This window comes from Pseudomonas sp. S44, assembly GCF_016624805.1.
GTDB lineage: Bacteria > Pseudomonadota > Gammaproteobacteria > Pseudomonadales > Pseudomonadaceae > Aquipseudomonas > Aquipseudomonas machongensis.
Genome location: NZ_JACVTY010000028.1, coordinates 1 through 55,740, shown reverse-complemented (window position 1 = coordinate 55,740; position 55,740 = coordinate 1). Strand labels below are relative to the sequence as shown.

56 protein-coding genes (1 of these 56 only partly in view) are annotated in these 55,740 nt (G+C 63.1%); 26 read left to right on the top strand and 30 right to left on the bottom strand.

Translation table 11 applies throughout. The features are described 5' to 3' along the window. The 5 genes from IAE40_RS19715 to IAE40_RS19695 form a co-directional block, all read left to right on the top strand. Window positions 1-444 carry the final stretch of a LysR substrate-binding domain-containing protein gene (locus IAE40_RS19715; RefSeq protein WP_054892965.1) on the top strand. It extends 498 nt beyond the left edge of the window, so only the last 444 of its 942 coding nucleotides appear in the window; the start codon falls outside the window, past its left edge; its stop codon occupies window positions 442-444. 172 nt (window positions 445-616) lie between these two features. After that, window positions 617-1,108, top strand: a complete 492-nt coding sequence (gene purE / locus IAE40_RS19710; protein WP_054892964.1) for a 5-(carboxyamino)imidazole ribonucleotide mutase — start codon at window positions 617-619, stop codon at window positions 1,106-1,108. Between the two features lie 10 nt (window positions 1,109-1,118). Next, window positions 1,119-2,201: a 5-(carboxyamino)imidazole ribonucleotide synthase gene (locus IAE40_RS19705; protein WP_065864617.1), complete on the top strand. Its 1,083-nt coding sequence runs from the start codon at window positions 1,119-1,121 to the stop codon at window positions 2,199-2,201. A gap of 96 nt (window positions 2,202-2,297) precedes the next feature. Next, window positions 2,298-2,543 carry a GlsB/YeaQ/YmgE family stress response membrane protein gene (locus IAE40_RS19700; RefSeq protein WP_054892962.1) on the top strand — a complete coding sequence of 82 codons (246 nt, stop codon included), beginning with the start codon at window positions 2,298-2,300 and terminating at the stop codon, window positions 2,541-2,543. A 48-nt stretch (window positions 2,544-2,591) separates the two neighbouring features. Further along, the gene (locus IAE40_RS19695) at window positions 2,592-3,125 is read left to right on the top strand and encodes a DUF3299 domain-containing protein (RefSeq protein WP_200603724.1); all 534 of its coding nucleotides are present in this window, start codon (window positions 2,592-2,594) and stop codon (window positions 3,123-3,125) included. A 186-nt stretch (window positions 3,126-3,311) separates the two neighbouring features. Here the strand turns inward: IAE40_RS19695 and IAE40_RS19690 are convergent, their stop codons facing one another. Both IAE40_RS19690 and IAE40_RS19685 read right to left on the bottom strand, forming a co-directional pair. Next, entirely contained in the window at window positions 3,312-4,208 is an 897-nt protein-coding gene (locus tag IAE40_RS19690; RefSeq protein ID WP_197891699.1) for a D-hexose-6-phosphate mutarotase, read from the bottom strand. A gap of 72 nt (window positions 4,209-4,280) precedes the next feature. Beyond that, window positions 4,281-4,679: an acyl-CoA thioesterase gene (locus IAE40_RS19685; protein WP_003253317.1), complete on the bottom strand. Its 399-nt coding sequence runs from the start codon at window positions 4,677-4,679 to the stop codon at window positions 4,281-4,283. A gap of 356 nt (window positions 4,680-5,035) precedes the next feature. Here IAE40_RS19685 and IAE40_RS19680 point away from each other — a divergent pair, with 356 nt between their 5' ends. From IAE40_RS19680 to IAE40_RS19645, 8 genes are all read left to right on the top strand, one after another. After that, window positions 5,036-6,325 carry an MFS transporter gene (locus IAE40_RS19680; RefSeq protein WP_200603723.1) on the top strand — a complete coding sequence of 430 codons (1,290 nt, stop codon included), beginning with the start codon at window positions 5,036-5,038 and terminating at the stop codon, window positions 6,323-6,325. Window positions 6,326-6,478: 153 nt separating this feature from the next. Beyond that, window positions 6,479-7,459 carry a phosphate ABC transporter substrate-binding protein PstS gene (locus tag IAE40_RS19675; protein ID WP_054892958.1) on the top strand — a complete coding sequence of 327 codons (981 nt, stop codon included), beginning with the start codon at window positions 6,479-6,481 and terminating at the stop codon, window positions 7,457-7,459. 144 nt (window positions 7,460-7,603) lie between these two features. After that, the gene (locus IAE40_RS19670; protein WP_200603722.1) at window positions 7,604-9,892 is read left to right on the top strand and encodes an ABC transporter permease subunit; all 2,289 of its coding nucleotides are present in this window, start codon (window positions 7,604-7,606) and stop codon (window positions 9,890-9,892) included. 17 nt (window positions 9,893-9,909) lie between these two features. Then, complete coding sequence (gene pstA / locus IAE40_RS19665; protein WP_054892956.1) at window positions 9,910-11,580, top strand: phosphate ABC transporter permease PstA; 1,671 nt, start codon at window positions 9,910-9,912, stop codon at window positions 11,578-11,580. 72 nt (window positions 11,581-11,652) lie between these two features. Then, window positions 11,653-12,486, top strand: a complete 834-nt coding sequence (gene pstB / locus IAE40_RS19660; RefSeq protein WP_054892955.1) for a phosphate ABC transporter ATP-binding protein PstB — start codon at window positions 11,653-11,655, stop codon at window positions 12,484-12,486. Between the two features lie 61 nt (window positions 12,487-12,547). After that, entirely contained in the window at window positions 12,548-13,318 is a 771-nt protein-coding gene (phoU, locus tag IAE40_RS19655) for a phosphate signaling complex protein PhoU (protein ID WP_153774182.1), read from the top strand. Between the two features lie 162 nt (window positions 13,319-13,480). Then, window positions 13,481-14,386 carry a response regulator gene (locus IAE40_RS19650; RefSeq protein WP_153774183.1) on the top strand — a complete coding sequence of 302 codons (906 nt, stop codon included), beginning with the start codon at window positions 13,481-13,483 and terminating at the stop codon, window positions 14,384-14,386. A 143-nt stretch (window positions 14,387-14,529) separates the two neighbouring features. Then, a complete protein-coding gene (locus tag IAE40_RS19645) occupies window positions 14,530-15,420 on the top strand; it encodes a M23 family metallopeptidase (protein ID WP_054894889.1) in 891 nt (296 codons plus the stop codon). Window positions 15,421-15,429: 9 nt separating this feature from the next. On the opposite strand, the gene IAE40_RS19640 is transcribed toward IAE40_RS19645, so the two are convergent. The 3 genes from IAE40_RS19640 to phoB all read right to left on the bottom strand — a co-directional run bounded on the left by IAE40_RS19640 (window position 15,430) and on the right by phoB (window position 18,941). Then, window positions 15,430-16,770, bottom strand: a complete 1,341-nt coding sequence (locus IAE40_RS19640; RefSeq protein ID WP_054894888.1) for a hemolysin family protein — start codon at window positions 16,768-16,770, stop codon at window positions 15,430-15,432. Window positions 16,771-16,898: 128 nt separating this feature from the next. Continuing rightward, on the bottom strand, window positions 16,899-18,206 hold the full coding sequence (phoR, locus tag IAE40_RS19635; RefSeq protein WP_197891693.1) for a phosphate regulon sensor histidine kinase PhoR: 1,308 nt from the start codon (window positions 18,204-18,206) through the stop codon (window positions 16,899-16,901). A gap of 45 nt (window positions 18,207-18,251) precedes the next feature. Beyond that, entirely contained in the window at window positions 18,252-18,941 is a 690-nt protein-coding gene (gene phoB, locus IAE40_RS19630; protein ID WP_003253341.1) for a phosphate regulon transcriptional regulator PhoB, read from the bottom strand. A 170-nt stretch (window positions 18,942-19,111) separates the two neighbouring features. Between phoB and IAE40_RS19625 the strand changes: the two genes are divergently transcribed. Next, window positions 19,112-19,483 carry a COG4315 family predicted lipoprotein gene (locus IAE40_RS19625; RefSeq protein WP_063541824.1) on the top strand — a complete coding sequence of 124 codons (372 nt, stop codon included), beginning with the start codon at window positions 19,112-19,114 and terminating at the stop codon, window positions 19,481-19,483. Window positions 19,484-19,587: 104 nt separating this feature from the next. On the opposite strand, the gene ubiA is transcribed toward IAE40_RS19625, so the two are convergent. Continuing rightward, window positions 19,588-20,478 (bottom strand): 4-hydroxybenzoate octaprenyltransferase, encoded by an 891-nt coding sequence (gene ubiA / locus IAE40_RS19620; RefSeq protein ID WP_197891692.1) that lies wholly within the window; start codon window positions 20,476-20,478, stop codon window positions 19,588-19,590. Next, window positions 20,478-21,035, bottom strand: a complete 558-nt coding sequence (locus IAE40_RS19615; protein ID WP_153774185.1) for a chorismate--pyruvate lyase family protein — start codon at window positions 21,033-21,035, stop codon at window positions 20,478-20,480. The genes ubiA and IAE40_RS19615 overlap by 1 nt, the downstream gene beginning before the upstream one ends. Before the next feature lie 202 nt (window positions 21,036-21,237). On the opposite strand from IAE40_RS19615, the gene IAE40_RS19610 reads away from it, so the two are divergent. From IAE40_RS19610 to IAE40_RS19595, 4 genes are all read left to right on the top strand, one after another. Then, a complete protein-coding gene (locus IAE40_RS19610) occupies window positions 21,238-21,405 on the top strand; it encodes a rubredoxin (protein WP_011536423.1) in 168 nt (55 codons plus the stop codon). A gap of 30 nt (window positions 21,406-21,435) precedes the next feature. After that, window positions 21,436-22,584, top strand: a complete 1,149-nt coding sequence (locus IAE40_RS19605) for an NAD(P)/FAD-dependent oxidoreductase (protein WP_200603721.1) — start codon at window positions 21,436-21,438, stop codon at window positions 22,582-22,584. 187 nt (window positions 22,585-22,771) lie between these two features. Continuing rightward, window positions 22,772-23,071, top strand: coding sequence for an HU family DNA-binding protein (locus IAE40_RS19600; RefSeq protein WP_054894882.1), 300 nt, complete (start codon window positions 22,772-22,774; stop codon window positions 23,069-23,071). A 152-nt stretch (window positions 23,072-23,223) separates the two neighbouring features. Further along, window positions 23,224-23,601 carry a hypothetical protein gene (locus IAE40_RS19595; RefSeq protein WP_054894881.1) on the top strand — a complete coding sequence of 126 codons (378 nt, stop codon included), beginning with the start codon at window positions 23,224-23,226 and terminating at the stop codon, window positions 23,599-23,601. A gap of 39 nt (window positions 23,602-23,640) precedes the next feature. Here the strand turns inward: IAE40_RS19595 and IAE40_RS19590 are convergent, their stop codons facing one another. The 6 genes from IAE40_RS19590 to exbB form a co-directional block, all read right to left on the bottom strand. Beyond that, a complete protein-coding gene (locus IAE40_RS19590) occupies window positions 23,641-25,044 on the bottom strand; it encodes an aminoacyl-tRNA deacylase and HDOD domain-containing protein (protein ID WP_153774186.1) in 1,404 nt (467 codons plus the stop codon). Window positions 25,045-25,124: 80 nt separating this feature from the next. Beyond that, a complete protein-coding gene (gene recG, locus IAE40_RS19585) occupies window positions 25,125-27,203 on the bottom strand; it encodes an ATP-dependent DNA helicase RecG (protein ID WP_063541818.1) in 2,079 nt (692 codons plus the stop codon). Window positions 27,204-27,207: 4 nt separating this feature from the next. After that, window positions 27,208-28,134 carry a hydrogen peroxide-inducible genes activator gene (locus IAE40_RS19580; protein ID WP_065864604.1) on the bottom strand — a complete coding sequence of 309 codons (927 nt, stop codon included), beginning with the start codon at window positions 28,132-28,134 and terminating at the stop codon, window positions 27,208-27,210. A 93-nt stretch (window positions 28,135-28,227) separates the two neighbouring features. Next, entirely contained in the window at window positions 28,228-28,962 is a 735-nt protein-coding gene (locus IAE40_RS19575) for an energy transducer TonB (RefSeq protein ID WP_063541816.1), read from the bottom strand. Then, entirely contained in the window at window positions 28,959-29,387 is a 429-nt protein-coding gene (gene exbD, locus IAE40_RS19570; protein ID WP_200603720.1) for a TonB system transport protein ExbD, read from the bottom strand. Before exbD ends, IAE40_RS19575 begins: the two co-directional genes overlap by 4 nt. Window positions 29,388-29,390: 3 nt before the next feature. Then, complete coding sequence (exbB, locus tag IAE40_RS19565) at window positions 29,391-30,353, bottom strand: tonB-system energizer ExbB (protein WP_200603719.1); 963 nt, start codon at window positions 30,351-30,353, stop codon at window positions 29,391-29,393. A gap of 193 nt (window positions 30,354-30,546) precedes the next feature. Between exbB and IAE40_RS19560 the strand changes: the two genes are divergently transcribed. Further along, window positions 30,547-31,398 carry an SDR family oxidoreductase gene (locus IAE40_RS19560; protein ID WP_200603718.1) on the top strand — a complete coding sequence of 284 codons (852 nt, stop codon included), beginning with the start codon at window positions 30,547-30,549 and terminating at the stop codon, window positions 31,396-31,398. Window positions 31,399-31,581: 183 nt separating this feature from the next. Here the strand turns inward: IAE40_RS19560 and IAE40_RS19555 are convergent, their stop codons facing one another. From IAE40_RS19555 to IAE40_RS19535, 5 genes are all read right to left on the bottom strand, one after another. Next, window positions 31,582-32,313, bottom strand: a complete 732-nt coding sequence (locus IAE40_RS19555) for a hypothetical protein (RefSeq protein WP_200603717.1) — start codon at window positions 32,311-32,313, stop codon at window positions 31,582-31,584. A 55-nt stretch (window positions 32,314-32,368) separates the two neighbouring features. Further along, window positions 32,369-32,749: a RidA family protein gene (locus IAE40_RS19550; protein ID WP_029612280.1), complete on the bottom strand. Its 381-nt coding sequence runs from the start codon at window positions 32,747-32,749 to the stop codon at window positions 32,369-32,371. A gap of 23 nt (window positions 32,750-32,772) precedes the next feature. Beyond that, the gene (gene spoT, locus IAE40_RS19545; RefSeq protein ID WP_054894872.1) at window positions 32,773-34,881 is read right to left on the bottom strand and encodes a bifunctional GTP diphosphokinase/guanosine-3',5'-bis pyrophosphate 3'-pyrophosphohydrolase; all 2,109 of its coding nucleotides are present in this window, start codon (window positions 34,879-34,881) and stop codon (window positions 32,773-32,775) included. A 59-nt stretch (window positions 34,882-34,940) separates the two neighbouring features. Beyond that, entirely contained in the window at window positions 34,941-35,204 is a 264-nt protein-coding gene (gene rpoZ / locus IAE40_RS19540) for a DNA-directed RNA polymerase subunit omega (protein WP_003253383.1), read from the bottom strand. 216 nt (window positions 35,205-35,420) lie between these two features. Further along, a complete protein-coding gene (locus IAE40_RS19535) occupies window positions 35,421-36,293 on the bottom strand; it encodes a LysR family transcriptional regulator (protein WP_054894871.1) in 873 nt (290 codons plus the stop codon). Window positions 36,294-36,502: 209 nt separating this feature from the next. On the opposite strand from IAE40_RS19535, the gene IAE40_RS19530 reads away from it, so the two are divergent. The 3 genes from IAE40_RS19530 to IAE40_RS19520 all read left to right on the top strand — a co-directional run bounded on the left by IAE40_RS19530 (window position 36,503) and on the right by IAE40_RS19520 (window position 40,325). Further along, entirely contained in the window at window positions 36,503-37,885 is a 1,383-nt protein-coding gene (locus IAE40_RS19530) for a glutamine synthetase family protein (protein WP_054894870.1), read from the top strand. Between the two features lie 4 nt (window positions 37,886-37,889). Next, window positions 37,890-38,663 carry a gamma-glutamyl-gamma-aminobutyrate hydrolase family protein gene (locus IAE40_RS19525; RefSeq protein ID WP_153774191.1) on the top strand — a complete coding sequence of 258 codons (774 nt, stop codon included), beginning with the start codon at window positions 37,890-37,892 and terminating at the stop codon, window positions 38,661-38,663. A gap of 114 nt (window positions 38,664-38,777) precedes the next feature. Then, window positions 38,778-40,325 (top strand): APC family permease, encoded by a 1,548-nt coding sequence (locus IAE40_RS19520; RefSeq protein ID WP_054894868.1) that lies wholly within the window; start codon window positions 38,778-38,780, stop codon window positions 40,323-40,325. Window positions 40,326-40,404: 79 nt separating this feature from the next. Here the strand turns inward: IAE40_RS19520 and gmk are convergent, their stop codons facing one another. Both gmk and IAE40_RS19510 read right to left on the bottom strand, forming a co-directional pair. Next, a complete protein-coding gene (gmk, locus tag IAE40_RS19515; RefSeq protein WP_063541808.1) occupies window positions 40,405-41,025 on the bottom strand; it encodes a guanylate kinase in 621 nt (206 codons plus the stop codon). 12 nt (window positions 41,026-41,037) lie between these two features. Further along, the gene (locus IAE40_RS19510) at window positions 41,038-41,901 is read right to left on the bottom strand and encodes a YicC/YloC family endoribonuclease (RefSeq protein WP_153774192.1); all 864 of its coding nucleotides are present in this window, start codon (window positions 41,899-41,901) and stop codon (window positions 41,038-41,040) included. A 226-nt stretch (window positions 41,902-42,127) separates the two neighbouring features. Here IAE40_RS19510 and rph point away from each other — a divergent pair, with 226 nt between their 5' ends. Both rph and IAE40_RS19500 read left to right on the top strand, forming a co-directional pair. After that, window positions 42,128-42,850 (top strand): ribonuclease PH, encoded by a 723-nt coding sequence (gene rph / locus IAE40_RS19505; protein ID WP_063541806.1) that lies wholly within the window; start codon window positions 42,128-42,130, stop codon window positions 42,848-42,850. Between the two features lie 26 nt (window positions 42,851-42,876). After that, complete coding sequence (locus IAE40_RS19500) at window positions 42,877-43,245, top strand: DUF4870 domain-containing protein (RefSeq protein ID WP_054894864.1); 369 nt, start codon at window positions 42,877-42,879, stop codon at window positions 43,243-43,245. 8 nt (window positions 43,246-43,253) lie between these two features. Here IAE40_RS19500 and IAE40_RS19495 read toward each other — a convergent pair whose 3' ends face one another. The 10 genes from IAE40_RS19495 to IAE40_RS19450 all read right to left on the bottom strand — a co-directional run bounded on the left by IAE40_RS19495 (window position 43,254) and on the right by IAE40_RS19450 (window position 53,084). Beyond that, complete coding sequence (locus IAE40_RS19495) at window positions 43,254-45,212, bottom strand: DUF7844 domain-containing protein (protein WP_200603716.1); 1,959 nt, start codon at window positions 45,210-45,212, stop codon at window positions 43,254-43,256. Continuing rightward, window positions 45,209-45,529, bottom strand: a complete 321-nt coding sequence (locus IAE40_RS19490; protein ID WP_054894862.1) for a DUF2388 domain-containing protein — start codon at window positions 45,527-45,529, stop codon at window positions 45,209-45,211. Before IAE40_RS19490 ends, IAE40_RS19495 begins: the two co-directional genes overlap by 4 nt. 36 nt (window positions 45,530-45,565) lie before the next feature. Continuing rightward, window positions 45,566-45,859 carry a DUF2388 domain-containing protein gene (locus tag IAE40_RS19485; protein WP_054894861.1) on the bottom strand — a complete coding sequence of 98 codons (294 nt, stop codon included), beginning with the start codon at window positions 45,857-45,859 and terminating at the stop codon, window positions 45,566-45,568. Between the two features lie 86 nt (window positions 45,860-45,945). Beyond that, window positions 45,946-46,263 (bottom strand): DUF2388 domain-containing protein, encoded by a 318-nt coding sequence (locus IAE40_RS19480; RefSeq protein ID WP_063541802.1) that lies wholly within the window; start codon window positions 46,261-46,263, stop codon window positions 45,946-45,948. A 313-nt stretch (window positions 46,264-46,576) separates the two neighbouring features. Then, a complete protein-coding gene (locus IAE40_RS19475) occupies window positions 46,577-46,789 on the bottom strand; it encodes a DUF1127 domain-containing protein (RefSeq protein WP_054894859.1) in 213 nt (70 codons plus the stop codon). 377 nt (window positions 46,790-47,166) lie between these two features. Then, window positions 47,167-48,660 (bottom strand): acetyl-CoA hydrolase/transferase family protein, encoded by a 1,494-nt coding sequence (locus IAE40_RS19470; protein WP_151925827.1) that lies wholly within the window; start codon window positions 48,658-48,660, stop codon window positions 47,167-47,169. 189 nt (window positions 48,661-48,849) lie between these two features. Beyond that, a complete protein-coding gene (locus IAE40_RS19465; protein ID WP_200603715.1) occupies window positions 48,850-50,301 on the bottom strand; it encodes an NAD(P)(+) transhydrogenase (Re/Si-specific) subunit beta in 1,452 nt (483 codons plus the stop codon). 2 nt (window positions 50,302-50,303) lie between these two features. Beyond that, the gene (locus IAE40_RS19460) at window positions 50,304-50,618 is read right to left on the bottom strand and encodes an NAD(P) transhydrogenase subunit alpha (RefSeq protein ID WP_200603714.1); all 315 of its coding nucleotides are present in this window, start codon (window positions 50,616-50,618) and stop codon (window positions 50,304-50,306) included. 11 nt (window positions 50,619-50,629) lie between these two features. Then, the gene (locus IAE40_RS19455; RefSeq protein WP_197891678.1) at window positions 50,630-51,751 is read right to left on the bottom strand and encodes a Re/Si-specific NAD(P)(+) transhydrogenase subunit alpha; all 1,122 of its coding nucleotides are present in this window, start codon (window positions 51,749-51,751) and stop codon (window positions 50,630-50,632) included. Window positions 51,752-52,184: 433 nt separating this feature from the next. Further along, complete coding sequence (locus IAE40_RS19450) at window positions 52,185-53,084, bottom strand: LysR substrate-binding domain-containing protein (RefSeq protein ID WP_125931129.1); 900 nt, start codon at window positions 53,082-53,084, stop codon at window positions 52,185-52,187. Window positions 53,085-53,249: 165 nt separating this feature from the next. On the opposite strand from IAE40_RS19450, the gene IAE40_RS19445 reads away from it, so the two are divergent. Then, on the top strand, window positions 53,250-54,431 hold the full coding sequence (locus tag IAE40_RS19445) for an acyl-CoA dehydrogenase (protein WP_054894853.1): 1,182 nt from the start codon (window positions 53,250-53,252) through the stop codon (window positions 54,429-54,431). A 15-nt stretch (window positions 54,432-54,446) separates the two neighbouring features. Then, entirely contained in the window at window positions 54,447-55,667 is a 1,221-nt protein-coding gene (locus tag IAE40_RS19440) for a CaiB/BaiF CoA transferase family protein (RefSeq protein WP_200603713.1), read from the top strand. The last annotated feature ends 73 nt before the right edge of the window (window positions 55,668-55,740 follow it).

The window sequence follows — 55,740 nt, the reverse complement described above, 5'->3', positions numbered from 1 at the left end:
CACATGGGCACCACCGAAATGCTGCCCGTCTGTGCCGTCGGGGCCGATGGCAAGCCGCTGTTCGACCTGGAAGGCGAGGGCAGCGTGCCGCTCCTGGCCTACAGCGCAGGGGCATTCCTCGGGCGATCCGTCAGCCTGCTGCTGCGCCAGCGCAACCTGCGCTACACCACGGTGTACGAAACGGCGATGGCCGACAGTCTCAAGAGCATGGCGCTCGAAGGCATGGGTATCGCCTGGGTGCCGCGCCTGTCGATGCGCGGCGAGCTGGAGCGTGGCGAACTGGCGATCTGCGGCTCCAGCCAGTGGCACGTGCCGCTGGAGATTCGCCTCTACCGCTGCGCCCTGGTGCGCAAGGCGAACGTGCGCCTGCTGTGGCGCAAGCTCGAAGGTGGAGCGCTGGCGGGTGCAGTTGACTCGAAAGTCAGTCAAAGCCCCGAAAAATAAGGCCGACAGTTGGTCGCCAGGGGTGCCTCGAATGCCTAACGTTACGGTATACTGCGCGGCCCCTCGACTGGATCGATCCGGTCATGATCAGCAAACAAGCCACGCCGGTCGTCCCGCGTGGCTTGTTGTTTTTTGACGGCGCCCAAGGGCGCACAAGCGAAGAGGCTCGACGATGAGTGCACTGGTTGGCGTGATCATGGGCTCCAAGTCCGATTGGTCCACCCTTAGCCACACCGCCGATATGCTGGAAAAACTCGGCATTCCCTACGAGGTGAAGGTGGTGTCCGCCCACCGGACCCCGGACCTGCTGTTCCAGTACGCCGAAGAGGCCGAAGGCCGCGGCATCGAGGTGATCATCGCCGGCGCCGGTGGCGCTGCGCACCTGCCGGGCATGTGCGCCGCCAAGACGCACCTGCCGGTGCTGGGCGTACCTGTGCAGTCCTCGATGCTGTCGGGTGTCGATTCACTGCTGTCGATCGTGCAGATGCCAGCCGGCATCCCGGTTGCCACCCTGGCCATCGGCAAGGCTGGCGCGATCAACGCCGCGCTGCTGTCGGCAAGCATCCTGGGTGCCAAGCACCCGCAGTACCACGCGGCGCTCAAGCAGTTCCGCGCGGAGCAGACCGAAACCGTCCTGGACAACCCGGACCCCCGCCAGGCTTGAGGCTGACGACATGAAGATCGGTGTAATCGGTGGCGGCCAACTGGGTCGCATGCTGGCCTTGGCGGGCACTCCGCTGGGCATGAACTTCGCCTTCCTCGACCCGGCACCGGACGCCTGCGCCGCTCCTCTGGGCGAGCACCTGCGTGCCGACTATGGCGACCAGGACCACCTGCGCCAACTGGCCGACGAAGTCGACCTGGTGACCTTCGAGTTCGAGAGCGTCCCGGCGGAAACCGTGGCCTTCCTGTCGCAGTTCGTGCCGGTCTACCCAAGCGCCGAAGCCCTGCGCATCGCGCGCGATCGCCTGTTCGAGAAGAGCATGTTCCGCGACCTGGGCATTCCGACCCCGGCCTTCGCCGACATCCTTTCGCAGGATGACCTCGACGCGGCAGTGGCCAGCATCGGCCTGCCGGCCGTGCTCAAGACCCGCACCCTGGGTTACGACGGCAAGGGCCAGAAGGTCCTGCGCAAGCCAGAAGACGTGGTCGGCACCTTCGCCGAGCTGGGCAGCGTCCCTTGCCTGCTGGAAGGCTTCGTGCCGTTCACCGGCGAAGTCTCGCTGGTTGCCGTGCGAGCCCGCGATGGCGAGACGCGCTTCTATCCGCTGGTGCACAACACCCATGACAGCGGCATCCTGCGCCTGTCGGTGGCAAGCGATGCGCATCCGCTGCAGGCGCTGGCTGAGGATTACGTCGGCCGTGTGCTGCACAAGCTCGACTATGTTGGCGTAATGGCGTTCGAGTTCTTCGAGGTCGACGGTGGCCTCAAGGCCAACGAGATCGCCCCCCGCGTGCACAACTCCGGGCACTGGACCATCGAAGGCGCCGAGTGCAGCCAGTTCGAGAACCATCTGCGGGCCGTCGCCGGCCTGCCGCTGGGCTCGACGGCCAAGGTCGGCGAGAGCGCCATGCTCAACTTCATCGGCGAAGTGCCTGCGGTCGACAAGGTCGTGGCCATCGACGACTGCCACCTGCATCACTATGGCAAGGCGTTCAAGGTGGGGCGCAAGGTCGGTCACGCCACCCTGCGCTGCAAGGACATGGTCACGCTCAAGGCCAAGATCGCCGAAGTAGAGGCGTTGATCGTCGGCTGATCGAACTTCTGCCTGCTGCAGGCCCTCTGAGATGGCAACACGCCAAAGCGCTGTCTAGGCTTTGGCGTGTTCCATCTTCACTGCAGAGGGATTGCCATGGGCATCATCGGAACCATCTTCATCGGCCTGATCGTCGGCTTGCTGGCGCGTTTCCTGAAACCCGGGGACGACAGCATGGGCTGGATCATGACCATTCTGCTCGGCATCGCCGGCTCCCTGGTGGCCACCTATGGCGGGCAGGCTCTGGGCATCTACCAGGCCGGACAGGCGGCGGGCTTCTTCGGTGCCCTGGTTGGCGCCATTGTGCTGCTGGTGATCTACGGATTCATCAAGAAGCGCTGAACACAGGCTAGAATGCGCGGCAATTCACTTGAGTTGCCGAGCATTGCCATGCGTGCGTTATTCCTTCTTCCCTTGTTGCTGGCCAGTACCCTGGCCCATGCCGAGCTGCCCGAAACCGACTGGCTGGAGTTGATGCCCAAGTCGGACCAGAAGGCTCTCGAACAGATGCCCGAGATCAATCACAACTCCCCCGAAGCCATGGGCACCTTCACCGCCAAGGGCGGCCTGAAGCAAAGCCAGGGCCTGCCGGCGGTGATGTATTCGACCAAGACCGTGGCGGCCATGAACGGCAAGCAGATCCGCCTGGGTGGCTATCCTGTGCCGCTGGAGAGCGATGCCAAGGGCAACAGCACCTTGTTCTTCCTCGTGCCTTATCCTGGGGCCTGCATCCACGTGCCGCCACCTCCGCCGAACCAGTTGGTGCTGGTGCGCTACCCAAAAGGGCTGAAGATCGCCGATATCTACACGCCGCTGTGGGTGACCGGTACGCTGAAGATCGAGAAGGTCAGCAATGACCTGGCCGATGCGGCCTATGCGCTGGACGCGGGGAAGGTGAGGGTGGTCGAGGACGCCGATCTTTGAGCCTGAACAGGTTTTTTTAGGAGCGGCGGTTCGGTGCCCCGACTTGCCCGCGAAAAAGACACCGCGCTGCCTGGCACGGGCTACGCCCGTGTTCGCGGGACAAGTCCGCTCCCACAGGGGATTGGGCTGACCTTTAGATTTTGAGCAAGACAGTTGCTCCTACGGACAGCGCGGTGTCCTGTCGAATCAGAGCGCTTCGCGGCCAATCACCACCCGCAGCACATGGCTGGCTCCAGGCTTGAGTTCCACCACGTCATCCCACACATTCGCCGTCTCCACGCACAGCATCCGCTGCCAGCCGTCGTCGGCCATGTCGGGCAGCTCGCGGGCGCGGTCGGTCCAGGGGTTCCAGATCACTGCACTGCGTGAGCCGGTGGCGTGCAAGGTGATGCGCCGCTTCCATTGCGGGTCGACGATCGCCAGGCGCTCGGGAGCGTTCAGGTAGATGCGGTCGGTCTCGCCGGCAAAGCCCAGCTTGCCTTGCTGGGTGCGCTGCTCCCAGCCCTCCAGAGTCTCGATATAAGGCAGCCCCTCGACGCCTTCCACGTGCACCTGGCGTACATCGCTGACGGCAAAGTAGCTGTGCAGTGCCTGGCTGAGCGTGACGCTGGCATCGCCCAGGTTGCGGCTGCAAAGCGAAACGTGCAGTTGTTCGCCGAGCTCTATCAGCAGGCGCAGCTCGACCTTGTGTGGCCAGTCTGGCAGTTGGCCCTGAGCCTCGGGCAGGTCGAACTCGATACGCAGGTTTTCACCGACTTCCTCGACGCCAAGCAACTGCCAGTCGCGTCCGCGCGCCAGGCCGTGGGCCGGTGCCTCGCTGCCGTGGTACATGGCCTTGACCGAATCGGGATTGCGCTGGAAGTTGCTGAACCATGGCCAGCATACCGGCACACCGGCGCGTACCGACTTGCCCTGGCGGAAGATCGCCTGGTCACTGAGCCACAGCAGGGGTTCGTCACCGATGGGCTGGTAGCTGAGAATCTGTGCGCCCTGCTGGGCGATGAGGAGTTCGGCATGCCGGCTGGTGATGCGCCAGCAGTTGAGTTCGCCGTGTTGCTCGGTGTCGACCTTGAAGGTTGCCATGCGCTCGTCTCGTTGATTGCAGGTGAGGCCGTTGGACCTCGAAGCCTGCAACGAGTTTACCGCGCGCCGGGCTCAGCGACGAGGTACGGAGCGGGTGCGGCCACTGCCGTCGATGGCCACGAAAACGAACACCGCCTCGGTGACTTTGCGCCATTCGCTGGACAGCGGGTCGTCGCTCCAGACCTCGACCATCATCTGGATCGAGCTGCGGCCGATCTCCAGGGTCTGCGTATAGAAGGACAGTTGCGCGCCCACGGCCACCGGCACCAGGAATGCCATGCGATCGATCGCCACGGTGGCCACACGGCCGCCAGCCACGCGGCTGGCCATGGCAGTACCGGCCAGGTCCATCTGGGCGACCAGCCAGCCGCCGAAGATATCGCCGAAGCCATTGGTTTCGCGCGGTAGCGCGGTGATCTGAAGGGCCAGGTCGCCCTGTGGGATAGGATCTTCTTGTTCGAGCTCAATCATGCCGTGGGGCCTCTGACCCGTGACGCTTCGTTGGTTGGCGCGGTGACGGACGCCCTGAAAAACGATTCAGCCAGAAACATACTACGCTGATTTCGCTCCGGTTGGCGGCCAAAGGGAAACTCTGCGAAACCGCCTGCACATAATGACCGGCGTTTTCGCACAACATCCCACATCGTAAACAACCTTTTCCTACGAAGAGCGCAGTATATAGACGGTATCGGCCAGCGACGACCGCACATTGGTGAATATCTGTAGAGTTTTTGTACCTCTATGAGCCATGCGCGGCAATTTGTTATCTTGCCCACTCCCGCGCCACAAGCCGCAGCACAAGCGGCCTGCCTTATAAGAGAACATCCATGACCTCCGTGCCGAGCAGTATCGAGCAGCCCTCGCGGCCGCTGACCCGCAGTGACTACAAGACCCTCTCACTGTCCGCCCTGGGCGGAGCTCTGGAGTTCTACGACTTCATCATCTTCGTGTTCTTCGCCACCGTGGTGGGCAAGCTGTTCTTCCCCGCCGACATGCCCGAATGGCTGCGCCTGATGCAGACCTTCGGCATCTTCGCCGCAGGTTACCTGGCACGCCCACTGGGCGGCATCATCATGGCGCACTTCGGTGACCTGCTCGGGCGCAAGAAGATGTTCACCCTGAGCATCTTCATGATGGCCTTGCCAACTCTGATCATGGGTCTGCTGCCGACTTATGCACAGGTCGGCCTGTGGGCGCCGATCCTGCTGCTGCTGATGCGCGTGGTGCAGGGCGCCGCCATCGGTGGCGAGGTGCCGGGCGCCTGGGTGTTCGTCTCCGAGCACGTACCGGAGCGCAATACCGGCTATGCCTGCGGCACCCTGACTGCTGGCCTGACTGCCGGCATCCTGCTGGGGTCGCTGGTGGCAACCCTGATCAACACCGTCTACAGCCCTGAAGAGGTGGCCGACTACGCCTGGCGGATCCCCTTCCTGCTCGGCGGTGTGTTCGGCCTGTTCGCCGTGTACCTGCGTCGTTGGCTGCACGAGACACCGGTGTTCGCCGAGATGCAGCAGCGCAAGGCGCTGGCCGAAGAGCTGCCGCTGCGTGCGGTACTGCGCGACCACCGTGGCGCGATCATCCTGTCGATGCTGCTGACCTGGTTGCTGTCGGCGGGCATCGTGGTGGTGATCCTGATGACCCCGGCGCTGCTGCAGAGCCTCTATCACGTCAGCCCCACCGATTCGCTCAAGGCCAACAGCCTGGCCATCGTCCTGCTCAGCCTCGGGTGCATCGGCGCCGGCAGCCTGGCCGACCGCTTCGGCGCGGGCCGCGTGTTCGTGATCGGCAGCCTGGCGCTGCTGGCTTCGTCCTGGGCGTTCTACCACAGCCTGCCGACCCGCCCTGACCTGCTGTTCCCGCTGTATGCGCTCACCGGGCTGTTCGTCGGTCTGGTTGGCGCGGTGCCCTATGTGATGGTCAAGGCCTTCCCGGCAGTGGTGCGCTTCAGCGGGTTGTCGTTCTCCTACAACGTTGCCTACGCGATCTTCGGTGGCCTGACGCCGATGGTGGTGACCGCCCTGCTCAAATTCAGCCCCATGGCACCGGCCTACTATGTGGCTGGCCTGTGCGCTGTTGGGCTGCTGGTCGGGATGTATCTGCTGATCAACAAGCGCTGAGTCGGTTTCTTGCGGCACCCGAAAGGCCATCCTCGGCAGCGATGATGGCCTTTCATCCATTTGTCACAATTAGGTCATATCGTGTTCATGCGGCCTGCCGATACTGGGCCCCGTTCCATCCAACACACCCAATATTCCTGCTAGGAGCAAGGCATGAAACTGAAGCGTTTGATGGCGGCCCTGACCTTTGCCGCCGCTGGCGTCGCTGCCGCCAACGCGGTCGCCGCTGTCGACCCTGCTATCCCGACCTACACCAAGACCACTGGCGTATCGGGCAACCTCTCCAGCGTCGGTTCCGACACTCTCGCGAACCTGATGACTCTGTGGGCCGAGGCCTACAAGAAGGAATATCCGAACGTAAACATCCAGATCCAGGCTGCCGGCTCGTCCACCGCGCCACCCGCGCTGACCGAAGGCACCGCCAACCTGGGCCCGATGAGCCGCAAGATGAAGGACGTCGAGCTGCAGGCCTTCGAGCAGAAGTACGGCTACAAGCCGACCGCCATCCCAGTCGCTGTCGACGCCCTGGCCGTGTTCGTGCACAAGGACAACCCGATCAAGGGCCTGACCATGGCTCAGGTCGACGCGATTTTCTCCTCCACCCGCCTGTGCGGTGGCAAGGCCGAGATCAAGACCTGGGGTGACGTCGGTGTGACCGGCGACCTGGCCAACAAGCCAATCCAGCTGTTTGGCCGCAACTCGGTATCGGGCACCTACGGCTACTTCAAGGAAGAAGCCCTGTGCAAAGGCGACTTCAAGCCTAACGTCAACGAACAACCTGGCTCGGCTTCGGTCGTGCAGTCGATCAGCTCCTCGCTGAACGGCATCGGCTACTCGGGTATCGGTTACAAGACCGCCAGCGTCAAGACCGTAGCCCTGGCCAAGAAGGAAGGCGGCGAGTTCATCGAAGATAACGAAGCCAACGCCCTGAACGGTACCTACCCGCTGTCGCGCTTCCTGTACGTGTACGTCAACAAGGCACCGAACAAGCCTCTGGCACCGCTGGAAGCCGAGTTCGTGAAGCTGGTCCTGTCGCAGGCAGGCCAGCAGGTCGTGGTGAAGGATGGCTACATCCCGCTGCCGGCCAAAGTGGTCGAGAAGACCCTGGGTGACCTGGGTCTGTCCCACAAGTAAGGCGTGTTGCCCGGAAGGGGTGGGCCAGTGGGTCGGCCCCTTCCACGACTTTCCCCAGTCCGAAGCCAGGTCTCCTGAGCGGCGGGCTTTTTTGCGTCACTACACTGTCATGTTTCTGTCATACGGGACCGCTAGGGTGTGCGCATGAATGATCTGGCCAATTCCACAATGACCCCAAATTCCCCTCCCGTGCGCATTGATTTCAATACGCCCGAGCTGCAACGCAAGCGCCGCATGCGCGCGTTGAAGGACCGCCTGACCCGCTGGTATGTCCTGGTGGGCGGGCTTGCCGTATTGGCAGCCATTACCTTGATCTTCTTCTATCTGGCCTACGTGGTACTGCCGCTGTTCCAGGGCGCGGAGCTGACCAGCAAGAAGGCCCTTGAGCCGACCTGGTTGCAGCAGGATGCCGGTAAGCCGCTGATGATCGCCCTCGAGGAGCAGAACCTCGTGGGCATGCGTGTTTCCGACAAGGGCCAGGCACTGTTCTTCGATACCAAGACCGGTGCCGAGATCAAGCGCGTCGACCTGCCGCTGCCGGCGGGCACCACGGTCAGTTCGATCGGCACCGACCAGCCGGGCAGTCCGCTGGTGGTGCTGGGGTTGTCTAATGGCCAGGCGCTGGTGTTCCACCACACCTACAAGATCACCTATCCGGACAACAAGAAGACCATCAACGCGGGCATCGACTACCCCTATGGTCAGGATCCTTTCGCCCTCGACGAACAGGGTCGTGCGCTGGAGCACGTGAGCGTCAACCTCAATGGCGACACCCTGCTGCTGGCCGGCTCCACCGGCGCGCAATTGCAGGTGATCGAGCTGTCGCGCACTGAAAACATGATGACCGGTGAGACCACCACCGAACAGAACCGCATCGCGCTGCCGCAGATGACCCAGACGGTGAAGAACATCTTCATCGACCCGCGCCAGCAGTGGTTGTACGTGGTCAACGGTCGCGCCACCGCCGATGTCTTCAGCCTGCGGGACAAGAGCCTCAACGGTCGCTACAAGCTGCTCGAAGATGGCAACGCCGAAATCACCGCCAGTGGCCAGCTGGTCGGTGGTATCTCGCTGATCTTCGGCGACTCCAAGGGTGGCCTGAGCCAATGGTTCATGGCCCGCGACCCGGATGGCGAGTCGCGCTTCAAGCTGATCCGCAGCTTCCAGTTGGGCAAGGCACCGATCGCCCAGATCGATGCCGAGGAGCGTCGCAAGGGCTTCATCGCCCTGGACAACGACGGCATGCTTGGTGTGTTCCACAGCACCGCGCACCGTACCCTGCTGGTCGAGCCGGTCGCCGATGGCGCCGGTGTGCTGGCCCTGTCGCCACGCGCCAACCGCATCATGATCGAAGAAGGCGGCAAGCTGCTGCCACTGAGCCTGCGCAACCCGCACCCTGAAGTGTCCTTCAGTGCGCTGTGGGGCAAGGTCTGGTACGAGAACTACGACGAACCGAAGTACGTCTGGCAGTCGACCGCCTCCAACACCGATTTCGAACCCAAGCTGAGCCTGTCGCCGCTGACCTTCGGTACGCTCAAGGCCGCGTTCTACGCGATGATCCTGGCGGCACCCCTGGCTATTGCCGCGGCCATCTACACCGCCTACTTCATGGCGCCGGGCATGCGTCGCAAGGTCAAGCCGGTGATCGAGCTGATGGAAGCGATGCCGACGGTGATCCTCGGCTTTTTCGCCGGCCTGTTCCTGGCGCCGTATCTTGAGGGCCACCTGCCGGGCGTGTTCAGCCTGTTGCTGATCCTGCCGATTGGCATCCTGGTCGCCGGCTTCTCCTGGAGCCGCCTGCCAGAGTCGATCCGCCAGCGCATTCCGGATGGCTGGGAAGCGGCGATCCTGATCCCGGTGATCCTGGCGATCGGCTGGTTCGCGCTGTCCATGAGCCCGTTCCTGGAGAGCTGGTTCTTCGGCGGCGACATGCGCCTGTGGATCAGCCACGACATGGGCATCACCTATGACCAGCGCAACGCCCTGGTGGTGGGTATCGCCATGGGCTTCGCAGTGATTCCGAACATCTACTCGATCGCCGAAGACGCCGTGTTCAGCGTACCGCGCAGCCTCACGCTGGGCTCGCTGGCGCTGGGCGCGACGCCTTGGCAGACCCTGACCCGCGTGGTCATCCTCACCGCAAGCCCGGGCATCTTCTCGGCGCTGATGATCGGCATGGGCCGGGCGGTGGGCGAGACCATGATCGTGCTCATGGCCACCGGCAACACCCCGGTGATGGAACTGAACCTGTTCGAGGGCATGCGCACCCTGGCCGCCAACGTGGCCGTGGAAATGCCCGAGTCGGAAGTCGGCGGCAGCCACTATCGTGTGCTGTTCCTCGCCGCCCTCGTGCTGCTGATGTTCACCTTCATCATGAACACCTTGGCCGAGCTGATTCGCCAGCGTCTGCGCAAGAAATACTCGTCGCTTTGATAGAAAGGTAGAGATCCGTGAAAAAGGATTCCCTCAAAGGCTGGTTCAAGAGCGGTGCGCCGGGCGTGTGGATCAGCGGTGGCGCGGTCGCCATGGCGGTGATCATGACCGTCGGCCTGCTCGCCGTGATCGCTGTTCGCGGCCTGGGCCACTTCTGGCCGGCCGACTTGGTCCAGGCCACCTACAAGGTGCCCGGCCAGGCCGATCATGTGATCGTCGGCGAAGTGGTGCAGAAGGAAGAAGTCCCGCGCGAGCGCCTCAAGAGCGCTGGCCTGCCGGTACCTGACCAGGGGCCGGAGTTCATGACCCGCGAGCTGGTCAAGGTCGGAAACCGCGACCTCAACGGCAGCGACTTCACCTGGCTGGTCGGCGAATGGCTGGTGGACCAGAGCAAGCCTGCCGACCTGATTGCCCTGGAGCGCCGCGAGTGGGGCAACTTCTATGGTTACCTGGTCAGCGTGAAGGAAGAAGGTCGTGTGGTCGCCGAAGGCCCGAGCGCCTGGAACGAACTGCAGAGCCGCCTCAAGCGCGCCAGCGACCTGAACGACCAACTGGTGTCGCTCGAGAAGAAAGACATCGGCTCCATCAACCACGGCCTCGAACGCCTGCGCCTGCACAGCCGCAAGCTGGAGCTGCAGGGCAAGCTGGATGCGGCCGCCCAGGCCGATATCGAGTCTGAACGCGCAGAGCTGAACAGCCGCTACAAGACCATCGAGGAGCGCCTGACCGGCCTGCACCAGGCCTTCGCCCGCGACAGCCTGGTGGCCCGCGACGCCAACGGCCGCCAGGTGGAGATCAACCTGAGCAAGGTGGTGCATGCCATCCAGCCGAACGGCATGTCGGCGATGACCAAGATGGGCGCCTACTTCAGCAAGGTCTGGGAGTTCCTCAGCGACGACCCGCGTGAAGCCAACACCGAAGGCGGCATCTTCCCGGCCATCTTCGGCACGGTGATGATGACCCTGATCATGGCCGTGATCGTCACCCCCTTTGGCGTGCTGGCGGCGGTCTACCTGCGCGAATACGCCAGGCAAGGCCCGGTTACGCGTCTGATCCGCATCGCGGTGAACAACCTGGCCGGCGTGCCGGCGATCGTCTATGGCGTATTCGGCCTGGGCTTCTTCGTGTACGTGCTGGGTGGCTCGATCGACCGGCTGTTCTTCCCCGAATCGCTACCGGCGCCTACGCTGGGCACGCCAGGCTTGTTGTGGGCCTCGCTGACCCTGGCGCTGCTGGCGGTTCCTGTGGTGATCGTCGCCACTGAAGAAGGCCTGGCGCGGATTCCGCGTACCGTGCGCGAGGGCTCGTTGGCCCTGGGTGCGACCAAGGCCGAGACGCTGTGGAAAATCGTACTGCCGATGGCCAGCCCGGCGATGATGACCGGCATGATTCTCGCCGTGGCGCGCGCCGCAGGCGAGGTGGCGCCGCTGATGCTGGTGGGTGTAGTGAAACTGGCGCCATCGCTGCCGGTGGACGGCAACTACCCTTACCTGCACCTCGACCAGAAGATCATGCACCTGGGCTTCCACATCTACGACGTCGGCTTCCAGAGCCCCAACGTCGAGGCCGCGCGACCGCTGGTCTACGCCACGGCGCTGCTGCTGGTACTGGTGATCGCGACCCTCAACCTCTCGGCGGTGTGGATCCGTAACCACCTGCGCGAGAAGTACAAGGCGCTCGACAGCTGATCCTGATTGCAAGTGAGCCGCCCACGGTATGGGCGGCTCTTTGAAACGAATTGATAGCGTATGGAGTTGACCATGCAGCAAGAATCCCACTCCCACGGCATCGACATGTCGGCCCTGGGCCGCGACAAGCAGAGCCTGCGCCTGGCCGAAGAGACCGTGGCCATCGAAGTCCCGGGCCTGTCGCTGTTCTACGGCGACAAGCAGGCGCTGTTCGATGTACAGATGAACATCCCCAAACAGCGCGTGACCGCCTTCATTGGTCCGTCCGGCTGCGGCAAGTCCACGCTGCTGCGCACCTTCAACCGCATGAACGACCTGGTCGATGGTTGCCGCGTGGAAGGCGCCATCAACCTGTACGGCAACAACATCTACCGCAAGGGCGAAGATGTGGCCGAGTTGCGTCGCCGGGTGGGCATGGTGTTCCAGAAGCCCAACCCGTTCCCCAAGACCATCTACGAGAACGTGGTCTACGGCCTGCGTATCCAGGGTATCAACAAGAAGCGCGTGCTCGACGAAGCGGTCGAGTGGGCGCTCAAGGGCGCGGCGCTGTGGGATGAGGTCAAGGACCGCCTGCACGACTCGGCGCTGGGGCTGTCCGGTGGTCAGCAGCAGCGTCTGGTGATCGCCCGTACCATCGCCGTAGAGCCCGAGGTCCTGCTGCTCGACGAGCCTTGCTCGGCACTGGACCCGATTTCCACGCTGAAGGTCGAAGAGCTGATCTACGAGCTGAAGTCCAAGTACACCATCGTCATCGTGACCCACAACATGCAGCAGGCGGCGCGCGTCTCCGACTACACCGCCTTCATGTACATGGGCAAGCTGATCGAATTCGGTGATACCGACACGCTCTTCACCAATCCGGCGAAGAAGCAGACCGAAGACTACATTACCGGGCGTTACGGCTAGCAGCGTGGCAATTCGGCGCCCCGACAAGCCCGCTCCTACAGGATTCAGGGACTAGAGAACGATGATCAACAAAGAAAGCCTTACCCATCACATCTCCCAGCAGTTCAACGCCGAGCTCGAGGAAGTGCGCAGCCACCTGCTGGCGATGGGGGGCCTGGTCGAGAAGCAGGTCAACGATGCCGTGACTGCGCTGATCGAAGCCGATTCGGGCCTGGCCCAGCAGGTGCGTGAGGTCGATGAACAGATCAACCAGATGGAGCGCAACATCGACGAGGAATGCGTACGCATCCTCGCCCGTCGCCAGCCTGCGGCGTCCGACCTGCGTCTGATCATCAGCATCTCCAAGTCGGTGATCGACCTGGAGCGCATCGGTGACGAGTCGACCAAGATCGCCCGCCGCGCCATTCAGCTGTGCGAGGAAGGCGAGTCGCCCCGTGGCTACGTCGAGGTGCGTCACATCGGCGACCAGGTGCGCAACATGGTCCGCGATGCACTGGACGCCTTCGCCCGTTTCGACGCCGAGCTGGCACTGTCGGTGGCCCAGTACGACAAGACCATCGACCGCGAATACAAGACCGCGCTGCGCGAGCTGGTCACCTACATGATGGAAGACCCCCGATCGATCTCGCGGGTATTGAGCGTCATCTGGGCCCTGCGCTCGCTGGAGCGTATCGGCGACCACGCCCGCAATATCTCGGAGCTGGTGATCTACCTGGTGCGTGGCACCGATGTACGCCACATGGGCCTCAAGCGCATGAAGGCCGAGGTCGAGGGCGACACTTCCGGCTCTGCCGAAAAGGCTAATGTTCCGGGCGAATCGGACGATAAGTAATATTGCTCCCGAGCATCAACGCCCGGCCTCGTCCGGGCGTTTTCGTTTGTGGCAGATACAGCAGGCACCCGCGAACAGTCTTGAAACGTCCCGGCGTGACCAGTGGTTTGGCAAATTGCCATCAGTCGGCGGTATGCTAGTCGGGATTCAAGAGGAGTATCGATGAGTAAAGTCAATGTGCTGGTCGTGGACGATGCGCCGTTCATCCGCGACCTGGTGAGGAAGTGCCTGCGCAATGCCTTCCCGGGCATGGTCATCGAAGACGCGGTCAATGGCCGCAAGGCCATGGCCATGCTGAGCAAGGAACGTTTCGACCTGGTCCTGTGCGACTGGGAGATGCCGGAGATGTCCGGCCTCGAACTGCTGACCTGGTGTCGCCAGCAGGAAGAAATGAAAGCCCTGCAGTTCATCATGGTGACCAGCCGTGGTGACAAGGAAAACGTGATTCAGGCCATTCAGGCTGGCGTCTCCGACTTCGTTGGCAAGCCGTTCACCAACGAACAGTTGCTGACCAAGGTGAAAAAGTCCCTGGCCAAGATCGGCAAGCTCGAGGCCCTGATGGCGGGAGCGCCGGCGCGAGTCAATTCGGCCTTTGCCAACGATTCGCTGAGTGCCCTGACCGGCGGCAAGCCCGAAGCCGTGAAGGTCGCGCCAACGCCTGCGTCGGCTGCCGCTAGCAAACCGCTGATCAGCGCACCGCCACCGCAGAGCGCTGCCGCTGCAGCCCAGTCCGGGAGAGGTCAGGGGCAGCTGCGCCTTTCCAGCGGTACTCAGCCCTGCGTGATCAAGGCCCTCAGCCTCAAGGAAGCGCTGTTGGTGGTGCGCCGCAGTGCTGCTCTGCCGCAGGTGCTCGAAGGTGCGGTGCTCGATCTGGAGCAGGGTGAGAACGCCGAGGTCGCACGGTTGAACGGTTACCTGCATGCCATCGCCGCGCTCGAGCCCAAGCCTGAGAGCGACTGGCTGCAACTGACGTTCAAGTTCGTCGATCAGGATGCACAGAAGCTCGATTACCTGTCGCGATTGATCGCCCGCGGTACTGCGCAGAAGCACTTCACGCCGGGCGGTTGATCCGCTGTTCCACCCTCCGGTAAGAGCGGCACAAGGCCGCTCTTACCGCTTCAGATTCGAAGCGGCCACCCGACCAACTGTCATTCCCCCGGGATAACTCGCTGCTAGGCTCAAGGCATAACAACTGTCAAAAAGCCACCATCATGCGCGCCTGCCTGTTGCTGTCCCTGCTCTTGGCTTCGGCACCGGGCATGGCCATGACCCTCTACAGCACCACCGACACCTTCGGCGTTGCGTCCTATTCCTACCAGCCCAGCCCCGGTGCGCGCGCAATGGCCCTGCGCGAGCCGATGGTCGAGCGTCTCGACGATCAGGTCCGTCTGCAGCCCGAAACCTTTGCCGGGGGCGTGCGTTTCCTGGCGCGCAATGATCTGTTCGCCCCAGTGGAGGTCGAACTGCGTCTGGAAGGCCTGGGCAACGCCCGCGACGGTAACGCGCCGCGTATCGTGCGACGGGTGCTGGCGCCGCGCTCCACACAGGTGCTGAGCGTGTTGCTGGCGCGTTCTGGCGGCCAACTGAAATACCGCGCCAAGCTGCGTCACGCCCTCGGCGACCCCGCGCAGCGCCCGCAAGCCTACCGCTATCCCTTTCCCTGGCGCGGCGGTCCGTTCCGGCTGAGCCAAGGGCCCAACGGCCGCTTCAGCCATTTTGGCGCGAAGGGCCGCTATGCCATGGACATCGCCATGCCAGAGGGCACGCCGATCATTGCCGCTCGGGGCGGCGTGGTGGTCAAGGTGGAAAACCGCCAGAGCGGACGTGGCAACAACCCTTCGGGCAACTTCGTGCGGATCCTGCACGCAGACGGCACCATGGGGGTGTACCTGCACTTGATGCGGGGTTCCGTGGTGGTGAGCGAGGGGCAGCGGGTGGGGCAGGGTGAGATGCTGGGCAAGTCTGGCAACACCGGCAACAGCAGCGGGCCACACCTGCATTTCGTGGTGCAGCGCAACGTGGGGCTGGCGCTGGAGTCGATTCCCTACCGTTTCGACCGTCCGATTGGCGGACTACCGGACTTCACGGCAGGGAATCCATGAACAGCGTCGTCAGTCGAGCTTCAGCACCTTGGCCAGGACAATCTTCGGCCCTTTCATCTTCTTGATGATGATGCGCAGGCCTTCGACTTCCAGCACTTCCTCTTCCTCGGGCACGCGCTTGAGCGACTCGTAGACCAGGCCTGCGAGGGTCTCGGCCTCGATGTGGTCAAGGTCGACGCCCAGCAGGCGTTCGACCTTGAACAGCGGCGTGTCGCCCCGCACCAGCAGCTTGCCCGGCTGATAGGCAAGGATGCCGCGTTCGGCTTTGCGGTGTTCGTCCTGGATATCGCCGACCAGCACTTCCAGCACGTCTTCCATGGTCAGGTAGCCGATCACCTTGCCATCGGCTTCCTCGACCAGCACGAAATGCGCACCGCCCTTGCGGAACTGCTCGAGCAGCTGCGACAGCGGCATGTGTCGCGATACGCGTTCCAACGGCCGCGCCAGGTCTTCCAGGTCGATGCTTTCAGGAAGGTGGTCCAGCTCGGCCAGCTCCAGCAGAAGGTCCTTGATGTGCAGCAGGCCGGTGAACTCTTCGCGCTCGGCGTCATACACCGGGTAACGGCTGAACTTGTGGCGACGGAACATCGCCAGGATGTTCTTCAGCGGCGCCTTGGCATCGAGCACCACCATGTCTTCACGGGAGTTGGCCCAGTCGACCACCTCCAGCTCACCCATTTCCACCGCCGAGGCCAGCACGCGCATGCCCTGGTCGCTTGGGTCCTGGCCGCGGCTGGAGTGCAGGATCAGCTTGAGCTCTTCACGGCTGTAGTGGTGTTCATGGTGCGGCCCGGGCTCGCCCTGGCCGGCGATGCGCAGGATGGTGTTGGCGCTGGCGTTGAGCAGGTAGATCGCCGGGTACATCAGCCAGTAGAACAGGTACAGCGGCACTGCCGTCCACAGCGACAGCAGCTCGGGCTTGCGGATCGCCCAGGATTTGGGTGCCAGTTCGCCGACCACGATGTGCAGGTACGAGATCACGAAGAAGGCGACGAAGAACGACACGGCCTTGATCAGTTCCGGGCTGTCGACGCCCAGATAGGCCAGCAGCGGTTCGAGCAGGTGGGCGAAGGCCGGCTCTCCGACCCAGCCCAGGCCCAGCGAGGCCAGGGTGATGCCCAATTGGCAGGCCGACAGGTAGGCGTCGAGCTGGTTGTGTACCTTGCGCAGGATGCTGCCGCGCCAGCCGTGCAGCTCGGCGATGGATTCGACGCGGGTAGAGCGCAGCTTGACCATGGCGAACTCGGCGGCAACGAAGAAGCCATTGAGAACTACCAGGAACAGGGCAAAGAGAATCATGCCGAAATCGGCGAATAGAGAAGCGAGGCTGATACCAGGGGAAGGGTCCATGATGGAGTTTTTACGGGGTCCGTCTTTGAAAGAGAGAGAAAAAAAGTGCCAGCTCTAGCTGGCACAGGGGATCCAATGTAGCGGCTGAAGCTGCAAAAGCAAAGGGGATGGTTTTTGCTCGCCGATTCTCAGCTGCGATTTACCGCCAATTGTGCCGGCGCAAAATGACAGGTGAACGTGCTGCCATGACCCGGCACGCTACTGATTTCCAGCTTGCCGCGATGGCGCATCAGCACATGCTTGACGATCGCCAGGCCCAGCCCGGTGCCGCCTGTGTTGGAGGCACGGCTGGAGTCGACTCGGTAGAAGCGTTCGGTCAGGCGCGGCAGGTGCTTGGCGTCGATGCCCACCCCGGAGTCCTGCACGCTCAGGTGTGCCCCCTGCTCGTCGGCCCACCAGCGGATGCGAATGGTGCCTTCCTCCTGGGTGTACTTGACCGCATTGAACACCAGGTTGGAGAAGGCGCTGCGCAGTTCCGATTCGCTGCCTTTCAGGCGCAGGCCCGGCGCGGCTTCCAGGGAGATGTTCTGGCGCTTGGGCCCGGACAGCGCCTGGGCGTCACCCTTGATCGACTGCAGCAAAGTATCCACCGCCACCGGCTGATTGTCCGAGGGATAGTCGGTCGCTTCCAACTTGGCCAGTAACAACAGGTCGTTGAGCAGGGTCTGCATGCGCGAGCCTTGCTGGCTCATCTGCTGCAGCGCGCGAGCCCAGCGCGGGTTCACGTCCTCGACGTTATCCAGCAGCGTCTCGAGGTAGCCGGCGATCACCGTCAGCGGCGTGCGCAGTTCGTGGGAGACGTTGGCGACGAAGTCCTTGCGCATCTGTTCGAGCTGGTGGATGCGGGTTACATCGCGCACCAGCATCAGGTGCTCGTTGTTGCCGTAGCGGGTGATGTGCAGTTGCACGCGCAGGCGGTCGTTGATTGGTGAGGGGATTTCCAGCGGTTCGATGTAGTTTTCCGCTTCGAAGTATTCCTTGAAGCGCGGATGACGGACCAGGTTGGTGACCGGTTGCCCGCCATCTTGGGGCGTCTTGAAGCCCAGCAGGGTCTCGGCGGCGCGGTTCCACCACTCCAGGTTGCCATCGCTGTCGAGCATGATCACCGCATCGCGCAGGGCAGCGGTGGACTCTTGGACTCGGTCGATCACCGCTTGCAGGCGCCCGCGGACACGCTGGTCGCGGCGCTGCAGGTGGTAGATGCTGTCGAACACTTCGCCCCACAGCCCGTAGCCGTCCGGCGGCGCCTCGTCGGGCTGGTGGTTGCGCAGCCATTCGTGCAGGCGCAGCAACTGCTTCAGGGTCCAGCCCAGGTAGAGCGCCAGGCCAACCGCCAGGCTCCAGCCGTATTGCCCGCTGATCAGCCCGCCGAGCAGGCAGACGCTGATCAGCAGGAGCAGGTGGCGAATCAGGGTCGCGTGCCAGTTCGGGTTCAATTCACAGTCCTTGTACAGCGGCTTGCAGTGAAGCGTGCGGGCGCGTCAGCTCTTGGTCGAGAAACGGTAGCCGGTGCCGCGGACGGTTTGTACCAGATTTTCGTAGGCTTCACCCAGTGCCTTGCGCAGGCGACGGATGTGCACGTCGACGGTGCGCTCCTCGACATAGACGTTGCCGCCCCAGACCTGGTCGAGCAGCTGGCCACGGGTGTAGGCGCGCTCCTGGTGGGTCATGAAGAACTGCAGCAGGCGGTATTCGGTCGGGCCCATCTCGGCGGGTTTGCCGTCGATGGTAACGCGGTGGCTGATCGGGTCGAGCAGCAGGCCGCCGACTTCGATCGGTGCCTCGCTGTCGCTCGGGCCGGTGCGGCGCAGCACGGCCTTGAGGCGGGCCACCAGCTCGCGGGGCGAGAACGGCTTGGTGATGTAGTCGTCGGCACCGACTTCCAGGCCCTGGATCTTGTTGTCCTCTTCGCCCTTGGCGGTGAGCATGATGATCGGGATGTCCCCGGTCAGCTCGTCGCGCTTGAGACGGCGTGCCAGTTCGATGCCGGAGGTGCCGGGCAGCATCCAGTCCAGCAGGATCAGGTCCGGCTTGCGGTCGACGATGATGGCGTGGGCCTGCTGGGAGTTCTCTGCCTCGAGGCAGTCGTAGCCGGCCATTTCCAATGCAACGGCGATCATCTCGCGAATAGGCGCTTCGTCGTCGACGATCAGAATGTTCCTGCCAACCATGCTCAAAACTCTCCCATCTATGATGTCTTGGCCCGCATTAGATAACGGAATTATTGCAGCTGTGTGACAGGGCGTTGGCCGTTCTGGCGACATTGCATGACTGCGCTAGGCTTCACAGGGCCGCTGCGGCGGTGTTTCTCCTTCTTCCCCCCGACACGATGGTGATTCCAATGACACGACATACGCTGAGCTGGATGGCCCTTTTCGCTGCGCTGGCATTGCCGGGGGTGGCGTCGGCGCACCACGCGATGGAGAAGGACGGCATGTGGGTCGACCATGCCGGCATGACCCTGTACACCTTCGACAAGGATGCCGGAGGCAAGTCGATGTGCAACGGTGATTGCGCAACCAACTGGCCGCCGCTGCTGGTCAAGGCCGAGGATGAAGCGGCCAAGGACAAGTGGACGGTGATCGAGCGCGATGATGGCAAGAAGCAGTGGGCCTATGATGGCAAGCCGCTGTACACCTTCATCAAGGACAAGAAAGCCGGGGACAAGACCGGTGATGGCGTGAAGGACGTCTGGCATATCGCCAAACCCTGACGCGTGTTCGGTCTTTGTGGGAGCGGGCTTGCCCCGCGATTGCGTCAGTGAATTCACCAGTGTGATCGCGCGGCAAGTCGCAGCGGCGAACCGCTGCGCTCCCTTCAGCGCAGCGCGTAGTCCAGCACCACGCCGATGAAGATCAGCAGGCCCGCCCAGTGGTTGTGCAGGAACGCCTTGAAGCAGGCATCGCGATCCAGCGTGCGGGTCGACCAGAACTCCCAGGCGAAGCATGCCAGGGCGCCCAACAGGCCCAGGTGGAACCAGCCACCCAGTTCGAAGTGGTTGCCGGCCAGCAACAGGCAGCCGAGCGACAGCACCTGCAAGGTCAGGATGATCACCCGATCGGCCTCGCCGAAGAGGATCGCCGTGGATTTCACGCCGATCTTCAGGTCGTCGTCGCGATCTACCATCGCATAGTAGGTATCGAAGGCTACCGTCCACAGCAGGTTGGCGATGTACAGCAGCCAGGCCGCCGCTGGCAACTCACCCCCTGCAGCGGTGAAGGCCATTGGGATGCCCCACGAATAAGCGGCGCCCAGCACCACCTGCGGGTAGTAGGTGTAGCGCTTCATGAACGGGTAGCAGAACGCCAGGGCAACGCCGCCAAATGACAGCCACACGGTGCTGGCGTTGGTGCACAGCACCAGCAGGAAACTGATCCCTGTCAGCACCACGAACAGCATCACCGCTTCGCGGGGCTTAATCCGGCCGCTGGCCAGGGGGCGATCGGCGGTGCGCTTGACGTGGCCGTCGACCTTGCGGTCGGCGAAGTCATTGATCGCGCAGCCCGCCGCGCGCATCAGCGCAACTCCGAGGCCGAAGATCAGCACGTTGGCCAGGGTTGGTGCACCCCTGGCGGCGATCCACACGGCCGCGAGCGTAGGCCACAGCAACAGGTAGATGCCGATGGGACGGTCCAGGCGGCTGAGCTGGACGAAGTCCCAGGCTCTGGGGTGCAGGCGGTTGAGCGACTTGAGCAGCTGCAGGTACATCAGGGCGATACCTCCTTGTCCGCCTGCCACATCGCTGGCAGGAATACCTCGGCGACCAGCAGGTCCAGGCCATCGCGTTCGAAGCGCGAACGGCGGCCCCAGAGGTTGGCGCTGGCAACCTCCGTCGGCATCCACGCCTGTGGGTACGTACACACCTCGATGGGGTGGCGAATGAACGCCTGGTCGCAGAACAGCAGTTCGCCGAGCGAGCGGCTGCCCAGGGTCGCCAGATCAAGACCGCCGCGCTCCAAGGCTTCGCGGCTGGCGACGCTGCGGGCGAATACCCAAGGCTGGTCATGGCCGCGCAGATAGACTTCACGCACCCATCCCTGCGCGCCTGGCGCAAGATTCAGGGCGAGGCATTCGTCGTCACGCAGTGGTTGCCAGCCTTCGAACAGCGGCGTCACGCAGAAGTGGTCGTGGGAGAGGCGGGTCAGGCGACGGGTCAGGGAGCCTTCGTCGAACAGCCAGTCGAGGGTGCGCTGGTCGAGGTCGCTCGCCAGCTGTGGATACGCCAGCCACGCGACAGCGGCTGCTTGCGGGGATTCGTACGACACGTCGGTATGCTTGTTACATCCAGAGAGGCGGCGAGCTTAGCATGATTGCCGGGTTTGCTTGCATACTGCCGGCCGGGCCAGTACAAAGCCCGTCATGAATTGCGCGGTGAGTGCTTCGCGGGGGAGCCCGCTCCTATGCAGGGGCGGGTTCAGCCATGAGAGAACCATCAGCGGCAACACAACGCCTGACCGAGGAACCCTGATGAAGAAGTGGCAATGCATTGTCTGTGGCCTGATCTACGACGAGGCCGAGGGCTGGCCGGACGACGGGATCGCTCCAGGCACCCGCTGGGAAGACGTGCCGGAAGATTGGCTGTGTCCCGATTGTGGTGTAGGCAAGAGCGACTTCGAAATGATCGCCATCGGCTGATCGACGACCCCCTGCAAGAGGAAGCACGACATGACGTCCCCTGTGGTGATCATCGGCACTGGCCTTGCGGGCTATAACCTGGCCCGGGAATTTCGCAAGCTCGACGCTGACACGCCGCTGTTGCTGATCACCGCCGACGACGGTCGCTCCTATTCCAAGCCGATGCTCTCCACCGGCTTTGCCAAGCACAAGGACGCCGACGGCCTGTGCATGGCCGAGCCGGGCGCCATGGCCGAGCAGCTCAAGGCCGAGATTCGTACCCATACCCGTATCAGCGGCATCGACCCTGGTCACAAGCGCTTGTGGATCGGCGAGGAGGCGGTGCAATACCGCGACCTGGTGTTGGCCTTGGGTGCGCAGACGGTACAGGTGCCGATTGAGGGCGACGGCACCGAGCTGGTCTTTCCGATCAACGACTTGGAAGACTACGCGCGCTTTCGTGCCGCCGCCGCGGGCAAGCAGCGCGTGTTGCTGCTGGGTGCCGGGCTGATCGGCTGCGAGTTTGCCAACGATCTGACCCTCGGCGGCTACCAGTGCGACGTGGTGGCGCCCTGTGAGCAGGTGATGCCGACCTTGTTGCATCCTGCTGCCGCCAGTGCGGTGCAGGCTGGCCTGGAAGGGCTGGGCGTGCGCTTCCATCTGGGCCCGGTGCTGACCCGCCTGCAACGCACCGGCGGCGGACTCGAGGCTCACTTGTCCGACGGCAGCGTGATTGCCTGTGATCTGGTGGTCTCGGCCATCGGCCTGCGACCGCGTACAGACCTTGCCGCCGCTGCCGGGCTGCAGGTGAACCGGGGGGTGGTGGTGGATCGCCAACTGCGGACCTCCCACGCGAACATCTTCGCCCTGGGCGATTGCGCCGAAGTGGATGGCATCAACCTGCTCTACGTCATGCCGCTGATGGCTTGCGCCCGCGCACTGGCGCAGACGCTCGCCGGCAACCCCACGGGTGTGAACTATGGCCCGATGCCTGTCACGGTAAAGACGCCCGCGTGCCCGCTGGTTGTTTCGCCAGCACCGATGGGCCGAGAGGGAACCTGGCAGGTCGAAGGGCAGGGCAGCGACCTGAAAGTGCTGTGCTACAGCGCCGATGGCCAGTTGCTGGGCTATGCCCTCACGGGGTCGGCGGTGATGGAAAAGCTGGCGCTGAATCGGCAGCTTCCGCCTCTAATGGCCTGAATGCCGTTCGAACTGTCGTATTTGGCCTGTTCTTGGCGCGACAATGGCCGCTCAGACACTGGCGCGGCCACGGTGAGCGTGCCATTCTCACTTCCGTCTGCCGCAGATTAGAGCCTGCGGCGCCTTGGGCGCTGCTTTCGCAGGTAGCACGGCATAACAACAAAAATCCCGTCAAAGAGGCTTCACTATGCGTAAACCAGAACTCGCCGCCGTCATCGCCGAAAAGGCCGATCTGACCAAGGAAAAGGCCAATCAGGTGCTGAACGCGATTCTCGACAGCATCACTGGCGCGCTCGACAAGGATACCGTCACCCTGGTCGGTTTCGGCACCTTCGAGAAGCGTCACCGCGGCGCGCGCACCGGCAAGAACCCACAGACTGGTCAACCGGTGAAGATCAAGGCCAGCAACACTGTTGCCTTCAAACCTGGCAAGAACCTGCGTGACAGCGTCAACGTTCCCGCCAAGCCAGCCAAGAAAGGCAAGTGATCGATTCCTGACACTCGAGTGTCATCCGAACGGGCGCCCCAGGGCGTCCGTTGTGCTTTCTGGCGTGCAGAAACAATGCGGCGAGCTGGCGTAAAAAGTTTAAGAAAGGGATAAACTGCGCGCTTCAGTCATATTTCAATCGAGGCGCGTTGATGAAGTTTCGCTTTCTTCTCTGGGCCATGGGGCTGCTGATGGCCAGGGCCAGCCGTAACAACCCGGCGTTCCAGCAGCAACTGCGCGACAAGGACCTGGTGTTCCAGATGCAGACCTTGGATGGCAAAGTGGCCCGGCATTTCACGGTGAGTGGTGAGCGCATCAGCAGCAAGGGTGGCCTGCACCCTCAACCGGCCTTTGCCATCGCCTTCAAGGATGCCGCGTTCGGCTTTGCCACCTTGCAGGCTGGCAACAAGCAGTTGGCGTTCATGCAGGGGATCCAGGACAAGAACATCCAGATCAAGGGCAACCCGGCATTGGTGATCTGGTTCCAGGGGCTGATGAAATACCTCAAGCCCCGCAAGAAAAAGGCCTGAATCCGCCTGTGTACGAGCGGGCAAACCCGCTCTTGCCAGTCAGTGTGGGGCCTGGAACTGCGAGGCCAGTTCGCGCAGCAGCGCTTCGGCTTCCAGCACCTTGCTCACTACGTCCTCCGCCTTGTCGCGGGTCAGCCCAAGGCGTTCGAGCAGCGCCTCCGGAATCTCTTCCTGCGGTCCTGAGCCAATGCCCCGCGAACGCAGCAGCGACGTGGCCAGGCACACGAGGTTCGGGTAGGCCGAATACTCGCCTTCATAGCTTGGGTCGTGCTGGAAGCGCAGCGCCGCGGACAGCTCGTCCGGCATGTCCCACAGCTTCATCAGCCAGGCGCCGATCTGCTCGCGGCTGATGCCCAGCAGGTGCTGCTCGACATAGCTGTGGTACAGGTGCGGGTTGACCTCAAGATGACGACAGATCAACGAGAAATGCGGCGGGAACACGTGGGCCAGCAGCAGATAGCCGAAGTTGTGCAGCAGCCCCGCCAGGTAGGTTAGACCCGCTTCGGGGCGTTCGGCGCGCGGCATGGCGCGGGTCAGGCCTTCGATCACTGCGGCTGTGTAGATCGACTGCTGCCAGTAAGGCGTGGCCTGCTGCGGATGGTCTTTCGGCAGGCTCAGGGTCTTGCCCAGGGCCAGGCCCAGCGCAAGGTTGATCACCAGGTCGAAGCCCAGCACGCGAACGATGGCATCTTCCACCGAGCGGATCTTGCCGGGTGACGCGTAGTAGGGCGATGCGGCCCAGCTCACCACCTGTGCGGCCAGTGCCGGGTCGGTTTCGACCACGCCGGTGATGTCGTCGACGCTGGCGTTGGGGTCGACGCGCAGCTTGATGATCTTCTGCGCGGTGTCGGCCAGTGGCGGGATCTCGATGGTCTGCTCCAGGCGCTGCTGGATGCGTCGGGCAGTGAAAGCCTGGACCGCGTTGGAGATTTCCTTGGTGTCGTCGTGGGGGCGGTCGAGGTTGCGCTGGATGCTTTCGACTTCAAGGCCAAAGCTGCCGGCGCTGGCCTTGCTCAGCATGCGCTTGAAGTTGTCGCGGGCCACTTCCAATAGCAGCCCAGCCTCACCGGACTGGATCAACAGGCTATCGGCGTTGAGCAGCCGTTCGTCGTACAGGCACGGTGAGCTGGTCAGGGCCGGGATTGCCGGCAAGGCCTTGAGCTGGTGCTTGTCGAGCATCTTCTTCAATCGCTCCAGCGGCACGGCCTTGAGTTTGCGACCGGTCAGCTCTTCCAGGCGCTTCAGGTCCAGCAGATGGCTTTGTGGGAACAGCACCATGAGCGCGCCGACTTCATCGTCCAGCAGAACGGCCTGGACGCGCGATTTCGCGGGCAGCCGCGGGTGTTCGGACACCTCGCGATAGGCTACGCCGAGCTTTTCCAGCAGCAGTCGGATGACCGACGGAGCGTGCGGGGTTGCGGTGTCCAGGGCCACTTCAGTCATGGTCTGTTTCCAAAGGTGTCTTTTCAAACGCGAAGTATAACCATCCTGAGCCCCGAGCTGGGGCACGAATGGGACCGGTGTCACACTTGGCCGTATTGTTGGCCGTGACGCAGCCACCGATCCAGTAGCGGGCTGACATGATCGGGCCAGCGTGCCAGCAATGCCTGTGCGGCGTCGCGTACTGCGGGCAGCAGGTCGGCGTCACGCATCAGGTCGGCGACCTTGAATTGCAGCAGGCCGGTCTGTCGGGTGCCGAGCATTTCGCCGGGGCCGCGCAGCTCAAGATCCTTCTCGGCGATGACGAAGCCATCGTTGGTCTCGCGCATGATCCCTAAGCGTTCGCGGCCGATCTGTGACAGTGGCGGGTGATAGAGCAGCACGCAATGGCTGACGGCGCTACCCCGACCGACCCGGCCACGCAGCTGGTGAAGCTGGGCCAGGCCCAGGCGTTCAGGGTTTTCGATGATCATCAGGCTGGCGTTGGGCACGTCCACCCCCACCTCGATCACCGTGGTGGCCACCAGCAATTGCAGATGGCCGGCCTTGAATTCGGCCATCACCGCGGCTTTTTCCGCAGGCTTCATGCGCCCGTGGATCAGGCCCACACGCAGCTCGCCGAGCGCGCTGCCCAGCTCTTCGAAAGTACTTTCGGCGGCCTGGCAGGTCAGCTCTTCGGATTCCTCGATCAGGGTGCACACCCAGTAGGCCTGGCGCCCTTCGGCGCAGGCAGCGCGGACCCGCTCTACCACCTCGAAGCGGCGACTGTCGGCCACCAGCACGGTATTGACTGGCGTTCGGCCGGGCGGCAGCTCATCAAGAATGGAGGTATCGAGGTCGGCGTAGGCGCTCATGGCGAGCGTACGCGGGATGGGGGTGGCGGTCATGATCAACTGGTGCGGACACAGCGTGCCGTTCACGCCCTTCTTGCGCAGGGCCAGCCGTTGCTGCACGCCGAAACGGTGCTGTTCGTCGATGATCGCCAGGGCCAGGTGGCGAAACTTCACTTCTTCCTGGAACAGCGCATGGGTGCCGACCACCATGGGGGCGCCGCCGGCGATTTGCTCCAGCGCACTGGCGCGAGCCTTGCCTTTGAGCTTGCCAGCCAGCCAGGCGACTTCTATCCCCAAGGGTTCGAGCCAGCGCTTGAAGGTGATGTAGTGCTGTTCGGCGAGGATCTCGGTGGGCGCCATCAGCGCGACCTGGTAACCGGCCTCCAGCGCCTGCAGCGCTGCCAGCGCAGCAACCACGGTCTTGCCGGCACCCACGTCACCTTGCACCAGGCGCATCATCGGCTCTGGCTGGCTGAGGTCATAGGCGATCTCGTTGCCTACCCGCTGCTGGGCACCGGTGGGAGTGAATCCGAGGTTGGCCAGGTACTGTCCGGGCAGGCGGCTGGCCTTGGGCAGCACCGGGGCTCGCAGGGCACGCAGGCTCTCACGCAGACGCTGCTGGGAGAGCTGGTGCGTGAGCAGTTCCTCGAATGCGAGGCGGTGCTGGGCCCAGTGCTGGCCTTCGGCAAGCTCGTCGAGGTCGGCGTCGGCGGGTGGGTTGTGCAGGTAGCGGATGGCGTCGTCCAGTGGGGCCAGGTGATAGTCGCGGGCCAGCTCATCCGGCAGCCAGTCGGGCAGGCTGCGCGGGCCGAGCTTGCTCAGGCTGAGCTGGCAGAGCAGGCGCAGACGCTGCTGGGTGAGGCCTTCGGTGGTCGGGTAGATCGGGGTCAGGGTCTGCTCGACGGGCGGTGGCGGTTCGTCGCCGTTGAGCGCGCGGTATTCCGGATGATAGATCTCAAGGCCAGAGGCTCCGGGGCGTGCCTCACCGTAGCAGCGCAGGTGGGTGCCACGCTTGAGGCCTTCTTTCTGCGCATTGCTGAAGTGATAGAAGCGCAGGCTAAGCACGCCTGTGCCGTCGCCCAGGCGTACCACCAGGCTGCGGCGTTTGCCCATGGTCACGTCAGCCCCGCTGACCACGCCCTCGATCACGGCATCCTGACCGGGACGCAGGGCGCCGATCGGTACGACGCGGGTGCGGTCCTGGTAGCGCAGTGGCAGGTGGAACAGCAAGTCCTGCAGGCTTTCCAGGCCGACCTTGGCGAGTTTTTCCGCCATGGCCTCGCCGACGCCCTTGAGCTCGGTGACCGGGACCTTCGACAACTCCGTCATGGCATCAGGCCGGCTGTGGCGCAGGCGTCTTGGCGACCGAACAGAGGCGGATCGAATCGGCGAGGATCTCGATTGCCTTTGGCCGCGGGAAGCTGGCGCGCCAGGCGATGGCAACGGTTCGGAACGGTGCAGGCGCTGTCAGTGGACGCACTTCGATGACGCCAGGGGCGTAGTGATGACTGTGCACCGCCGACAACGGCAGGATCGAAACACCTAGGCCCGAGGCGACCATATGACGGATGGTCTCCAGCGAGCTGGATTCGACCGTGGTGTGCTTCGAGGCATCGTTACCCTTGTTCAGGGTCGGGCAGGCTTCGAGCACCTGGTCGCGGAAGCAGTGACCTTCGCCGAGCAGCAGCAGGCTCTTGTCGTTGAGCAGGGCGGTGTCGATGGTCTTCTTGGCGGTCCAGGGGTGATCGGCCGGCATCAGCGCGCAGAATGGCTCATCGTACAGCGGTAGCGTCAGCACGTCGGCCTCGTTGAACGGCAGCGCGATGATCACCGCGTCCAGTTCGCCGTTGCGCAGTTTCTCGCGCAGCACGTGGGTGAAGTTCTCTTCGATGTACAGCGGCATCTGCGGGGCAACCCGGTGCAACTGTGGAATCAGGTGCGGGAACAGGTAGGGGCCGACGGTATAGATGGCGCCGACTTTCAGTGGAGCAGTGAGCTGGTTCTTGCCGGCCTGGGCCAGTTCGCGGATGCCTTGGGCCTGCTCGAGCACCTTCTGCGCCTGGGCGACGATGCTTTCGCCAACCGGTGTCAGGCGTACGGCGCTCTTGCTGCGCTCGAAGATCAGCACGCCCAGCTCGTCCTCAAGCTTCTTCACCCCGACCGACAGGGTCGGCTGGCTGACGTGGCAACGCTCGGCGGCATGGCCGAAGTGCTGCTCCTGAGCGAGTGTGACGATGTAGCGGAGTTCAGTGAGGGTCATAACGTGCGTCCATGAAGTTGCGGCCCCAGCATAGCGGGTGCAATCGATAGACGCACGTTATCAGACTTGCGGTTTTGTGACAGATGCAATGTATCAGCGCTTGTCCAACGAGTAGACGAAGGGCGCCACTACCTCGATCGTGCCATTGTTCAACAACTCCGCAGGCGGCTTGGGTACCGTGCCGGCGCGGCGGATCATGTCCATCGTCGCGCGGTCCAGTGCAGCACTGCCTGAGCCTCCGGCCAGTGAATACGACAGCACCTTGCCCTCGGCATCGACCACGAAGCGCAGCCGGTTGATCCCTTGCAGGCCACGGCGACGCGCGTCTTCCGGGTACTTCTTGTACTTCGCCAGGTGACGCAGCAGGTCGCTTTGCCACGTCGGCAGGGCGTTGCTGTTGGAGGCGATACTCGGCTGCGGCGCTGCCGACTTCTGCGGCGGAGCGTTGCTTGGCGCGGTATCGGCCACTTGTTCCTTGGCCGGTGGTTCGTCCTTCGGCGGCTCAGGCTTTTTCTCGGGCTTGGGCGGCTGGGGCTTGGCCTTCGGCTTGGGCGGCTTAGGGATCGCGATCTTCGGTTTCGGAGCCTCCACCAGCTTGGGCAGCGGTGGCTCTTCGACCGGCGCAGGCGGCTGTGGAGCCGCTTTCGGTGGCGGCGGTGGCGCAGGCTCGGGGACCGGTGCCAGCTCGACCATCATCGCTGCTGGCGGCAGCTCGATGGCCTGGGGCACCGACCAGTTGAGCGTCAGCACTACGGCGATCACGTGCACACCGAGCACGGCTGCCAGGCTGGCACCGTAGCGCACCAGGTTGGAGCGCTTGTTCGTCATTTCTTGGCTGCCGTCTCGAGTCCGACCAGACCGACCTTGAGGTAGCCGGCCGCGCGCATGGTGTTCATCACTTCCATCAGGTCGCCGTAGTCAACACCCTTGTCGGCCTGGAAGAAGATGGTGGTTTCCTTGTCGCCCTTGGTCTTGGCGTCGAGCATCGCGCCAAGCTGTTCGGGCAGGTCCACCGCGTCATCGCCGACGTACAGCTTCTTGTCGGCCTTGACGCTGACGAACACCGGTTTCTCGGGCCTCGGTGCAGGTTTTGCGGTCGAGGCTGGCAGGTCGACCTTGATGTCGACCGTCGCCAGTGGTGCGGCAACCATGAAGATGATCAGCAGTACCAGCATCACGTCGATGAACGGCGTGACGTTGATTTCGTGGTTTTCGGCGAGGTCGTCGCCACCTTCGTTGAGATGCAGGCCCATGGCTTACCCCACTTTCACCATGTGCGGGGCGGCGCGCTCGCCAGCCTGATGGTCCAGGTCACGGCTGACCAGCAGCAGGACCTGCGCCGAGGCGTCGGAGACCTGCGCCTTGTAGCCGGCGATGGAACGGGCGAAGACGTTGTAGATGACCACGGCCGGAATCGCGGCGACCAGGCCCAGGGCGGTGGCCAGCAGGGCTTCGGCGATGCCTGGGGCAACGACGGCGAGGTTGGTGGTCTGGGTCTTGGCGATGCCGATGAAGCTGTTCATGATGCCCCACACGGTGCCGAACAGACCGACGAATGGCGCGGTCGAGCCGATGGTGGCCAGCACGCCGGTGCCGCTGCTCATGTTGCGACCGCTGGCAGCGACCAGGCGCTCCAGGCGGAAGCTGACGCGTTCCTTGATGCCTTCCTTCTCGCGGGTGTTGGCCGACAGGCGCATTTCCTCGAGGGCGTCGTGGATCAGGGTATGAGCCAGGGTGCCCTCCTTGTCGGCGACGCTGCTGGCTTCTTTCAGGCTGGCAGATTTCTTCAGCAGGGCGATTTCACCGCGCAGGCGGCGCTTGGCGCCCATCAGCTCGAAGCCCTTGGCGATCCAGATGGTCCAGGTGATGATGGAGGCGATGGCCAGGCCGATCATTACCGCCTTCACGACGATATCGGCGTTCTTGTACATGCCCCATGGGGACAGGTCGTGGGCCATGCCCAGCGAGGTGTCTTCGACCAGTGCTTCGACGTTCTCGCCTGCTGGCGCCTGGGCCTCGGCGGGCTCAGCGGCGTTCGCGGATGCCTGGCCATTGGCGGCCGGGTCAGCCGGAGCGACTGCAGCAGGAGGGGTGGCGCCGTTGGCGGCAGGCTCTTCAGCCATGGCGGCCGGGGCCAGCACCAGGCTGAACAGCAGCGCGGCGATGGCGCGCCAGGCGCGCGATGTGGTTGGCGAAGCGGAAGGTTGAGTACGAGTCATGCTGGCCGGACCTGATGAAGAAAAATGGGGTGGTGTTCTCCATGGCCTCGAGGGGGGCCGAGAACTGAATCAGGGCGCCATTATTGCAAGTAATTCTTGTTAACAAAAGTAATAGAGTAACTTTTTTTACGCTTTGGATAGCCGCTGATCGTCTAATACGGCTAGCCTGGGCCTTTCGTTCTGGAGTGAAGTGATGTCGGATCTGTCCGCGATGATCGTAGGTTGTGGTGATGTAGGCAGCCGCCTGGCCCGGCAACTGCTCGCCCGCGGCTGGCAGGTACATGGGCTGCGTCGCACGGTGGCACAGCTGCCCGCAGGCGTTCTGCCGGTGGCAGCCGATCTGTCCGACGCCAGCATTCCTGCAGGCTGGCCCGAGCATTCCCCGGATTATCTGGTGTATTGCGTGGCGGCCAGCCAGCACGATGAAGCCGGTTATCGGGCCGCCTATGTGGAGGGTTTGCGCCACGTGCTGAGCTGGTTGGCGGACAAGGGGCAGCATCCGCGCCGCTTGCTGTTCGTGTCCAGCAGCAGCGTCTATGCGCAGCAGGGCGGCGAGTGGGTCGAGGAAGGTGCTGCCACCGAGCCCGAGGGGTATTCGGGGCGGATCATGCTGGAGGCCGAGCGCTTGGCGCTCGAGAGCGGGATTCCCGCCAGCCTGGTGCGTCTGACGGGGATCTATGGCCCCGGCCGCGAGTGGCTGCTGAGCCAGGTGCGCCAGGGATATCGGGTGGCCGAGGAGCCGCCGCTGTACGGCAATCGCATTCATGCCGAGGACGCGGCCGGTTTGCTGGCGTTCCTGCTGCAGGCAGACGCGGACGGGGTGGCGCTGGAGGACTGCTACATCGGTGTCGACGACGATCCGGCCCCGCTGGCCGAGGTGGTGGCCTGGCTGCGCCAGTACATGGGCGTTACCGAGTGGTCGGACGAGCAGCGCGTGCGCCGCACCGGCAGCAAGCGCTGCAGCAACGCGCGGGCACGGGCGCTGGGCTGGGTGCCGCAGTATGCGAGCTACAAGGAAGGGTACGCGGCGATCCTGAAAGGCTGAAGCCAAGCCTCGACTACCGGTGTCGAGGCTGTCCGGGTACCCGTAGGAGCGGGCTTGCCCGCGAATCGGATACCGCGCTGCATGGCACCGGCTTCGCCGGTGATCGCGGGACAAGCCCGCTCCCACAGGGATTGGGCTGGTCTTTAAATTTTGGACGAGACAGTTGCTCCTGCAAGTAGTGGATCAGTCGCGCTCAAGCACCCACTGCCGCGCGCCAGCCGCGAGTTCTGGCATTTCGTCGGGCTGCGCACGGTTGACTGCACGGAAGATCTCCAGCTTGTCGTCATCACGCTTGAACACCCAGGGGGCGCCGCGTTGGTCGCGCTCCAGCCAGAGGCTGTCGTTGTCGCCGCCCATGGTCGCGCAATCGCCGGCCAGGCAAAGGGCGTAACGGTCCAGATCGGGCAAGCCGGTCACGCCGCCGTCGTCGGCGAAGCGGACCTTGGCGCCCTGGCCTGGGCCTTCGACGATTTTCCATTCGCCACCCAGGTACGCCTTGTACAGCGCCTTCTCGAAGCTGCCACCCAGCGGTGCGTCGGCGGGTGTCGGGGGCTTGCTGCGCACGAAGGTCTGCTTGGCGCCGGAGGCGTCGGTTGTTTGCAATTCGTCGCCATCGAGGCTCAATTGCTCGCTCTGGCCGCCTTCGAAATTGGCTTGCCATTGCTTGTCCGCCGCGACGAGGCTGCCCTCAGCGGCTTCGAAACCATTGCTGTAGCGGGCTTGCTGGCTGACGACGTCAATCTTCCATTCGAATACCGGGCCATGGCTGGACAGCGCCTTGCGCAAGCTGTCGCCCTTGACGGCGGCGTCGATGGCATCCTGGTTGATCCAGGTACCGTTGAAATCTTCAGGTTTGTGGCTGGCGCAGCCGCCCAGAAGCAGGGCTGCCAGCGCGAGAGGCAGGGCATGACGCATGGTGGGAACCTTCAGGAAGGAAAGGCGGCAGGCCGGGCGCCCGCCGCCTGGGGCATCACTCGATGACGAGGATGGCGTCCATCTCGACTTGCGAGCCCTTTGGCAGGGCAGCTACGCCAATCGCGGCGCGGGCTGGGTAGGGCTGCTCGAAGTAGCGACCCATGACCTCGTTGACCTTGGCGAAGTGGCTCAGGTCGGTGAGGAAGATGTTCAGCTTGACGATATCCTTGAACGAACCGCCAGCGGCCTCGGCAACAGCCTTGAGGTTTTCGAAGACCTGCACGGTCTGTGCCTCGAAGCCTTCAACCAGCTCCATGGTCTTGGGATCCAGAGGAATCTGGCCCGACATGTAGACGGTGTTACCAGCCTTGATCGCCTGGGAGTAGGTGCCGATGGCGGCAGGGGCCTTGTCGCTGTTGATGACGGTCTTGGTCATGTTGACTCCTTGCGGTTGACGGACTACGCACGCGTTCGGGTGATGCGGACCACGCCGGTCAGGGTGCGCAGCTTCTTGATCACGCGAGCCAGGTGCACGCGGTCGCGCACGCTGACCACCAGTTGGACCACGCTGACGCGACCGTCGCGCTCATCCATGCTGATCTTCTCGATGTTGCCGTCGGCGGCGTTGACGCTGCTGGCCAGCAGGGCGATCAGGCCGCGCTGGTGTTCCAGTTCGACGCGCAGTTCGACATTGAACTCGCCGGTGACGTCCTTGGCCCAGGAGAGCTGCAGGCACTTCTCCGGGTTGTGTCGGATTTCACTGATGTTGCGGCAGTCTTCCAGGTGCACAACCATGCCCTTGCCCGCCGACAGGTGGCCGACGATGGGGTCACCCGGGATCGGCGTACAGCACTTGGCGTAGCTGAGCACCAGGCCTTCTGTGCCGCGGATCGCCAGCGGGCCCTCTGGCGATGGCAGCTGCTCGCCTTCGGCGGACAGCAGGCGGCGGGCGACCACGTAGGCCATGCGGTTGCCCAGGCCGATGTCTTCGAGCAGGTCTTCGACGAGCTCCAGGCGGTATTCGGTGAGGATGGCCTGGACGCGCTCGGCGGCGATCTTGTCCAGGCTGCTGTCGAAGCCCGTCAGCACTTTGTTCAGCAGGCGTTCGCCGAGGCTGATGGATTCGGAGCGGCGCTGCTGTTTGAGCGCATGGCGAATGTGCGTGCGTGCCTTGCCGGTAACCACGAAATTGAGCCAGGCCGGGTTTGGACGTGCGCCCGGCGCACTGACGATCTCGACCGTCGAGCCACTTTGCAACGGCTCGGAGAGCGGTGCCAGGCGACGGTTGATGCGGCAGGCGATGCAGCTGTTGCCGACGTCGGTGTGCACCGCGTAGGCGAAGTCGACGGCAGTGGAGCCTTTGGGCAGCTCCATGATCCGACCTTTGGGCGTGAAGACATAGACCTCGTCCGGGAACAGGTCGATCTTCACGCTCTCGATGAACTCCAGAGAGTTGCCTGCCCGCTGCTGCAGCTCGAGGATGCCCTTGACCCATTGACGGGCGCGGGCGTGGCTGCCCTTGGGCTGTTCTTCCTCGTTCGACTTGTACAGCCAGTGCGCGGCGATGCCGTTGTTGGCCATCTCTTCCATTTCGCGGGTGCGGATCTGGATTTCGATGGGCACACCGTGCATCCCGAACAGCGTGGTGTGCAGCGACTGGTAGCCGTTGGCCTTGGGAATCGCGATGTAGTCCTTGAAGCGCCCCGGCAGCGGCTTGTACAGGTTGTGCACGGCACCCAGCACGCGGTAGCAGGTGTCGACCTTGTCAACGATGATGCGGAAGGCGTACACGTCCATGATCTCGTTGAAGGCGCGGCGCTTGCCGCGCATCTTCTTGTAGATGCCATAGAGGTGTTTCTGCCGGCCGCTGACCTCGCCCTCGATGCCGTCCGCCGCCAGGCAGTTGGCCAGCGAGGTCTCGATCTTGGCGACGATTTCCTTGCGGTTGCCGCGCGCGCTCTTCACCGCCCGGTGAATGAGCGAGGAGCGCATGGGGTGCATGGCCTTGAAACCAAGATCCTCGAACTCCACGCGCACGGTGTGCATGCCCAGCCGATTGGCGATGGGGGCGTAGATCTCGAGGGTTTCCTTGGCGATGCGCCGGCGCTTTTCACCGGACAGCACTTCCAGGGTGCGCATGTTGTGCAGGCGATCGGCCAGCTTGACCAGGATCACGCGGATATCGCGGGCCATGGCCATGGCCATTTTCTGAAAGTTCTCGGCTTGCGCCTCGGCCTTGGTCTCGAAATTCATCTGGGTCAGCTTGCTGACCCCGTCGACCAGCTCGGCGACGGTTTCGCCGAACTGCTGGCTGAGAGCTTCCTTGGCGATGCCGGTATCTTCGATCACGTCGTGCAGCATGGCGGCCATCAGGCTCTGATGGTCCATGTGCATGTCGGCGAGAATGCTGGCGACTGCCAGCGGATGGGTCACGTAGGGCTCGCCACTGCGGCGGCGTTGCCCGTCGTGTGCCTGTTCGGCATAGAAATAGGCCCGGCGAACAAGATTGACCTGTTCGGGGCCCAGATAGGTCGACAGCCGCTCGGCGAGGGCTTCTATACCCGGCATGGTTTCACCTCTTGCAGAGGAAGAGGATCGTGTGCCGCGCGACGTCGACCGGGCATGAATCAGACGGCCTCGTTGTTCTCGTCCTCGAACGCAGCGAACACCGGATCCTCGGTGACGATCTCTTCGGCGGCGATGAATTCATTGGTCACGATGCCTTCGGCAATTTCGCGCAGGGCGACGACGGTTGGCTTGTCGTTTTCCCACGCCACGCGTGGCTCCTTGCCGCCGGTGGCCAGTTGGCGGGCGCGCTTGGTCGAGAGCATGACCAGCTCGAAGCGGTTATCCACGTGTTCCAGGCAGTCTTCAACAGTTACGCGGGCCATGGTCTTCCTCAGTAGCAGATGCGATTAGCGTGCAGCCCAGAATGGGCAGGCGGACTCGATAGTTTAAAAAATCACCAGCCAATAGGGAAGGGCTGTTTTGTCTGGTGATCCGTGTCACCTGCTCGTGGGGGCGGGCTTGCCCGCGAAAGGGCCGTAACAGACAGCCTCTCGCTTGAACCTGACGATAACGCTTCCCGTCCCGCGAACACAACAGCTTCAGCGCATCGCGTCGCGCAAGCGTGGGGTCAGTTCCTCGAACAAGGTCTGTACCGAACGCAGCGCTCGACAATCGGGGCGGGTCAGCAGCCACAGTTGGGTGTCACAGCCTGGCAGCGCGCCGCTCAAGGCCTCGACACCGGGCAAGGTGTCGACCATGTAGTCGGCGAGCGCCGCCACTCCCATGCCGGTGCTGACCAACTGAGCAATCGTCGACATGCCACTGCACTGGTAGCGTGGGATCAGGTCGGGGTGCTGCTGGTTGCGCCAGACTACCGTGGGGTGGTCCTGCATGGCGTCGTCAGGGGCGATCCACGGCACGCTGTTTGGCGACTCGGCCAGGCGCTCGCGAAACTCCGGGCGTCCGCAGATTACATAGGACGTCGAGCCCAGGCAGCGTCCGACCAGATGCTCCGGCGGTGTGTTGGTCAGGCGCAGGGCGATGTCGGCGTCGCGTCGGCTCAGGTTGGCGAAGGTGTTGGAGGTGCCCATTTCCAGCGACAGCGCGGGGTAGTTGGGCATGAATTCGGCCAGTGCGGGCAGCAACAGGCTGTGCAGCACGGCTTCGGTGCAGGTCAGGCGCACGGTACCGCTGACCACCTGCTCGCCGCTGGTCAGGGCGATGCGCGCGGCGTCCAGCGCCTGCTCGGCCCGTTCAGCCTGTTCGGCCAGGGCCTGTGCGGTGTCGGTTGGCAGGTAGCCCTTGCGGCTCTTGACGAACAGGGCGGTGCCCAGCGCCGACTCCAGTCGCCGGATCGAGCGAAACACCGTCGAAACATCGACCTTGAGCAGCTCGGCGGCCTTGGCCAGTGAGCGACCACGTTCCAGCGCCAGGACCAGGGCGAGGTCCGCGTGATTGATCTGATATTGCATTTGTGCACGCTCTGCTTGCCGATTTGCCAATGTCTGTTGCACTGGAGCCCACTTTATAGTGGAACGGCCCCCGGGAATCAATGCACCGGGCGAGCCACAGAATTTCCCCACGATGGGGCAGTGAAAAGAACAACAGCAGCAACCATCGTCGCCCTCGAGGCGCCAGCCATATCCCCACATCGCCGCTCCGAATCAAAGGATGTACAGCCATGACGTCGGTCTCCCCGTGCGCCCGTTCTTCCCGCGAGATGAATGAATTCCTGGAAGCCCACCCGGACACACAGTACGTCGACCTGTTGATCTCCGACATGAACGGCGTGGTGCGTGGCAAGCGCATCGAGCGGGCCAGCCTGCACAAGGTGTACGAGAAGGGCATCAACCTGCCGGCTTCGCTGTTCGCCCTGGATATCAACGGCTCGACCGTCGAAAGCACGGGCCTCGGCCTGGATATCGGCGATGCCGACCGCATCTGCTATCCGATCCCAGGCTCGCTCTCCAACGAGCCCTGGCAGAAGCGGCCGACGGCGCAGTTGCTGATGACCATGCACGAAATCGAAGGCGAGCCGTTCTTCGCCGACCCGCGTGAAGTGCTGCGCCAGGTGGTGAGCAAGTTCGATGCGCTTGGCCTGGATATTTGCGCAGCGTTCGAGCTGGAGTTCTACCTGATCGACCAGGACAATCTGAACGGTCGGCCGCAGCCGCCACGCTCGCCGATCTCGGGCAAGCGCCCGCAGTCCACCCAGGTCTACCTGATCGACGACCTGGACGAGTACGCCGACTGCCTGCAGGACATGCTCGAAGCCGCCAAGGAGCAGGGTCTGCCGGCGGATGCGATCGTCAAGGAAAGTGCCCCGGCGCAGTTCGAGGTCAACCTGCATCACGTCGCCGATCCGCTCAAGGCTTGCGACTACGCGATCCTGCTCAAGCGCCTGATCAAGAACATCGCCTACGACCACGAGATGGACTCGACCTTCATGGCCAAGCCCTACCCGGGCCAGGCGGGCAACGGCCTGCACGTGCACATCTCGCTGCTGGACAAGAAAACCGGCAAGAACATCTTCGCCAACGACGATGCGCTGCAGAGCGAAACCCTGCGTCACGCCATTGGCGGTGTACTGGAAACCATGCCGGCGTCGATGGCCTTCCTGTGCCCGAACATCAACTCTTACCGTCGCTTTGGTGCTCAGTTCTATGTGCCGAACGCCCCGAGCTGGGGTCTGGACAACCGCACCGTCGCCCTGCGCGTGCCCACCGACAGCAGCGATAACTTGCGTATCGAGCACCGCGTCGCAGGTGCCGATGCCAACCCTTACCTGATGCTTGCCGCGATTCTCGCTGGTATCCACCACGGCCTGACCAACAAGGTCGAACCCGGCGCGCCGATCGAGGGCAATTCGTACGAGCAGCTTGAGCAGAGCCTGCCGAACAACCTGCGTGATGCCTTGCGAGCGCTGGATGACAGCGAGGTCCTCAACCAATACATCAGCCCGGAATACATCGACATCTTCGTGGCCTGCAAGGAAAGCGAGCTGGCGGAGTTCGAAGTGTCGATCTCCGACCTCGAATACAACTGGTACCTGCACACGGTGTAAGCCCATGAGCGCAATCGCGGTTCCCTTGATCGGTGTCAGCGCCTGCCGCCAGCAGGTTGGGAAGAACTCATCGCACACGGTGGGCGACAAGTATGTCGAGGCGGCAGGTTTTGCCGGGCTGCCTGTGATCCTGCCGGCGCGCGACACGGCCAGCGACCCGCAAGCGCTGCTGGCGCGTCTGAATGGCATTCTTTTTACCGGCTCGCCTTCAAATGTCGAGCCGCATCATTACAATGGCGCCCCCAGCGTGGACGGTACCCGGCACGACGTTGCGCGTGACCGCCTGACCCTGCCGTTGCTGCAGGCCGCCATAGCCGCCGGCGTGCCGGTGTTGTGCATCTGCCGTGGATTCCAGGAACTCAACGTGGCCTTGGGCGGCACTTTGCACCAGCGGGTGCATGAACTGCCCGGCTACCTGGACCACCGCGAACCTGAGGACGCACCCCTGGAGGTGCAATACGGGCCTCGACACACGGTCGGCATTGCGCCGGGCGGGCTGTTCGAGCGCCTGGGCCTGGCGGAGCAGTTCGAGGTCAACTCGCTGCACAGCCAGGGCATCGACCGTCTGGCCCCGGGCCTGCGTGTCGAGGCACGGGCCCCGGATGGCCTGATTGAAGCGGTGTCGATGAGTGATGCGTCGGGCTTCGTGCTTGGCGTGCAATGGCACCCGGAGTGGCGTTTCGCCGAAAACCCGGTCTCCCTACGTCTGTTTCAGGCGTTTCGTGAGGCCTGCATTGCCCATGCTGCTCGGGAGGGCTCGCGCCAGAAGGCATTCTGACGTTACCCGAAGGTCTCGGATGACCCATCCCCTGCAGCAAGCTTTCAATGAGTGAAAGCGGGCCTTGTTCGCAAGGCCTGTGAAAACAATACCAATAGCAACGGCAAATAACTCATGAGCGAATACACAGAAGCCGGCCGCCCTCCCGATGTGGCGGCCGACGCGGGCAGCAACACCCAGCGCGCCAGCAAAGGCCTGGCCAAAGGTCGCCTGGGCCTGCTGGCCAGCGTGGTGCTGGGCATCTCCACCATTGCCCCGGTCTACACCCTGACCGGCGCCCTTGGCCCGACCGTGCGTGAGGTCGGCGCCCATCTTCCCGCGGTCTTCATCGTCGGCTTCCTGCCGATGCTGCTGGTTGCCCTCGGCTACCGTGAGCTGAACGCCGCGGAGCCCGACAGCGGCACCTCATTCACTTGGTCGGCACGTGCCTTCGGTCCCATGATCGGCTGGATCGGTGGCTGGGGGCTGGTCGTCGCCACCACCATCGTGCTTTCGAACCTGGCCGGTGTGGCGGTCGATTTCTTCTACCTGTTCATCGGGCAGATCACCGGGCATCACGAGTATGCCGCGCTAGCGGACAACCTGTTGATCAACGTCACTACCTGTTGTGCGTTCATCGCCCTGGCGGTGTGGATCTGCTGCCGGGGCATGGGTACCACCATGACCGTGCAGTACGGCCTGGTTGCCCTGCAATTGCTGGTGTTGGTGGGCTTTGGTTTTGCTGCGTTCGGCGAGACTACCGCGCCACCGCCGCTGGAATTCGATTTCGCCTGGTTCAATCCCTTCGGGGTCGAATCGTTCTCGGCCTTCGCGGCCGGGCTGTCGCTGTCGATCTTCATCTTCTGGGGCTGGGACGTGTGCCTCACCGTCAGCGAAGAGTCCATCGGCAGCGACGAAGTGCCAGGCAAGGCTGCTACCTGGACGGTACTGCTGATCCTTGGCCTGTATCTGTTCACCGCCATTGCCACCCTTCAGTTCGCCGGCATCAGCGACACTGGCCTGGGCCTGGGCAATCCGCGCATCCAGGAGAACGTCTTCGCCCACCTGGCAGGTCCGGTGATGGGGCCGCTGGCGATCCTGATGTCGATTGCGGTGCTGGCCAGCACGGCGGCGTCGCTGCAGTCGACCTTCGTGTCGCCGGCGCGCACCCTGCTCGCCATGGGCTACTACGGTGCGGTGCCGCAGCGCTTCGCCAGTGTCTGCCCGCGCTCGCAGACGCCGCGCTACGCGACCATCTGTGCGGGCGTGGCTGCGGCCTTGTTCTACGTGACCATGCGTACCCTGAGCGAGAACGTGCTGGCAGACACCATCACCGCGCTGGGGATGATGATCTGCTTCTACTATTCGCTGACCGCGTTCGCCTGTGTCTGGTACTTCCGCGACAGCCTGTTCGACAGCCTGCGCCACTTCTTCATGCGCGGCCTGTGCCCGCTGGTGGGTGGGGTGATCCTGTCGGTGATCTTCGTGCGTACCGCGATCGACAGCGCCTCGCCCGACTTTGGCAGCGGCTCGCATGTCGGTGGGCTGGGGCTGGTGTTCGTGATCGCGGCGATCATCTCGGTGCTGGGGATCGTGCTGATGATGCTGTCGCGACTGCGTGCACCGGCGTACTTCCTCGGGGCGACCTTGCAGCAGCAGGCGAAACTGCAGTTGCAGGAATAAGGCGTAGGTGGGGCTGCTGCGCAGCCCTATCGCGGGGCAAGTCGTTGCGACTTGCCCCGCGCTGGTTTCAGCGCGTGGTTCAGCCGACCAATTGCTTCAACAGCTCACCATGGCGCTGCTGCTGCTTCTTGAGCAGCAACCGGTTCGAACGGAACACCGACTTCAGGTCTTCGAGCGCGTCTTCGAAGTCATCGTTGACGATGACGTAGTCGAATTCGTTGTAATGCACCATCTCGCTGACCGCTTCCTTCATGCGCCCGGCGATGATCTCTTCACTGTCCTGGCCGCGCCCGTCCAGACGCTGGCGCAGGGCTTCCTGGCTCGGTGGCAGGATGAAGATCGACAGGGCCTCGGGCATCAGCTTGCGCACTTGCTGCGCACCCTGCCAGTCGATTTCAAGGATCAGGTCGAAGCCTTGGTCGAGGGTTTCCTGCAGCGCGCTGCGGGAGGTGCCGTAGAAGTTGCCGAACACCTCGGCGTGCTCGAGGAAGTCGCCTTGGGCAATCAATGCCTTGAACTCCTCGTGAACCACGAAGTGATAGTTCACTCCGTGGATCTCGCCTGGGCGCATGGCACGGGTGGTGTGGGAGACAGAGACGCGGATCTGCTGGTCTTGCTGGGTCAGAGCAGTGACCAGGCTGGTCTTGCCAGCGCCGGAAGGCGCCGAAACGATGTAGAGGGTGCCGCTGCTGTGCTTCATGGTGGGGTGGCCTTACTCGATGTTCTGTACTTGTTCACGCATCTGTTCGATCAGCACCTTCAGGTTGACCGCTGCTTGGGTGCTGCGCGGGTCGAAGGCCTTTGAGCCGAGCGTGTTCGCCTCGCGATTGAGTTCCTGCATCAGGAAGTCCAGGCGTCGTCCGGCGGCGCCGCCCGACTTGAGCACGCGGCGCACCTCGGTGACATGGGTGCTGAGACGGTCGAGCTCTTCGGCGACGTCGCTCTTTTGTGCCAGCAGCACCATCTCCTGCTCCAGGCGCTGCGGGTCGAGCTCGGCCTGCAGGTCGTTGAAACGGTCGATGATGCGCTGGCGCTGGGCGGCCAGCATTTGTGGCACCAGGGCGCGCAGGGTGGCGACTTCGGTGGTCATGGCGTCCAGGCGCTCGTTGATCAGTCGGGCCAGCTCCTGGCCCTCGCGCAGGCGGCCGGCCTTGAGCTCGGCGAGCGCCTCGTCGAACAGTGCCATCGCCTCGGTGTTCAGCGCCTGTGGGTCGGCGGCATCGGCTACCAGCACGCCGGGCCAGGCCAACACTTCGAGGGGATTGAGCGGGGCTGGCTGATTGATCAGCCCGGCCACGGTCTCGGCGGCGGCGACCAGTTGCGCGGCGCGCTCGCGATCGACCTGCAACGGCTTGCCGGTGCTGTCTTCGGACAGGCGCAAGGTGCATTCGACCTTGCCGCGCGACAGCCCCTGGCGCAGGCCTTCGCGTACCGCGCCCTCAAGATCGCGCAGGGCTTCGGGCAGGCGCAGGTGCGGTTCTAGATAGCGGTGGTTGACCGAGCGCAGCTCCCAGGCCAGGGTGCCCTGGCTGCCGGCGCGCTCGACGCGGGCAAAGGCGGTCATGCTGTGCACCATGGGGAGTACCTCGCGAATTCGGTGTGTACGGGGAAGCCTTTCGGCTGCAAGGCGCAGGATTGTAGCGCAGTGCGGCGGTGGCGCCCAATCGGACCATGCTACAGGGCGTCGCAGGCAAAGGTGGGAAAAGTCGACGGGTTGCGAGGCCGCGACAATAGGCATGTCCTCGCAGGACGCACGGCTCTATAATGGCCGCCTGATTCGAATTCCAGTACAGGTATCCCAGATGAAACGTCCAAGTGGTCGCGCTGCCGATCAGCTTCGCTCGATCCGCATCACCCGCAACTACACCAAGCACGCCGAGGGGTCGGTACTGGTCGAGTTCGGTGACACCAAGGTCATCTGCACGGTCAGCGTCGAGAATGGTGTACCACGCTTCCTCAAAGGCCAGGGGCAGGGCTGGTTGACGGCCGAGTACGGCATGCTGCCGCGCTCCACTGGCGAGCGTAACCAGCGTGAGGCCAGTCGTGGCAAGCAGGGCGGCCGCACCCTCGAGATCCAGCGCCTGATCGGCCGTTCGTTGCGCGCAGCCCTGGACATGAGCAAGCTGGGCGACATCACGCTGTACGTCGACTGCGATGTGATCCAGGCCGACGGCGGCACCCGCACCGCTTCGATCACCGGCGCAATGGTGGCCCTGTGCGACGCCCTGGCGGTGATCAAGAAGCGTGGCGGTCTCAAGGGCGGCAACCCGCTCAAGCACATGATTGCCGCGGTGTCGGTGGGCATGTACCAGGGCGAGGCAGTGCTGGACCTCGACTACCTAGAAGACTCGGCTGCCGAAACCGACCTCAACGTGGTCATGACCAGCGCCGGTGGCTTCATCGAAGTGCAGGGCACTGCCGAAGGCGCGCCGTTCCAGCCTGAAGACTTCAACGCCATGCTGGCGCTGGCGCAGAAGGGCATGACCGAGATCTTCGACCTGCAGAAGGCTGCATTGGCCGACTGAAGCTGCGCCAAGGAGGCGATGGACCCATGAGTGAGACGAATCTGCCGATCGAAACGCCGAGCGCCGAAGTTCGGCAATGGGCGATGTTCTGCCACTTCAGCGCCTTGCTCGGGCTGGTGATGCCGCTCGGGCATCTGCTCGGGCCACTGGTGATGTGGATCTGGAAGCGTGAGGTCGATCCGTTCGTCGATGCCCAGGGCAAGGAAGCGCTGAACTTCCAGATCAGCGTCACCATTGCCGGATTCATCTGCTTCCTGCTGATGTTCGTGGTGATCGGCATCGTGCTGTTCGCCATCCTGGCGGTGGCAGTGCTGATCCTGATCATCCTGGCAGGGGTTCGGGCCAATGAAGGCAAGCCGTACCGCTACCCGCTGATCTGGCGGCCTATCAAGTAGCCCTGCGCTCAAGGCAGCTGCAAACCGCCAGCTGCCTTGTGCAGGGTGCGCAGGTGTTCTCCTATCTGCTTCACGTTGGCCTCGATGGCCGCAATTTCCTTCGCGCGGGCTGGCTCCAGCAGCGCTCTGACTTCCTTGTCCAAATCGGTACTCAGGCGTAGCAACTGCGCCTGCCGTTCACTGCTGACCTTTTCCAGATGCACCCGCTCCTGGGGTTGCGGCAAGCCGTAGCCATCCGCTTCGAGCAGCTCGGCCGGTCGGCTGAGGAAGCCACTGTTGGCAAGCATCTGCTGCAGCGTGGCATTGGCCTTGTCGATGCTGCCGTCCTTGAGCGCGGCGGCATTGAGGTAGCGTTGCTTGACTTCGTCCTGGGCCAGCAGCAACTGGCGGCGCAGGCTGGCCTGCTCGAGCAGCAGCAAGGCCGCACTGGTGCGCAAGTCGGCCTGGGCGAACCAGGGGCGGCGTTGCTCGGCATCCTGGGCCAACCAGTCTTCCACGGCGCTCTGTTTGATCGGCAACTGCTTCTTCAACACTTCGAACATGGCCTGGTAGCGGTCGCGATAAGAGTCGAAGCGATAGCCCAGGCGCAGCGCTTCGCGCGGATCGTCGAGTACGCTGGTGTCGGCCAGACCTCTTCCCTTGAGGACTTCGAGCAAGCCGTTGGGCATGATCGCGTCGAGATCGCTGAAGCGCTGGTCGGCGGTGCCGCTGCGCATCAGCTTGAGGGTTTCCACCGCGCAATTGTTGGACAGGAAATAGTAATTGCCGTCGTAGCTCCAGTGCATTTCGGCAGCCTGGCGCACCAGGTCCTCGACCTGCCGGCGATCGAGCTTGAGCGGCACGGAGGCCAGGCTGCGCAGTTCGGTCTTGGTGTACTCGTCGATCACCTGGCCCAACGGCAGGACGAACAGGCGCGACGGATAGGCGCCGGTCAGGCCGTCCCAGCTGGACAATTGCACATCATTGACGAACGCGCGGTACGACAACACCAGATGACGGTCCAGGTCCAGGCGGCAGTCCGGCCCGCGTGGGCGGCCCGGTGCGCAGATCACCAGGCGCAGCATGCTGTGTCCCCAGCGGCTGACCCAGTTCTGGTTGGCCTCGGCAAGCAGGTAGTCGACTTCGTAGACGCGCTCGGGGTCGATTTCGCCCAGCGGCTCGCGGGCGAAGTCACTGCCGGCGTTAAGGAACGGCAGGCCCTTGGCGCAGGTGTCCTGCTGAGGTGCCCAGCCGAAATGATCGTGCAGGTACTGGTTCAGGGCCGGGCGCCGGCAGCCATAGCTCGGGTCGAGGAGGAAGTACTCCATGTTGACCGCGACAAACTCCTTGGGGCTGCTCAGCTCATAGCTGTCCGGGGTGCGTACCAGTTGACCGTTGTGCTGTTCACGCTCGCCACGGCGGCCGACGTACTGCGGCCAGCCGGCAAGGTCGAGCAGGCGCGGATCGTCACTCAGGGTGAAGCGGCGAGCAGTCTGACCACGGCATTGCTGGGGCAGGCCGATCTGGCCGAGGGTGCCCTGCTGGCGGTTGCAGCGGGCGATCAGCGAGCGCTCGGCACTGGGCCACAGGCGCGCGCGATCATAGATGTGGGTGAGCTCGTGCAGCACGGTGGCCAGCAGTTCTTCCCGCACCGTGCCGTGGGGGCGATGGGTTTTTTCCGTGGCGGCACTGCCATCGGCTAGCCCTGGTAGCAGGCGGCTATTGAGATCTAGCGTCGAGACTGGCGAGGCCTGGCCGTAGGCATCGGCGGGCATCTTGTCGGTCCAGCCGACCTGGATACGGCGATCCAGGCGCTGTTTGAAGGAGGGGGGCAGCTTCGAAAGCGCCTCATCCAACAGCTGCTGGGAGGCCTGCTGCTGTCGAGCGTCCAGGCCGACAGTCTGCAGCTCGAGCTGCAGGTCGGCCAGGGCGGGCGTGCCGAGCAGCGTCAGGGCGCAGCCGAGCAGCCAGGCACGCACGCGCTTCACAGTGACAGGATGGCTTCGGCCAGTACCTGGTCGCTGGCGTCACGCGCTTCAGGCACACGCTCGCGCAGGGTGTCGAATGCAGCTTCGAGCTGGGCGCCACGGATATCGCCATTGCTGGCGACGAAGCTGGCGGCGTCGTCGCGGGCCTCGCGCACGACCTTGGAGTCGCGGATCGAGGTGGTGGTGTCGGATGTGAAATCGATCGAGCGGCCAAAGGCGCGAACGATGATATTGCTGGTGGCCACCAGGGTTTGCGCCTGGGCCAGGTCGGCCAGCAGCAACATGCCGAGGGTAGCGGCGATCAGCGGTTTACGCATGGAGCATCTCCGAAAAATACAGGGAGTCAGGTGTGATCATTGGACGAGAATTGCTTCTGCCAGTTCAAGGTCACCGACGGACTGACGCGAATAGATATGGCGCAGTTCCGTCAGTGCGGCTTGCAACCGCGCGCCACGAATCCGGCCGTCACTGGCGACGAATGCGGCCGCATCATCATGGGCCATGCCGACGATCTTGCGGTCGAACGGCGCAGTGGTCACCTGGCTGGTGACATAGCCGGTCATGACCGGAAACTGGGTCGTGACATCCATGGCATGGGCGCTTCCCATACTGGCAATGGCGAGCAGCAAGGGCACAAGGTAACGCATGGGCTTGGACAACGCTCTGTCGACAGGGTGAATGCTGTTCCCGCAGGCGACGGGGGCGCCGTGGCCTGCGGGTAGGATGGTTGGCGTCAGAGGGCCAGGATGGCCTGTGCCAGTTGCGTGTCGCTGGCTTGTAGTGCAGGCATCTGCTGGCGGATATGGATGAAGGCACTTTCCAGCTTCGCGCCGCGGATATCCCCTTGGCTGCCAACGAAGCTGGCAGCGTCGTCACGGGCGGCCTGGACGATCTTGTCGTCACGGAACGAAGAGGAGACGTCGGAAGTGGCGTCGGTGGACGCGGCCACTGCGCCAACCACGGCATCGGTGGTGACGACGAAGCTGGTGGCGTGGGCGGTGCCCGCCAAGCTCAGCAGCATGGCAGCGCCAAACAGGTATTTACGGGACATGGTAGGGGCTCCTGCGGGGGGTAGTTCTGGTTATTCGGACGCTCGCACTGCTCGTCACGGTACTTTAGATAATAGGCAGCGCGTTTGACCAAGCTAACAGGCCGTTGTCGCAAGCGTATCACGTGGCTCTGTTTCCAGATGTGAAGGACGAGACCAGACGGAACTGTTACGGTCCTTTTTTAATTATTGGAAATTGTACTGCTTCTGTGTTGAGCTGCTCAACTGCGGGGGTTTGAAACAAAAAACCCGTCGCAGTTCCCTGCGACGGGTTTTGAGAATTCGCGGTGCCGGCGTGGTGCCGGCAAGCCGGAGCTTAGCGCCAGAAAGGCTTGCTCAGCTCTTGGTAGCGCTGGGACTCGCTGATACCGGCGTCGGCCAGCAGGCGGGCATCCAGGCGAGCCAGTTGACGGCGGCTGGCGATGCGACGCTGCCACAGCAGCAGGGTCGACAGGGCGCGCAGAGGAGCCGAGGCTTTGGATTCAACGTTGTTTTCGAAAACCAGACCGGAACTGAGGGTACGTTCCATGATGTGTCATCCTTCCGCTTGTGGCGGGATTAGGTAGTGATTTAACTGATGCCAATGATCCTCCTCTGTCGTCCATGACAGTAGATACAGTTCACCAGTATTGCGATGGGCCAGTTAACTGTTAAACGCTACTGTTGCACTCCGAATTGGCATAACTGTACTGGTCTGCACTGTTTTCGTGCATTTTCGCTGCGTTTTAAAATATCGGCGGGATTGATGCGGGGATTTTAGCGGTACAGTAGTACAGTTTTATAGATTTAACCGTTTAACTGTTTTTTCACGGCAGACATGATCGCGGGATAATCCCGCTCCTACAGCTGAAGTGTAGGAGCGGGCTTGTCCCGCGATGGGCTCAGAAGACCGATACAGCTGGCCGATCAGCCAGCCAGCATCCGCCCGCTTTCTTCCAGGTTTTCGTGCCAGCTCAGTGCTTCGCGCAGGATATGCGGGGTGTGCCCGCCTCGCTGGCAGGCGCGGTCGAAGTAGTCGTTCAGTGCGGCGCGGTAGTCCGGATGCACGCAGTTGTCGATGATCGCCCGGGCACGTTCGCGCGGTGCAAGGCCGCGCAGGTCGGCCAAGCCCTGTTCGGTAACCAGGATGTCCACATCATGCTCGGTGTGATCGACATGGCTGACCATCGGCACCACGCTGGAAATTGCACCACCCTTGGCAATCGACTTGGTCACGAACACCGCGAGGTGGGCGTTGCGGGCGAAGTCGCCAGAACCACCGATACCGTTCATCATCCGGGTGCCGCACACGTGGGTGGAGTTGACGTTGCCGTAGATGTCGAACTCCAGCGCGGTGTTGATCCCGATGATGCCCAGGCGACGCACCACTTCAGGGTGATTGGAAATCTCCTGCGGGCGCAGCACCAGTTTGTCCTTGTAACGCTCGAGGTTGCCGAATACGTCGGCATTGCGGCGGGTCGACAGAGTGATCGAGCTGCCCGAGGCGAAGCGCAGCTTGCCTGCATCGATCAGGTCGAACGTCGAGTCCTGCAGCACTTCGGAGTACATGGTCAGGTCTTCGAACGGCGATTCGATCAGGCCGCACATCACGGCATTGGCGATGCTGCCGATGCCGGCCTGCAGCGGGCCAAGGCTGTTGCTCATGCGTCCGGCATCAACTTCCTGCTTGAGGAACCCGATCAGGTGGTTGGCGATGGCCTGGGTCTCGTCATCCGGTGGCAGGACGGTGGAAGGCGAGTCTGGTTGGTCGCTGATGACGATGCCGACGATCTTCGCTGGATCGATCGGGATCGCGGTGCTGCCGATGCGGTCATCGACCTTCACCAGCGGGATCGGCGTGCGGGTCGGACGGTAGGTCGGGATATAGATGTCGTGCAGCCCTTCGAGGTTGGGGTTGTGCGACAGGTTGATCTCGACGATGACTTGCTTGGCGAAGATCGCGAAGCTGGCCGAGTTGCCCACCGAGGTGGTCGGCACGATGTGGCCCTGTTCCGTGATCGCCACCGCTTCGATGACTGCGATGTCCGGCAAGGTCAGCTGCTTGTTGCGCAACTGCTCGACGGTTTCCGACAGGTGCTGGTCGATGAACATCACCTGCCCGTCATTGATGGCCTTGCGCAGGGTGCTGTCCACCTGGAAGGGCATGCGCCGGGCAAGTACACCGGCCTCGGTCAGTTGCTTGTCCAGGTCGTTGCCCAGGCTGGCGCCAGTCATCAGGCTGATCTTCAGTGGCGACTGCTTGGCACGTTCGGCCAGGGCGTGTGGCACTGCCTTGGCTTCACCGGCGCGGGTGAAGCCGCTCATGCCGACGGTCATGCCGTCCTCGATCAGGCCAGCGGCATCGGCCGCACTCATTACCTTGCTGTGCAGGGAGGACAAGCGGATACGATCACGGTACATGGATTGTTATCTCGGGCTACTTGGGCTACTGCAGCGCAGTCTAGAGATTTAGCCCGATGCCGTCCCGCGACCATGGTCGTATGAGAAGCCCGGAAATAGAGCCGTTGATCTGGATCAGCAAAACGACAAGGCCCCAGGAAGAATCTTCCCGGGGCCTTCTAAAACGGTGTCGTCCAGCTCGGAAAAGGACTACTCCACTGCCTTGACCATGTCCTCGATGACTTTCTTGGCGTCACCGAACACCATCATGGTCTTGTCCAGATAGAACAGTTCATTGTCCAGGCCCGCATAACCGCTGGCCATGGAGCGCTTGTTGACGATGATGGTCTTGGCCTTGAAGGCTTCGAGGATCGGCATGCCGGCAATCGGCGACTTGGGATCGTTCTTCGCTGCGGGGTTGACCACATCGTTGGCGCCCAGCACCAGCACAACGTCGGCCTGACCGAACTCGGCGTTGATGTCCTCCATTTCGAACACCTGGTCGTACGGCACCTCGGCTTCGGCCAGCAGCACGTTCATGTGCCCGGGCATGCGCCCCGCCACCGGGTGAATCGCATACTTCACGGTTACACCGTTGTGGGTCAGCTTCTCGGTCAGCTCTTTCAGGGCGTGCTGGGCGCGGGCCACCGCGAGGCCGTAGCCGGGAACGATGATCACGCTGTCGGCGTTGCTCAGCAGGAAGGTTGCATCGTCGGCCGAACCGGATTTCACCGGGCGTTGTTCTTTCGTGCCGGCCGCCGCGCCGCTATCGGTGTCGCCACCGAAGCCGCCGAGGATGACATTGAAGAACGAGCGGTTCATCGCCTTGCACATGATGTACGAGAGGATTGCACCGCTGGAGCCGACCAGGGAGCCTGCGATGATCAGCATCGAGTTGTTCAGCGAGAAGCCAATGCCTGCCGCGGCCCAGCCCGAGTAGCTGTTGAGCATCGACACCACCACCGGCATGTCGGCACCGCCGATCGGGATGATGATCAGCACACCCATGACGAAGGCGAGGACCAGCATCAGGGTGAAGGCGCTGTAGTGTCCGGTGAAGGTGAACAGCAAGCCCAGGGCGAGGGTGGTGATGCCAAGGATCAGGTTCAGCTTGTGCTGGCCGGCGAACTGTACGGGTGCGCCCTGGAACAGGCGAAACTTGTACTTGCCCGACAGCTTGCCGAAGGCGATCACGGAGCCGGAGAAGGTGATTGCACCAATGGCTGCGCCAAGGAACAGCTCCAGGCGATTGCCGGTGGGGATCGGGTCGCTGATGCTGGCGACGATGCCCAGCGATTGCGGCTCGAGCACCGCGGCGATGGCGATGAATACCGCGGCCAGGCCGATCATGCTGTGCATGAAAGCGACCAGCTCTGGCATCTTGGTCATCTCGACGCGCTTGGCCATGATCGACCCGGCGCTGCCGCCGATCAGCAGGCCGACGAGGACATAGGCGATACCCGCGGTGGCGCCGCCGCTACCGACCGAGAGTGCAGCAAGCTTATAAATGAGGCCGATGGTGGTGAGCATGGCAATGCCCATGCCGATCATGCCGAACAGGTTGCCGCGCCGGGAGGTGGTCGGGTGCGACAGGCCTTTGAGAGCCTGGATGAAGCAGACCGAGGCGACCAGGTAGAGAAGGGTGACCAGATTCATGCTCATGCTTACTTCTGCCCCTCGTTCTTGGTTTTCTTCTTGAACATTTCCAGCATGCGGCGGGTGACCAGGAAGCCACCGAACACATTGACCGCGGTCAGGGCCACGGCGAGGGTGCCCATCAGCTTGCCGGCCGGGGTGACCGTCAGCGCTGCGGCGAGCATCGCGCCGACGATGACGATCGCGGAAATCGCGTTGGTCACCGCCATCAGCGGGGTGTGCAGCGCCGGGGTGACGTTCCAGACCACGTGGTAGCCAACGTAGATGGCCAGCACGAAGATGATCAGGTTGTAGATTCCGTGGGAAATCAGCATGTCTTCCATTGTCGTGCTCCTCAGCCGTTCTTGCGCACGACCTGGCCGTCGCGGCACATCAGGCACGCGGCGACGATGTCGTCTTCCAGGTTGATCACCAGCGTGCCGTCGTTGTCGAACAGCAGCTTCATGAAGTCCAGCAGGTTGCGTGCGTACAGCGCAGAGGCGTCGGCAGCCAGCTGGGCGGGCAGGTTGGTCGGGCCGACGATGGTGACGCCGTGTGCCATCACTACCTGATCGGCCACCGTGAGCGGGCAGTTGCCGCCTTGGGCCGCCGCGAGGTCGATGACGACCGAGCCGGGTTTCATCTGCGCCACGGTCTCGGCGCTGAGCAGCGTCGGTGCCTTGCGGCCGGGGATCAGTGCGGTGGTGATGACGATGTCGGCCTGCTTCGCGCGTTCGTGCACCGCCTGGGCCTGGCGTTGCATCCAGCTGGCCGGCATCGGGCGGGCGTAACCGCCTACGCCTTCGGCGCACTCGCGTTCTTCATCGGTCTCATAGGGGACGTCGATGAACTTGGCGCCAAGCGATTCGATCTGTTCTTTCACGGCGGGCCGTACGTCCGACGCCTCGATCACTGCCCCGAGGCGCTTGGCCGTGGCGATGGCCTGCAGGCCGGCCACACCGGCACCGAGGATCAGCACGCGCGCGGCTTTCACGGTGCCCGCAGCGGTCATCAGCATGGGCATGAAGCGTGGATAGTGGTGCGCCGCAAGCAGCACGGCCTTGTAGCCGGCGATGTTGGCCTGCGATGACAACACGTCCAGGCTTTGCGCGCGCGAGGTGCGCGGAGCGGCTTCAAGGGCGAAGGCGGTGATGCCGTGTTCGGCCATCCTTGCGATGAGCTCGCTGTTGAAGGGGTTGAGCATGCCCACCAGGATACTGCCGGGATTGATCCGGGCCAGTTCCTGGTCGCTGGGCGCCACCACCTTGAGCACCAACTGCGCGCCCAAGGCATCGCCAGCGTCACCCAAGGAAGCACCTGCGGCCTCATAGGCGCTGTCCGGGATGCTGGCTTTGAGTCCGGCGCCCCGTTCGACAGTGACCTGATGGCCCTGGCCGACCAGTTTCTTGATGGTTTCCGGGGTCGCGGCAACCCTCGCCTCACCCGTCTGCGTCTCTAGAGGAACACCAATGTGCACGACTTTGTCTCCTGCGGTGACCTTGTCATTGTTGATTCCAGCGCACTTCGGGTGGTGCTGCTGGAGCGGTCGTTGAGCAATGCATACCGCCGGTTCCGGGGCGGGCGAGGCATTTTGCAGACGAACCGCAGGTGCTTCAACCGGTTCTGGAGCGAAACGAAGTTAAAACTACAAGTCACCCTGTGACCACTTGTCGCAACCGTCCGCATCCAGGCCGTCAAGAACGCGCTATTGGGAGCTTAGGAGAAAAAATCGAAAATTTTTGGCGGTTTTCGTCCGTAGTTTGCTGGATGTCGTAAAAACAGCGGCAAACCCTCGCGGTTACTAGGGTTGATATGGTTTTTTTCGCTAATGGAACAGTTTATGGATTTGCGACAAATCCATATATCTGTAGGTGTTTAAAATAATTGACTACGAGGTCAGCTTTTGGGTTTCATGCGCTTGCGGCGTAGTCGCGCGCCTGAATCACCAGCCAGTCGCGGAAGGCGCGCAGCGAAGCTGACTCCACCTTGCGCTCGGGAATCATCAGATAGTAGGCCTTGTCGCTCGACAGGGCATGCTTGTTTGCGACCACCAGTCGGCCCTCCGCCAGCTCGCGCTGGATGAGGAACGGCGGGATCAAGGCTATGCCCATTTCGTGCATTGCCGCCTGGCCCAGCATGGAAAACAGCTCGTAGCGCGGGCCGTTCATGTCGCGTTCCACGCTCATGCCCAGGCTGTCGAACCACTGCCGCCAGGCGTAGGGGCGGGTGGTCTGCTGCAGCAATGGCAGCTCGGCGATGTATCTGGCGTCTAGTGCGTCTCGTCCGTCGAGCCATTGCGGGCTGCACACTGGCACCGGATTTTCACCCATCAGGCGATGTGACTGGGTGCCAGACCAGTCGGCGTCGCCGAAGTAGATGGCGGCATCGAAGGTGGTGTCGGCGAACAGGAAAGGCCGCGTGCGGTTGGTGAGGTTGACCGTTACCTCCGGGTGGCGTTGCTGGAAGTCCTTCAGACGAGGGAGCAGCCACTGGGTGCCGAAGGTCGGCACTACGGCCAGTTCGATGACGTTGGCGCCCTGCTGGCGCATGACCGACAGGGTATCCCGTTCCACCGCGTCCAATTGCGCCGAGACCTGGCGGCTGTACGACAGACCAGCCTCGGTCAACTTCACACCCCGGCGCGAGCGTCGGAAAAGCTCCACATTGAGAAAGCCCTCCAGGCCACCGATTTGCCGACAGACGGCACCTTGGGTCAGCGCCAGTTCCTGGGCGGCCTTGGTAAAGCTCTCGTGGCGGGCGGCCGCCTCGAAGCAGACCAGGGCGGTGGTGCTGGGTATCTTGCGCCGCATGTACGTCATTCTCACTTATAAGAAGCGTTAGATAGGGATTTCGCTTATTACGGAGTGAGAAAATAGCACTAATAGGTGCGCAATCCTCGTTTGTCCGCCGACAGGTTCCGGCCTAGGATCAAGGCAACAAGAAATTTCGTCACATACCTTTCGAGGACTCTGCCCATGGCCGGTAAAGCAAGCTTCAACTGGATCGATCCGCTGCTGCTGGATCAGCAGCTCACTGAAGAAGAGCGCATGGTGCGTGACAGCGCTTATCAGTTCGCCCAGGACAAGCTTGCTCCGCGGGTGATCGAGGCGTTCCGTCACGAACAGACCGATCCGGCAATCTTCCGTGAGATGGGCGAGGTCGGACTGCTGGGGGCGACCATTCCGGCGGAGTATGGCGGTAGTGGTCTCAACTATGTGTGCTATGGGTTGATCGCCCGTGAAGTGGAGCGGATCGACTCGGGCTACCGCTCGATGATGAGTGTGCAGTCTTCGCTGGTCATGGTGCCGATCAACGAGTTCGGCAGTGAGGCGCAGAAGCAGAAGTACCTGCCCAAGCTGGCCAGTGGGGAATGGATTGGTTGCTTCGGTTTGACCGAACCCAACCACGGCTCCGACCCTGGCGCGATGATCACCCGTGCTCGCAAGGTCGAGGGTGGCTACAGCCTGACGGGCAGCAAAATGTGGATCACCAACAGTCCGATCGCCGATGTGTTCGTGGTCTGGGCGAAGGACGATGCCGGCGATATTCGTGGCTTCATTCTGGAAAAGGGATGGAAGGGTCTGAGCGCTCCAGCCATTCATGGCAAGGTTGGCCTGCGTGCGTCGATCACCGGTGAGATCGTCATGGACGGCGTGTTCGTGCCGGAAGAGAACATCTTCCCCGAGGTCCGTGGTCTGAAAGGCCCGTTCACCTGTTTGAACTCGGCGCGCTATGGCATTTCCTGGGGCGCGCTGGGTGCGGCGGAGGCTTGCTGGCACACTGCACGCCAGTACACCCTGGACCGCAAGCAGTTCGGTCGCCCTCTGGCCGCCAACCAACTGATCCAGAAGAAGCTCGCCGACATGCAGACCGAGATCACCTTGGGGCTGCAAGGCTGCCTGCGGCTGGGGCGGATGAAGGACGAGGGCACTGCGGCGGTGGAGATCACCTCGATCATGAAGCGCAACTCCTGCGGCAAGGCGCTGGATATCGCCCGTCTGGCGCGCGACATGCTCGGCGGTAACGGGATCTCCGACGAGTTCGGGGTGGCGCGTCACCTGGTCAACCTCGAGGTGGTCAACACCTATGAAGGGACGCATGACATCCATGCGTTGATTCTCGGCCGCGCACAGACCGGCATCCAGGCGTTCTATTAATAGAGGGGCGCGGCCATGGGAGCACTGTCACATCTGCGGGTGCTGGACCTGTCGCGTGTGTTGGCCGGGCCGTGGTCCGGCCAGATTCTCGCCGACCTCGGGGCTGACGTGATCAAGGTCGAGCGCCCGGACAGCGGCGATGACACCCGGGCGTGGGGCCCGCCCTTCCTGCGGGACGCCCGAGGCGAGAACACCAGCGAGGCGGCCTACTATCTGTCGGCCAACCGGAACAAGCGTTCGGTGACTATCGACTTCACCCAGCCCGAAGGTCAGCGCCTGGTGCGCGAACTGGCGGCAAAGTCGGATATCGTCATCGAGAATTTCAAGGTGGGTGGGCTGGCGAGTTATGGGCTGGACTACGAACGCCTGAAGGCGGTCAATCCAAGGCTTATCTATTGTTCGATCACTGGCTTTGGCCAGACTGGGCCCTATGCCAAGCGCGCGGGCTACGATTTCATGATCCAGGGGCTGGGCGGATTGATGAGTCTGACCGGGCGGCCTGAGGATGAGCAGGGTGCCGGGCCCATGAAGGTGGGAGTAGCGCTGACGGATATTCTCACTGGGCTTTATTCCACGGTGGCGATCCTTGCAGCGCTGGCGCATCGCGATCAGTCGGGGGAGGGCCAGCATATCGATATGGCTCTGCTGGATGTGCAGGTGGCGTGTCTTGCCAACCAGGCAATGAACTACCTGACCACGGGCACACCGCCCAAGCGCCTGGGTAATGCGCATCCCAACATCGTGCCTTACCAGGACTTCCCGACGGCCGATGGTGACTTCATCCTTACGGTGGGTAACGACGGGCAGTTCCGCAAGTTCGCGGAAGTGGCCGGTCAGCCGCAGTGGGCAGATGATCCGCGCTTTGCCACCAACAAGCAGCGGGTTGCGCATCGGGCGGAGCTTATTCCTCTGATTCGACAGGCGACGGTGTTCAAGACCACTGCCGAGTGGGTGGCGGAGCTGGAAAGGGCTGGAGTGCCGTGCGGGCCGATCAACGACCTGGCGCAGATGTTCCAGGATCCGCAGGTCGTGGCGCGCGGCTTGAAGGTGGATGTTCCTCATCCGCTGGCGGGCAGTGTGCCTCAGGTGGCGAGCCCGATCAGGTTGTCGGAGACGCCCGTGGAGTATCGTCGGGCCCCACCTTTGCTGGGGGAGCATACCGAGGCGGTGCTGAGGGATGTCTTGGGATTGGATGCAGGGGCTGTTCAGGTGCTGCGTTCTGCAGGGGTGCTGTGACAGCGTCTCAGCTATATAGAGAAGCGGGGGGGGGGGGGGGGGGGGGGGGGGGGGGGGGGGGGGGGGGGGGGGG

Coding starts and splice junctions, on each gene's coding strand:
- IAE40_RS19510 (WP_153774192.1), bottom strand. CDS start 41,901: ATGGTGCACAGCATGACCGCCTTTGCCCGCGTCGAGCGCGCCGGCAGC.
- IAE40_RS19440 (WP_200603713.1), top strand. CDS start 54,447: ATGGGAGCACTGTCACATCTGCGGGTGCTGGACCTGTCGCGTGTGTTG.
- IAE40_RS19470 (WP_151925827.1), bottom strand. CDS start 48,660: ATGTACCGTGATCGTATCCGCTTGTCCTCCCTGCACAGCAAGGTAATG.
- IAE40_RS19705 (WP_065864617.1), top strand. CDS start 1,119: ATGAAGATCGGTGTAATCGGTGGCGGCCAACTGGGTCGCATGCTGGCC.
- IAE40_RS19560 (WP_200603718.1), top strand. CDS start 30,547: ATGTCGGATCTGTCCGCGATGATCGTAGGTTGTGGTGATGTAGGCAGC.
- IAE40_RS19580 (WP_065864604.1), bottom strand. CDS start 28,134: ATGACCCTCACTGAACTCCGCTACATCGTCACACTCGCTCAGGAGCAG.
- IAE40_RS19465 (WP_200603715.1), bottom strand. CDS start 50,301: ATGAGCATGAATCTGGTCACCCTTCTCTACCTGGTCGCCTCGGTCTGC.
- IAE40_RS19595 (WP_054894881.1), top strand. CDS start 23,224: ATGAAGTTTCGCTTTCTTCTCTGGGCCATGGGGCTGCTGATGGCCAGG.
- IAE40_RS19485 (WP_054894861.1), bottom strand. CDS start 45,859: ATGCGTTACCTTGTGCCCTTGCTGCTCGCCATTGCCAGTATGGGAAGC.
- IAE40_RS19645 (WP_054894889.1), top strand. CDS start 14,530: ATGCGCGCCTGCCTGTTGCTGTCCCTGCTCTTGGCTTCGGCACCGGGC.
- rph (WP_063541806.1), top strand. CDS start 42,128: ATGAAACGTCCAAGTGGTCGCGCTGCCGATCAGCTTCGCTCGATCCGC.
- IAE40_RS19450 (WP_125931129.1), bottom strand. CDS start 53,084: ATGCGGCGCAAGATACCCAGCACCACCGCCCTGGTCTGCTTCGAGGCG.
- phoU (WP_153774182.1), top strand. CDS start 12,548: ATGATCAACAAAGAAAGCCTTACCCATCACATCTCCCAGCAGTTCAAC.
- recG (WP_063541818.1), bottom strand. CDS start 27,203: ATGACGGAGTTGTCGAAGGTCCCGGTCACCGAGCTCAAGGGCGTCGGC.
- IAE40_RS19555 (WP_200603717.1), bottom strand. CDS start 32,313: ATGCGTCATGCCCTGCCTCTCGCGCTGGCAGCCCTGCTTCTGGGCGGC.
- IAE40_RS19475 (WP_054894859.1), bottom strand. CDS start 46,789: ATGGAACGTACCCTCAGTTCCGGTCTGGTTTTCGAAAACAACGTTGAA.
- IAE40_RS19530 (WP_054894870.1), top strand. CDS start 36,503: ATGACGTCGGTCTCCCCGTGCGCCCGTTCTTCCCGCGAGATGAATGAA.
- IAE40_RS19535 (WP_054894871.1), bottom strand. CDS start 36,293: ATGCAATATCAGATCAATCACGCGGACCTCGCCCTGGTCCTGGCGCTG.
- exbD (WP_200603720.1), bottom strand. CDS start 29,387: ATGGGCCTGCATCTCAACGAAGGTGGCGACGACCTCGCCGAAAACCAC.
- phoB (WP_003253341.1), bottom strand. CDS start 18,941: ATGGTTGGCAGGAACATTCTGATCGTCGACGACGAAGCGCCTATTCGC.
- spoT (WP_054894872.1), bottom strand. CDS start 34,881: ATGCCGGGTATAGAAGCCCTCGCCGAGCGGCTGTCGACCTATCTGGGC.
- IAE40_RS19490 (WP_054894862.1), bottom strand. CDS start 45,529: ATGCGTAAACCGCTGATCGCCGCTACCCTCGGCATGTTGCTGCTGGCC.
- IAE40_RS19590 (WP_153774186.1), bottom strand. CDS start 25,044: ATGACTGAAGTGGCCCTGGACACCGCAACCCCGCACGCTCCGTCGGTC.
- IAE40_RS19605 (WP_200603721.1), top strand. CDS start 21,436: ATGACGTCCCCTGTGGTGATCATCGGCACTGGCCTTGCGGGCTATAAC.
- IAE40_RS19640 (WP_054894888.1), bottom strand. CDS start 16,770: ATGGACCCTTCCCCTGGTATCAGCCTCGCTTCTCTATTCGCCGATTTC.
- IAE40_RS19700 (WP_054892962.1), top strand. CDS start 2,298: ATGGGCATCATCGGAACCATCTTCATCGGCCTGATCGTCGGCTTGCTG.
- IAE40_RS19575 (WP_063541816.1), bottom strand. CDS start 28,962: ATGACGAACAAGCGCTCCAACCTGGTGCGCTACGGTGCCAGCCTGGCA.
- IAE40_RS19670 (WP_200603722.1), top strand. CDS start 7,604: ATGAATGATCTGGCCAATTCCACAATGACCCCAAATTCCCCTCCCGTG.
- purE (WP_054892964.1), top strand. CDS start 617: ATGAGTGCACTGGTTGGCGTGATCATGGGCTCCAAGTCCGATTGGTCC.
- IAE40_RS19500 (WP_054894864.1), top strand. CDS start 42,877: ATGAGTGAGACGAATCTGCCGATCGAAACGCCGAGCGCCGAAGTTCGG.
- IAE40_RS19625 (WP_063541824.1), top strand. CDS start 19,112: ATGACACGACATACGCTGAGCTGGATGGCCCTTTTCGCTGCGCTGGCA.
- IAE40_RS19650 (WP_153774183.1), top strand. CDS start 13,481: ATGAGTAAAGTCAATGTGCTGGTCGTGGACGATGCGCCGTTCATCCGC.
- IAE40_RS19480 (WP_063541802.1), bottom strand. CDS start 46,263: ATGTCCCGTAAATACCTGTTTGGCGCTGCCATGCTGCTGAGCTTGGCG.
- IAE40_RS19680 (WP_200603723.1), top strand. CDS start 5,036: ATGACCTCCGTGCCGAGCAGTATCGAGCAGCCCTCGCGGCCGCTGACC.
- IAE40_RS19600 (WP_054894882.1), top strand. CDS start 22,772: ATGCGTAAACCAGAACTCGCCGCCGTCATCGCCGAAAAGGCCGATCTG.
- IAE40_RS19550 (WP_029612280.1), bottom strand. CDS start 32,749: ATGACCAAGACCGTCATCAACAGCGACAAGGCCCCTGCCGCCATCGGC.
- IAE40_RS19690 (WP_197891699.1), bottom strand. CDS start 4,208: ATGGCAACCTTCAAGGTCGACACCGAGCAACACGGCGAACTCAACTGC.
- IAE40_RS19695 (WP_200603724.1), top strand. CDS start 2,592: ATGCGTGCGTTATTCCTTCTTCCCTTGTTGCTGGCCAGTACCCTGGCC.
- rpoZ (WP_003253383.1), bottom strand. CDS start 35,204: ATGGCCCGCGTAACTGTTGAAGACTGCCTGGAACACGTGGATAACCGC.
- IAE40_RS19460 (WP_200603714.1), bottom strand. CDS start 50,618: ATGGAAGACATGCTGATTTCCCACGGAATCTACAACCTGATCATCTTC.
- IAE40_RS19610 (WP_011536423.1), top strand. CDS start 21,238: ATGAAGAAGTGGCAATGCATTGTCTGTGGCCTGATCTACGACGAGGCC.
- ubiA (WP_197891692.1), bottom strand. CDS start 20,478: ATGTACCTGCAGCTGCTCAAGTCGCTCAACCGCCTGCACCCCAGAGCC.
- IAE40_RS19445 (WP_054894853.1), top strand. CDS start 53,250: ATGGCCGGTAAAGCAAGCTTCAACTGGATCGATCCGCTGCTGCTGGAT.
- pstB (WP_054892955.1), top strand. CDS start 11,653: ATGCAGCAAGAATCCCACTCCCACGGCATCGACATGTCGGCCCTGGGC.
- IAE40_RS19525 (WP_153774191.1), top strand. CDS start 37,890: ATGAGCGCAATCGCGGTTCCCTTGATCGGTGTCAGCGCCTGCCGCCAG.
- gmk (WP_063541808.1), bottom strand. CDS start 41,025: ATGAAGCACAGCAGCGGCACCCTCTACATCGTTTCGGCGCCTTCCGGC.
- IAE40_RS19520 (WP_054894868.1), top strand. CDS start 38,778: ATGAGCGAATACACAGAAGCCGGCCGCCCTCCCGATGTGGCGGCCGAC.
- IAE40_RS19685 (WP_003253317.1), bottom strand. CDS start 4,679: ATGATTGAGCTCGAACAAGAAGATCCTATCCCACAGGGCGACCTGGCC.
- exbB (WP_200603719.1), bottom strand. CDS start 30,353: ATGACTCGTACTCAACCTTCCGCTTCGCCAACCACATCGCGCGCCTGG.
- IAE40_RS19675 (WP_054892958.1), top strand. CDS start 6,479: ATGAAACTGAAGCGTTTGATGGCGGCCCTGACCTTTGCCGCCGCTGGC.